Consider the following 57671-nt stretch of genomic DNA (forward strand, 5'->3'; position numbering starts at 1 on the left):
CGTACCCATGTATTGGAATAGTTTCACATATTATGAAGACTTTGTTAGTAATCGTGTCGAAAAATATTTTTTTGACACCCCATCAACGGATCAAACCGTTGATAAATCAACATTTATAGAGGGAGGAGGAAGATACGAATGGCACCGAAAACAATTATTGAAAAAATATGGGATCAACACGTAATCAATCATGAAGAGGGGAAGCCAAGTCTTCTATATATTGACCTACATCTTGTCCATGAAGTAACTTCTCCGCAAGCTTTTGAAGGATTACGTTTAAAAAATAGAAAAGTAAGAAGACCTGATTTAACATTTGCAACAATGGATCATAACGTACCTACAACAAGTGATCGTTTCAAAACAAAGGATGAAACTGCTGCAAAGCAAATGAGTGCATTAGAAAAAAACTGTAAGGAATTCAATGTTCCACTTGCAGATCTTTACAGTCCTGAACAAGGGATTGTCCACGTAATTGGCCCTGAACTTGGATTAACCCAACCAGGTAAAACGATTGTATGTGGAGATAGTCATACATCTACACACGGTGCATTTGGGGCTTTAGCGTTTGGAATTGGGACAAGTGAGGTTGAACATGTTCTTGCAACTCAAACATTATGGCAACAAAAACCTAAAACCATGCAAATCAATGTTGTAGGAAATTTATCACCAGGCGTTTATGCTAAAGATGTTATTTTATCGATTATCCGCAAATTTGGAATTGATTTTGGAACGGGACATGTTATTGAATATACAGGTGAAGCAATTCGAAAAATGTCCATGGAAGAAAGAATGACCATTTGTAATATGTCCATCGAAGGTGGAGCAAAAGCTGGGTTAATTAGTCCTGATGAAACGACATTCTCATACTTAAAAGGAAGAAAACATAGCCCGGATGGTGCTGAATTTGATGCGGCCGTGGAGAGATGGAAGCAACTTGCAACTGATGAAGGTGCAGTTTTCGATACTGTATTAGAAATTCATGCGGATGAAATTTTACCAACTGTTACATGGGGTACAAACCCATCAATGAGTGTAACCATCGATGACACAGTTCCATTCCCAGAGGATTTTAAAAGGGAAGTTGACAGGAAATCTGCAGAGCGTGCATATGAATATATGGAACTTGCTCCAGGAACTCCAATTAACGAAATTAAAATTCAGCATGTCTTTATTGGTTCATGTACGAATTCACGAATTGGTGATTTACGCGAAGCGGCAGACATTATCCGTGGACATAAAGTATCTCCTAACTTGCGTGCGTTAGTCGTTCCAGGCTCACAACAAGTAAAACTACAAGCTGAAAAAGAAGGTCTTGCGGATGTATTCCGTGACGCTGGCTTTGAATGGCGCGATGCGGGATGTAGCATGTGCTTAAGCATGAACCCAGATGTAGTACCAGCAGGTGAAAGATGTGCTTCTACATCGAATCGTAACTTTGAAGGACGGCAAGGTAAAGGTGCTCGGACACATTTGGTAAGTCCTGCAATGGCAGCAGCGGCAGCAATATATGGAAGATTCGTAGATGTTCGTAAACTTCAAAAAGTAGCAACAGGAGAGGAGGCATAAATATGGAACCATTTATTACACATACAGGTAAAGTGGCGGGAATGGATCGAAACAATGTCGATACAGATCAAATCATTCCAAAGCAATTTTTAAAGAGTATTGAAAGAACAGGGTTTGGAAAATATGCCTTTTTCGATTGGCGCTTTGAAGCAGATGGTAGTCCAAATCCAAATTTTGAACTAAACCGAAAAGAAAACGAAGGGGCATCCATTCTTGTAGTAAACGAAAACTTTGGCTGTGGTTCTTCTCGTGAGCATGCCCCATGGGCATTACAAGACTATGGATTTAAAGCAATACTAGCTCCATCTTTTGCAGATATTTTCTATAATAACTGCTTAAAGAACGGAATGCTTCCAATTGTTCTAGAAAAAAGTGTAATTGAGTATCTATTAAAAGAAGCCAATGATGCTCATTTTGAATGTACGATTTCTTTAGAAGAACAGACCATTGTTGATTCAAAAGGCTTCAAAACAGAATTTACTATTGATTCCTATTGGAAAGAAATGTTGATCAATGGTTGGGATGAGATTGATAAAACACTTTCCTACGAGCAACAAATTAAAGAACACGAACTTAAAACGGCCAACTAAAATTGTAGACAAAGCCAGTTTCGGCTTTGTCTATATTTTTGGAATCTAGCAAGCCCCTATTGTTTTCTCCTTTTTTCATTGTTAAACTTATAACTCAAGAAAAAAACGAATTTGGGGTTGGAATAACTCTATGGATAAGCAAAACAAAGATAAAAAACAGGATAAAATTATTCCTTTTCCTAAGCTTAAAGAAAGATTGATGGAAAAAGGACTTGAAGCTTTATCGAGTAAAAAATTTAACGAGGCTCTAGCATTATTGAAGCAGGCCAAAGAGCTTGAAACAGGTAACCACGAAATTGAACTTGGCATTGTGATTTGTCTTTTTGAATTGGGAGAATTGGAGAAGGCGAAAGAAAATTGTTTAGAGATGTTAAAGGAGGATGTCGGAGATTATTTTCACGTGCTTCAAATTTATGTAACAATCCTGATCCAGCTTGGTCAATATGATGAAGTCCAATCAACGATTGAGGCCGTACTTGACGAGGATGCAGTTCCACCACAGCATTTGGAGCATTTAACTCAGTTACTTGAGCTAAGTAAACGAATGCTTGTTGCAGATGGGGTGGAAAAAGAAATTGAATACGTGAACAAGAATGTGGAGGAGGAGCTTCAAAACGTCCTATATAATGAAGGAATAGTTGGAAAGCAAATTGCCACGATTCAATCCTTGAAGGAACTAAATATAAGAAAATACCTGAATTTGCTCATTCCATTTCTAGTGATACCTGAGAACCATCCAATAGTAAAAACCATCATCATTCAGTTACTTGCAACAAATCAGGTGGATCTCGAGGTAGAGGTAGAGAAATTCGGTGAGACAATAAAGGTAAACCCTAAAAACCTTGTAGATCCATCGATGTCTCCTTTCACAAATCAGGTTCTTTCTATTTTAGAAGAGCAATTGGAAAATGAGAATCCTACCCTTTACGAAACGGCAAAAGAAATTTGGCTTCGTCATCTTTTTGTACTCTATCCATTCACCTTGGAGGAGGAGGAACCTTCAAAGTATGCAGCTACTTTGCATTTATATAGTGCTGAATTGCATGGAATGGTGATTGAGAATCAAACACTTGAGCAAATCTATGGTGTCAATCTTTTTGAACTAAAACAAACCTTGGACAAACTAGAAAAAGTAGAACGATTTTCTTATATTGAATAAAATAAAACAATCTCGAAATTTTATAATGTAGCTTAGTTGGGTAAACTTTCTAACAATATAATCATTTTCTATATGTTGAAAGGTGACCATTCTGTGTTATAATGTAATGGTTGTAAAATGCTAGTTTACCGACATATGGTAATAGTTAACCCAATTTACATATCGGAAAAAATAGTTAGTAAATAGATAGTTGGAGGGAAAGTATTATGTCTGCAAAGTGGGAAAAATTAGAAGGAAACCAAGGTGTCTTAACTGTAGAAGTTGACGCTGAAACATTTAACAAAGGACTTGACGATGCATTTAAAAAGGTAGTTAAGCAAGTGAGCGTACCTGGATTCCGTAAGGGGAAAATGCCTCGTGGAATGTTTGAAAAGCGTTTTGGTGTTGAATCATTATACCAAGATGCATTAGATATCATTCTTCCAGATGCATATGAAAATGCAATCAAAGAAACTGGAATTGAGCCAGTTGACCGTCCAGAAGTTGACGTTGAGCAAATCGAAAAAGGTAAAAACCTTATTTTCACTGCAAAAGTTACGGTTAAACCAGAAGTGAAACTTGGCGACTACAAAGGTCTAGAAGTGGAAAAACTTGATGATACAGTAACTGATGAAGAAGTAGATGCAGAAATCAAGCAATTACAAGAGCGCAATGCAGAACTAGTTGTTAAAGAAGAAGGTACTATAGAAAATGGCGACACTGTAGTAATTGATTTTGAAGGTTTCGTTGATGGAGAAGCGTTCGAAGGTGGAAAAGCTGAGAACTATTCATTAGAAATTGGTTCTGGTTCATTCATCCCAGGTTTCGAAGAGCAATTAGTTGGAGTTGCTGCTGGAGCTGAAAAAGACGTGGAAGTCACTTTCCCTGAAGAGTACCATGCTGAAAATCTAGCAGGAAAGCCAGCTACATTTAAAGTAAAGGTTCACGAAATCAAAGGAAAAGTACTTCCTGAATTAGATGATGAGTTTGCAAAAGATGTTGACGATGAAGTGGAAACATTAGATGAGTTAAAAGCAAAAACAAGAACTCGTTTAGAAGAAACTAAAAAACAAGATGCTGAAAATAGCCTTAAAGACACATTAATCGAAAAAGCATCTGAAAATGCAGAAATCGATATTCCAGAAGCAATGATTAACACTGAATTAGACCGCATGCTTCGTGAATTTGAACAACGTCTTCAAATGCAAGGTATGAATCTTGACCTTTACTTCCAATTCTCAGGCCAAGACGAAAATGCTTTACGTGAACAAATGAAAGAAGATGCTGGCAAGCGCGTACGAGTTAACTTAACTTTAGAAGCAATTGCAAATGCTGAAAACATCGAAGTTTCTGAAGAAGAAATTAATGCAGAACTTGAAAATATGTCTACTATGTACGGTGTATCTGCTGAACAACTTAAGCAAATGCTCGGTGGCGTAGATGGAGTTAAAGAAGATTTAAAAATAAGAAAAGCAATCGATTTTCTTGTGGAAAATAGCAAAAGTGTTGCATAATATTAAATAGGGAATATCAAGGCGCGATATGATCGTGCCTTGTTTTATACCCAAAATATGGAAGTAGTACATACAATAGGCTGTTGGTAGTAGTTTTATTCTAACGAATCTGGGAACACTTAAAAGGAGGGCAAAGTTCACACGTTTCACTAGGCGAATTCCAACCAAAAATATACTTACATAATATGCATGAGAGTTATTTATTACCTATTTGAAGAAGAAATATGGTACAATGTGCAATACATAACGAATTAGAATTATCGAACTGATGGTATGGGGCCTAAGTTCAAGCCAGACTGCTTAAATATAAGGGTGTACGAGTTGCGGGTAAGTAGAGATCCGATTTTAATCGATACCTAAAGAATGTTGGCTTATTGTAGAGAGAAGAAACTAATAAGGGGTGACATAATGTTTAAATTTAACGATGAAAAAGGGCAACTTAAGTGTTCTTTTTGTGGTAAAACACAAGATCAGGTTCGTAAGTTAGTTGCAGGGCCTGGCGTTTATATATGCGACGAATGTATCGAACTATGTACTGAAATCGTGGAAGAAGAATTGGGTACTGAAGAAGAAGTTGAATTTAAAGACGTACCAAAACCAAAAGAAATTAGAGAAATATTAGATGAATATGTGATAGGTCAAGACTCAGCGAAAAAATCCTTAGCTGTTGCTGTGTATAACCACTATAAACGTATTAATTCTAACAGTAAAATTGATGACGTTGAGTTGTCTAAGAGTAATATTTGTATGATTGGGCCAACTGGTAGTGGTAAAACATTACTTGCCCAAACATTGGCTCGTATCTTAAATGTGCCATTTGCCATTGCAGATGCGACTTCATTAACAGAGGCTGGATATGTTGGTGAAGATGTAGAAAATATTCTTTTAAAGCTCATCCAAGCTGCTGATTATGATGTGGAAAAAGCAGAAAAAGGCATTATTTATATCGACGAAATTGATAAGGTAGCACGTAAATCGGAAAACCCTTCGATCACAAGAGATGTTTCCGGTGAAGGTGTTCAGCAAGCACTTTTAAAAATTCTTGAAGGAACAGTCGCAAGTGTGCCTCCACAAGGTGGAAGAAAGCATCCACACCAAGAATTTATTCAAATCGATACGACAAATATTCTGTTTATTTGTGGTGGGGCATTTGATGGAATTGAACAAATTATTAAGCGTCGTCTTGGTAAAAAAGTTATTGGATTTGGATCTAACATTGTGGAAGAAGAATTAGACCAAAAATCATTACTTTCAAGATCGTTACCAGAAGACTTATTAAAGTTTGGATTAATTCCTGAGTTTATTGGCCGACTTCCAGTAATTGCAAGCCTTGAGCCACTTGACGAGGATGCATTGGTTGAAATTCTAACAAAGCCTAAAAATGCTCTAGTGAAGCAATATCAAAAAATGCTTGAGTTAGACGAAGTTGAGCTTGATTTCGAAGAAGATGCCCTTAAGGAAATTGCGAAAAAAGCAATTGAGCGTAAAACGGGTGCACGTGGTTTACGTTCCATAATAGAAGGAATCATGCTTGATGTGATGTTCGATCTTCCATCAAGAGACGATATTAAAAAATGTATTATTACAGCTGAAACGGTATCAAAAAATACAGCTCCAAAGCTTCTTTTGGATGATGGAACAGTTGTTGAAAATACAGAAATCTCTGCTTAATGTAAAAATCCCGAGGTAGCGAAATGTACCTCGGGATTTTTTTATGGTTAGCTTGATCTAACGCCGATAGAAATGATTTTAAGCCGATAGAACTCGATTATCGTTGATAGAATCAAAATAACCCGATAGAACGAATTAATCGTCGGCAGAACGAAAATAACGCCAACCACACCAAATTATCAACAATCTTAACCCCCCTATGACGCCAATTAATCTAAGTGTCCGTTCAAAAATCCTTCAAAACTGGTTTATTACACCTATACTCAGGAGATAATAGCTGATAGTAGTCTATCTTTGCGAGCAGGAGGAATAATATGAGTTGGACAGGTATAGTTTTATTCGTACAGCTATTTTTTGGAGTCATTATCGGGCTTTATTTTTGGAATCTCCTTAAAAACCAACGAACTCAAAAGGTATCTATAGATAAAGAGTCAAGAAAAGAAATGGAGCAACTTCGAAAAATGAGATCCATTTCCTTAACAGAGCCCCTAGCTGAGCGAGTAAGACCCACTAGTTTTTCAGATATCGTTGGCCAAGAGGATGGCATTAAGTCATTAAAGGCAGCTCTATGTGGACCAAATCCTCAGCATGTCATCATTTATGGTCCACCAGGAGTAGGGAAAACAGCCGCAGCTCGACTAGTAATGGAGGAAGCGAAGCGAAATCAAAAGTCCCCATTTAAGCAGTCAGCTGTTTTTGTGGAATTGGACGCAACAACTGCAAGATTTGATGAACGTGGAATCGCTGATCCTTTAATTGGTTCTGTTCATGACCCGATTTATCAAGGTGCAGGTGCAATGGGTCAAGCCGGTATTCCACAGCCAAAGCCTGGTGCTGTGACACATGCACATGGCGGCGTATTATTCATCGATGAAATTGGAGAGCTTCACCCAATTCAAATGAATAAAATGCTTAAAGTGTTAGAGGATCGCAAGGTATTTCTTGAAAGTGCATATTACAGTGAGGAAAATACCCAAATCCCTACACATATCCATGATATTTTTAAAAATGGGTTGCCAGCTGATTTTCGGATGATTGGTGCAACGACAAGAACACCAAATGAACTCCCACCTGCCATTCGTTCACGTTGTCTTGAGGTATTTTTCCGTGAATTGGATCAGGATGAATTAGCTATTGTAACAAGAAAAGCGCTTGAAAAGGTAAATATGCAAGCAACCGAGAAAGGCATTGCTACACTTGCATCCTATGCACGAAATGGGCGTGAAGTCGTCAACATGGTTCAAATTGCAGCCGGTATTGCGATTTCAGAGGATCGAAACTTTATTAAGGATGAAGATATTGAATGGGTGCTTCATTCGAGCCAGTTAACCCCACGTTATGATAAAAAGATTTATCCAAGTGCACGAGTTGGACTTGTAAATGGTTTAGCGGTATACGGACCCAATACGGGTGCCCTGTTAGAAATTGAGGTAACTGTCATTCCTGCAAAAGATAAAGGAACAATTAACATTACGGGTATTGTGGAAGAAGAAAGTATTGGAGATCGTGGAAAGTCAGTTCGAAGAAAAAGTATGGCAAAAGGCTCGATTGAAAATGTAATTACAGTACTTCGTTCAATGGGTGTACCTGCCCACGATTATGATATCCATGTTAATTTCCCTGGTGGAATTCCAATTGATGGTCCATCTGCGGGGATTGCGATGGCCACAGGAATTTATTCGGCAATTCATAAGTTTCCTGTAGACCATAAGGTTGCGATGACAGGAGAAATTAGTATTCACGGGAATGTAAAACCGATTGGTGGAGTTGTCCCTAAAATTAAGGCAGCAAAACTAGCAGGAGCTGAAAAGGTAATTATCCCAGAAGAAAATATGCAATCCATCTTAATGGACATTGAAGGGATTGAAATCATTCCAGTTAAAAATCTTGAAGAAGTTTTTGCAATCGCAATTGAAACGCCTGAACGCGGGAAGCAATCCAAGCAATCAATCATCCCAGCATCGACAAACTTTTCTAAGACAGAATCTGTCTAAAACCAAAACAGTTTAAAATAGAAAGACTTCGACATACTAAAAAGGAGTGTCGAAGTCTTTTATATTTCTGATTTTGCAAAAGAAAAATCCACTAAAATAGACACTGGCAATTAAATAAGATAAAATTTACATTTAAGAACTATATTTATTCAATTTTGAGGTGTTAGCAATGACAAGAAAAAAAGAAATCATTGTTCCTCTTTTACCACTCCGTGGATTGCTTGTCTATCCCACAATGGTTTTGCATTTAGATGTTGGTCGTGACAAATCAGTGCAAGCCTTGGAAAAAGCAATGGTAGAAGACCATATCATTTTTTTAACAACCCAAAAAGATGTGTCAATTGACGATCCAACTAAGGATGATATTTATAACATAGGAACATTAACACAAGTGAAACAAATGCTTAAGCTTCCTAACGGAACAATACGTGTATTAGTGGAAGGACTTTACCGCGCTGAAATAAAAGAAATCTATGACAAGGATAGCTATTATTCAGTGAAAGTAAAAACATTTGAGGAAGACGAAACAAAGGATGTTGAAACAGAAGCACTCATGCGAATGATGCTAGAGTATTTCGAACAATACATAAAGCTTTCAAAGAAAATCTCAACCGAAACATACACTTCTGTAACTGACATTGAAGAACCAGGAAGAATGGCAGACATCATTGCCTCTCATATTCCTCTTAAACTTCAAGAAAAACAGGATATTCTTGAAACGATTAATGTTCGTGAGAGAATGGATAAAGTGATTACGATCATTAACAATGAAAAAGAAGTCTTAAGCCTTGAAAAGAAGATCGGTCAACGTGTCAAGCGTTCAATGGAAAGAACTCAAAAAGAATATTACCTTCGTGAGCAAATGAAGGCCATTCAAAAGGAACTAGGGGATAAAGAAGGAAAAACGGGTGAAGTATCCTCACTAAGAGAAAAAATTGAATCTGCAGGTATGCCTGACCATGTAAAGGAAGTAGCATTAAAGGAACTCGACCGCTACGAAAAAATTCCTCAAACCTCTGCGGAAAGCGCAGTAATTAGGAATTATATTGAATGGCTTTTAGCGTTACCATGGACAAATGCGACGGAAGACCGACTGGATATTCATCGCGCGGAAGAAATTCTTGAGAAAGACCATTTTGGACTTGAAAAGGTAAAAGATAGAGTTCTTGAATATTTAGCCGTCCAACAGTTAACGAATTCCTTGAAAGGGCCAATATTATGTTTAGCGGGACCTCCTGGAGTCGGGAAAACTTCACTAGCTAAATCGGTGGCAAAATCTCTTGGGCGAAATTTTGTGCGAATTTCACTTGGTGGTGTTCGTGATGAATCTGAAATCAGAGGACATCGAAGAACTTACGTCGGTGCAATGCCAGGCCGAATTATTCAAGGGATGAAAAAGGCCGGTACAATCAATCCAGTCTTTTTATTAGATGAAATTGATAAAATGTCGAATGATTTTAGAGGAGATCCTTCATCAGCTATGCTCGAAGTATTGGATCCTGAACAAAACTTCAATTTTAGCGATCATTTTATTGAAGAGCCTTATGATTTATCTAAAGTTATGTTTATTGCGACGGCAAATAATTTAGCGACAATTCCTGGACCGCTTCGAGATCGTATGGAAATTATCACAATCGCTGGTTATACGGAGCTGGAAAAGGTTCATATTGCCAAAGATCATTTATTGCCGAAGCAGCTTGCAGAGCATGGATTAACAAAAGGAAAATTGCAAATACGGGAGGATGCCCTGTTAAATATCATCCGCTATTACACGAGGGAAGCGGGAGTTCGTGGGCTTGAACGTCAAATTGCAAAAATCTGTCGTAAGGTTGCTAAAATTATTGTATCAGGTGAAAAGAAACGCGTTGTCATCACAGACAAAAATGTTGTTGAATTTTTAGGGAAACAAGTATTCCGCTATGGTCAAGCAGAAATTGAGGATCAAGTGGGAGTAGCTACTGGGCTTGCCTATACAGTTTTCGGTGGGGACACACTTTCAATCGAGGTTTCCTTGGCACCGGGTAAAGGAAAGCTTGTACTTACTGGTAAGCTTGGAGATGTGATGAAGGAATCCGCTCAAGCAGCATTTAGTTACATTCGCTCTAAAGCTGAAGAATTAAAAATAGATCCGGATTTTAATGAAAAAAATGATATCCATATACACGTTCCAGAAGGTGCTGTACCTAAGGATGGACCTTCAGCAGGTATTACAATTGCAACTGCTCTTATATCTGCTTTAACTGGAAGGGCAGTTCGTAAGGAAGTAGGAATGACGGGCGAAATTACGCTAAGAGGTCGTGTTCTTCCAATCGGTGGGTTGAAGGAAAAATCTCTTAGCGCCCATCGTGCAGGATTAACGAAAATTCTATTTCCAAAGGAAAACGAAAAGGATCTAGAAGATATTCCAGAGAGTGTAAGAGACGATGTTGAATTTGTTCCGGTTTCCCATTTAGATGAAGTCTTAAAACATGCGTTAGTAGAGGAGAAAAAATGAAAGTAACAAGTGCAGATATCGTAATCAGTGCTGTCAGACCGGAACAATATCCAGAGGGAGATTTACCTGAATTTGCACTAGCAGGACGATCGAATGTAGGAAAATCATCGTTTATTAATAAAATGATCAACCGAAAAGCATTGGCCCGTACATCATCAAAGCCTGGTAAAACACAGACCTTAAACTTTTATCTAATCAATGAATTATTGCATTTTGTTGATGTTCCAGGATATGGATATGCGAAAGTATCTAAAAAAGAAAGAGAAGCATGGGGAAAAATGATTGAAAAGTATTTAACAACGCGTGAGCAACTTAGAGCGGTTGTTCTCATTGTTGATTTACGTCACCCACCAACAAATGATGATGTGCTTATGTATGATTTTGCAAAGCATTATGAAATACCAGTTATCGTCATTGCAACAAAGGCAGATAAGATCCCAAAAGGAAAGTGGGATAAACATCTAAAGGTGGTTCGCGAGACTTTGAAGCTTGAGACAGGTGACCATCTCATTAAATTTTCTTCTGATACAGGCTTAGGAAAAGATGAAGCCTGGACTTTATTACAATCGTATATGTAAGAGAAAAACAGCTAAAGCAATCGCTTTGGCTGTTTTTTTTGAGTGGAAATGTATGACAATTCTTAAGGAAATATGGAGAAACGAAAAGATTCTTTGGTGATTTTACCGATTAGGTTATATGGCAGTGGTTGGACTAATAAAGATATAAGTAAAGATAGGTATTCTCTACTAAAAAAATTTTAGTAGGACAAAGGGGGATAACTGCGTTGAAAAAAAGACTGGGCTCATTATTCATTTTACTTTTGGTTATCGGTGGTTTAAGTGCTTGTGGCGGTGAAAAATCATCTTCAAACGGGATGGAATTAGTAGAGGAAGGAAAATTTACGTTTGCATCATCAGGTGAATACAATCCATTTAGTGTTACAGATGGAAATGGTGTGATGACTGGTTTTGATATTGATGTGGCAGAGGCAATTGCTAAGGAACTGGGTCTTGAACCTAATCAAAAGAGGTTTAAATTTAACAGTATTGTAGAAGGTGTGAAGACTGGAAGGTTTGATGCTGCAGTTGCTAGTCATACGATTACAGAAGAGCGTGCTGAGCATGTTAATTTCTCAACACCTTACTATTATTCAGGACCACAAATATTTGTCAGACCGGATAGTGATGTTCAAAGTTTAGAAGATCTGAAGGATTTGGAAATTGCCGTTTCAAAGGGATCTACATATGCAAAAACGGCACAAGAGGTTACTGGAAACGTGATCCAATATGACAGTGATGTAACAGCATTAGAAGCTTTGGCGATTGGAAAACATGATGCGGTGATTACGGATTTCTTAACAGGAAAAGAAGGAATCGGCAACGGGCTAGATATTGAAGGTAGGGACATTCTCGGTTTGAGTGAGCAAGCAATTGCTGTTTCAAAGGAAAATGAAGAATTGTTGAAAAAAGTCAATAATGCATTAGAAAAGCTTAGAGAAGATGGAACACTTAAACAAATAAGCGAAAAATACTTCAAAGAAGATATAACTACGAATCCAGAAGAATAAGAACATCATCGAAACGAATGTGTTTTTCCTACGCATTCGTTTCTTTTTCTAAAGGGTGACAATTTGAAAAAGGAGTTGAGTAAAGTTGCCAGAATTTAGTCATATCATTGAGCAATTAATTGAATCCTATCCTCTTTTTCTAAAGGGGATGCTTCTAACACTTCAAGTAACGATCGTTGCCGTTTTCATCGCTGTTTTTATCGGTTTGCTTTTTGCCTTCTTAAAAATTTCAGCGAAAACCATCTTAGTTAAGATCGCCGATCTGTATATATATCTAGTAAGAGGGACCCCATTAGTGGTACAGATTTTTGTTTTTTATTTTGGTCTATCTGCTTTAGATATATCTATGTTTTGGTCGGTCACATTAGGGTTAGCTTTTCATAACGGAGCATATCTGGCAGAAATTTTTCGAGGTGCTATACAATCGATTGATAGTGGTCAAATGGAGGCTGGACAGTCTTTGGGGATGAGTAGGACCTTAACGATGAGAAGAATTATCCTTCCCCAAGCGTTTCGAAGAGCCTTACCGCCTTTAGGAAATCAATTTATCATCGCATTGAAGGACTCATCCCTAGCAGCATTTATCGGCTTAAATGAACTTTTTAATGTTTCAACAACATTAGGTTCGAATAACTTTGACTATATGACATATTTGCTCATAGTTGCAATTTACTATTTAATCCTTGTTCTAATCTTTACCATTTTAGTTGGAATGCTTGAGAAAAAATTGGCTGCTATCGACAGATAAGGACGGTGAAATGATATGGGAAAGAAGGAAATGATAAAGGTTGTCAATTTAAATAAATCATTTGGTGACTTACATGTGTTAAAAGATATCAACATGATCGTTGAAGAAAGTGAAGTTGTTTGTTTAATAGGAGCCAGTGGTTCTGGGAAAAGTACGCTACTTCGTTGTTTGAATTTTTTAGAAATGAAGGAAAGTGGAGAAATCATCATTAAAGATGAAAAAATAGAACCCCAAAGTCACAATCTAACTGAAATTAGGCAAAGAGTTGGAATGGTTTTTCAACATTTTAACCTCTTTCCTCATATGACAGTCCTTGATAATGTCATAGAGGCTCCAACCCAAGTTAAAAAAATCCCAAAACAAGCAGCCGTCCGACAGGCAGAGGAACTACTTGGAAAGGTTGGATTGGCTGATAAGATCAATGTGTATCCATCTAAATTATCAGGCGGGCAAAAGCAACGTGTTGCTATTGCTAGGGCATTGGCAATGAAACCTGAAATTATGTTATTTGATGAACCGACATCTGCGCTCGACCCAGAATTGGTTGGAGAGGTACTTAATACCATGAAGCAATTAGCGAATGAAGGAATGACGATGGTTGTAGTCACCCATGAAATGGGGTTTGCGAGAGAGGTTGCAGACCGTGTCATATACATGCATGATGGAAAAATTGTAGAGGTCGGACAACCAAACGAAATCTTTGAAAATCCAAAAGAACAACGAACAAAGGATTTTCTCAATTCTATCTTATAAGGTTATATAAGTATCTCAAAGGGCGAACTTTGAGGTACTTTTTTAATGGAATTGAAACACCCACGAATTATAACTCTCGTGGGTATGAGTGGTTTGGTATAATTTACTTTTTCTTAATGAATAATAAATAAAAACCAATTCCGACAAGGAGAATGGGCCAATAGTCTAAAATGAATGAAAAACTGCCCTCTAAAAATCCCAACCAGCTTATAAATCGGCCATAATTGAGAAACAATAGCGAAACAAATAACAGAACGATACTATGGAATAGTCCATTTTTCGTCTTAATATATGTAAACAGCATTCCGAGCCCGACTATAAACAATAAAGTACCTGGCTGTTTAGGCCAAAAGCTAAGTTGATTGATCGCATGAAAGTGAAAACCAAAGCCAACCAAAATGACACCAGGTAAGATACTACTTGGATTGTTTTCGACAGATGCCTGGACGAGAAAAGCAATCCCGACAAGGATGACGAGAGTTTGCCACGAATAGAAATTGGTGAATACTGGTATACCCAATTGTTGAAGCAAAAGATAGCATCCAATCCCGACAAGGATGATACCAGAAAAGAGATTATTTTTTTTCATATAGTCCCCCATGCTAGTTACTTGATTTGACCATGTATTTTTGTTAAGGTAACGATTGAAGTCAAAACGACTTATTTATTAGTATAAACGCATTTATAGGTTCATTTTATTATAAAACCATATTAGCACAGGTTGTCAAAAACTGTTCACACATTTTTCGACAATCGTTCACATCATACATGGTATAATAGTAGTAGTTTTTTGGACGAAAATCTATTTTATTATTTAAAAGTTGGGGTGAGAGATTTATGCATACAATTATGGTCGGACTAAACTATAGAACAGCCCCTGTTGAAATACGTGAAAAATTAACTTTTGATTCAGAGAGCATTGTGCAAGCAATGAAAGAATTAAAAGGGAAAAAGAGTATTTTAGAAAATATCATTGTTTCAACATGTAACCGGACAGAAATATATGCTGTTGTCGACCAACTGCATACAGGACGCTATTATATTAAAGATTTCCTTTCACAGTGGTTTGGAATTGATAAAGAAGAATTTACACCATATTTAAATATCTTTGAAGACGAAGGTGCGGTCAATCACCTGTTTCATGTAACATGCGGTTTAAATTCGATGGTGGTAGGGGAAACGCAAATCCTTGGACAAGTTCGATCAAGCTTTTTATCTGCACAAGATCAAGGTACTTCAGGAACTGTCTTTAACCATCTTTTTAAGCAATCGATTACGTTAGCCAAGCGTGCCCATTCTGAAACGGAAATTGGTTCAAACGCTGTTTCAGTGAGTTATGCTGCCGTTGAACTTGCAAAAAAGATTTTTGGTGACCTTTCAAATAAAAATGTCCTTATTTTAGGTGCTGGAAAAATGGGCGAACTAGCTGTGCAAAACTTACACGGTTCTGGTGTGGGGAAAGTAACAGTGATGAATCGTACCTTTGAAAAAGCTCAACTCCTTGCTGACAAGTTCCAAGGGGAAGCGAAAGCAATCGAGGAACTTCAATGCGCCTTAGTTGATGCTGACATCATGATTAGTTCGACTGGTGCGAAAGGTTATGTCATTACAAAAGAAATGATGCAGGATGTTGAACAGATAAGAAAGGGTCGTCCTTTATTTATGGTTGATATTGCTGTACCAAGGGACTTAGACCCAGGACTTGCGGACTTAGAAAGTGTCTTTCTTTATGATATCGATGATTTAGAAGGAATCGTTGAAGCTAATCTTCAGGAACGTAAAGTCGCTGCTGAAGAAATTGAACTCATGATTGAAAATGAAATCGTTGAATTCAAGAATTGGTTGAACACACTAGGGGTCGTTCCCGTTATTTCAGCATTGCGCAAAAAGGCGTTAGCCATTCAAGCTGAAACAATGGAAAGTATTGAACGCAAAATGCCTAATCTGACTGAGCGCGAGCGAAAAGTATTGAACAAACATACGAAAAGTATTATTAATCAGCTACTGCGAGACCCTATTTTACAAGCGAAGGAACTTGCTGCCCAGCCCGATGCAGATGAATCTTTAGGATTATTTATGAAGATTTTTGATATTGAGGAAGCTGTTGTTTCTGAGTATGGGATGCAAAAGGAAAAGGGTAATGTGAATTTGGCAGCAGCCAATAGACAGCAACCTTCTCTACAGTCATAATGAGGGGAAATTCGAAATGGTAGAGATGAATGTAACGAGATTACATGAGTTTACGGTAATTCTCTATGCCTTAAGTGTCCTACTTTATTTTATAGATTTTCTTCATAATAACCGGAAGGTAAATAAGTTTGCCTTCTGGTTACTTGCATTTGTTTGGGTCATTCAATCAATTTTTCTCCTTACACGAATGCTGAATACTGGCAGATTGCCGATATTGTCCATGTTTGAAGGACTCTATTTTTATGCATGGGTATTGATTACACTTTCATTAATTTTAAATAAGTTTTTGAGAGTGGATTTCATTGTATTCTTTACAAATTTATTAGGATTTTTCATTATGGCCTTACATACTTTTGCACCAGGGCAGCATGGTTCAAGTGCCGTGGAAACTCAACTTATTTCAGAATTACTGATGATTCATATCACGATGGCGATTCTTTCATATGGTGCTTTTTCGTTATCATTTGTGTTTTCAATTCTTTATTTAATTCAATACAATTTGTTAAAACAGAAAAAATGGGGAAAACGACTGCTCCGATTAGATGATTTATCAAAGCTTGACTATATGTCTTATGTATTGAATTTAATTGGGGTGCCCATGCTTTTATTAGCGCTTATCTTAGGAGTGCTATGGGCCTATATCAAGGTTGAGAATTTTTATTTTTACGATGCTAAGGTATTAGGTTCCTTTTTTGTTTTAGTTATTTACTTAGTGTACCTTTATAAAAGGGTTGTTCAAAAGCTCCAAGGGAAAACAATTGCCTATTGGAATATAGGAGCATTTTTATTTTTACTTGTTAATTTCTTTTTGTTTGGAAGTTTATCAAATTTCCATTTTTGGCTTACATAGACAGGAGGAGCATATATGAGAAAAATTATTGTTGGTTCTCGAAGAAGTAAATTGGCGATTACACAAACAAACTGGGTAATCCAGCAACTTAAAAATTTGGGTGTTCCCAATGAGTTTGAGGTGAAAGAAATCGTAACAAAAGGTGATAAAATTCTTGATGTTACGTTATCCAAGGTTGGTGGAAAAGGTCTTTTCGTAAAGGAAATTGAACAAGCTTTATATGATAAGGAAATCGATATGGCTGTCCACAGTATGAAGGATATGCCTGCTGAACTACCTGAAGGACTTATCATTGGATGTGTTCCGAAGCGTGAAGATCACCGTGATGTCATCATCTCAAAGGGGGATGTTTCCTTCGAAACACTTCCTAGTGGGGCAATTGTTGGAACAAGCAGCTTACGAAGAAGTGCACAGCTTCTTGCCAAAAGAGATGATATTGAAATTAAATGGATTCGTGGGAACATCGATACAAGGCTTTCCAAGCTGGAAAATGAAGACTACGATGCAATCGTTTTAGCAGCTGCAGGCCTAAAGCGCATGGGATGGTCTGATGATGTAGTATCCGAATTTGTGGAACCCGAGGTTTGTTTACCAGCTGTTGGTCAAGGCGCTCTAGCTATTGAGTGCCGCGAAGATGATGCTGAAATTTTGCTTGCATTATCAAAATTAAATGATGAATATACACAACATACAGTGGCTGCCGAGCGTGCTTTTCTTCATAAAATGGAAGGTGGCTGCCAGATTCCAATTGCAGCTTATGCAACAATGTCAGAGGATAGGGAAATTGCGTTAACAGCTTTGGTAGGCTCTCCAGATGGGAAAACGATTTATAAAGAACAGGTTTATGGGAAAAATCCAATTGAAGTTGGACATGAAGCAGCGAAAAAATTATCAGACCTTGGTGCAAAAGAGTTAATTGATCAAGTGAAAGAGGAGCTTAATAAGTAATGGAAAGCACACAACCTCTGTTTGGAAAAACGATTTTAAATACAAGAGGTAAAAGTGCGGCTGCTGGATTTTCTAAGAAAATCTTGGCAGCAGGTGGAACTCCAATTGAAATACCATTACTAACGTTCCAAAAACCGAAGGATACAATGATTATTGAAGAAACAATAAAGAATTTACACATGTATGAATGGCTGATTTTTACGAGTAAAAATGGTGTTGATTCTTTTTTTGAGTTTTATAATCTAGTTGTGGAAAAAGTAACAAAGAATATTCCAATGCCCAAAATAGCTGTTGTGGGTACAAAAACGGAGAAGGCTTTGTTGGCAAAAGGGTATACACCTGAGCTTGTACCTGATGAATTTATCGCAGAAGGTTTGTTTGAAAGTTTACGTCCTTATGTGAAGTCAGGTGTCCACTTTTTACTAGCTCGTGGAAATTTATCACGATCTTATTTAGTCGATGAATTAACAAAACACGGTGCAGTTGCAACAGATTTAATTGTATATGAGACAGTGGGAGATTCTCGTGAAAGGGATCAATTAATCAAGCTTTTAAAAGAAAAACGAATTGATATCATTACCTTCACGAGTCCTTCTACAGTGAAGCAATTCTATAAAATGGTGGAACAAACGGAGTGGGAAGAATGGACAGATCATGTCCTATTCGCATGCATCGGTCCCGAAACAAAGAAAGCAGCTGATCATTTACATATTCCGATTCATATTTGTCCAAGGAATTACACAACTGACTTTTTACTCGCGGAAATTATCGATTTTTTACACAAGAAGGAGAATAACGATGGAGAAATTACAATTTGCTAGACATCGAAGATTACGTCAATCAGCAAACATGAGAGCATTAGTCCGTGAAACACATCTACATACTGATGATTTAATTTACCCCTTATTCGTTGTGGAAGGTGAAAATAAAAAAATAGAAGTTTCCTCAATGCCGGGTGTTTATAATATTTCATTAGATTTACTCGAACAAGAACTTGATGAAATTGTAGAGTTAGGTATTAAATCAGTCATTTTATTTGGTGTACCAAATGACAAGGATGAGGTTGGTACAGGAGCTTATCATGATCACGGTATTGTTCAAGAGGCAACACGTTTAACGAAAGAGAAGCACCCGGAATTAATCGTAATTGCAGATACTTGTTTATGTGAATACACATCACATGGCCACTGTGGCGTGATTGAAAACGGAAACGTACTAAATGACCCGTCGTTACAATTATTAGCAAAAACAGCGGTTAGTCAGGCAAAAGCGGGCGCAGACATTATTGCACCATCTAACATGATGGATGGCTTTGTTACGGCAATTCGTCACGCCCTTGATGAAGCAGGCTTTGAAAATGTGCCAATCATGTCCTATGCGGTTAAATACTCTTCAGCCTTTTATGGTCCATTTCGTGATGCAGCTGGGAGTTCTCCTTCCTTTGGTGATCGTAAAACCTATCAAATGGATTATGCGAACCGTTTGGAAGCGTTACGTGAAGCTGAATCTGATATTGAAGAAGGTGCAGATTTCCTTATCGTAAAGCCAGCATTGTCTTACTTAGATATTGTTCGCGATGTTAAAAACCATTTTAATGCACCGATAGTTGCTTATAACGTGAGTGGAGAATACTCAATGATTAAAGCAGCAGCTCAAAACGGTTGGATCAATGAAAAAGAAATTGTCATGGAAATGTTAATAGGTATGAAACGTGCAGGAGCGGATTTAATCATTACATATCACTCAAAAGATGTTGCACGTTGGTTAAAGGAAAATTAACGAATGAAGAGTCTGTCCCTCATTTACGCGGAGGGGGACAGGTCCCAATAAAAGAAAGGGGTTACGATGATGAGAAGTTATGAAAAGTCAAAAGCGGCTTTTTCGGAAAGTATTCACCTAATGCCAGGCGGGGTAAATAGTCCAGTTCGTGCTTTCAAATCCGTAAATATGGATCCAATTTTCATGGAGCGTGGAAAGGGCTCTAAAATATATGATATCGATGGAAATGAATACATAGATTATGTACTATCTTGGGGACCACTTATTCACGGTCATGCAAATGATCAAGTGGTTGAAGCCCTTAAAAAGGCAACAGAAATGGGAACAAGCTTTGGGGCTCCGACCTTATCTGAAAATAAGCTGGCTAAACTTGTAATTGAACGGGTTCCATCCATTGAAATCGTCCGTATGGTAAACTCCGGAACAGAAGCCACTATGAGTGCATTACGTTTAGCTCGAGGTTATACAGGTCGTAATAAAATCTTGAAATTTGAAGGTTGTTATCACGGTCATGGTGACTCATTATTAATTAAAGCAGGCTCAGGTGTTGCGACTCTTGGTTTACCTGATAGTCCAGGTGTTCCAGAGGGCATTGCTAAAAATACCATTACAGTTCCTTATAATGATTTAGGAGCAGTAAAATATGCATTTGAACAGTTTGGGGAAGATATTGCTGGCGTGATCGTCGAGCCAGTAGCTGGAAACATGGGGGTTGTTCCTCCGCAACCTGGATTCCTTGAAGGACTTCGTGAAATTACAACAAAGTATGGAACATTGTTAATTTTTGATGAGGTTATGACAGGATTCCGTGTGGATTATCATTGTGCTCAAGGCTATTTTGGTGTTACACCTGATATTACTTGTCTAGGTAAAGTAATTGGTGGCGGTCTACCTGTAGGAGCATATGGTGGACGTGCAGACATCATGGAAAAAATTGCACCAGCCGGACCAATTTATCAAGCAGGAACACTTTCTGGGAATCCACTAGCTATGACAGCGGGCTATGAGACTTTATCACAGTTAAAACCAGAAGACTATACAGAGTTTAAAAAGAAAGCTGATCGACTGGAAGAGGGGCTTACACAAGCAGCAGAAAAATATGATATCCCACATTGTATCAATCGTGCTGGTTCAATGATTGGCTTCTTCTTTACAAATGAAAAGGTCATTAACTATGATGTTGCCAAAACATCTAATTTAGACTATTTTGCAACGTATTACCGTGAAATGGCAAATGGCGGAGTATTCTTACCACCATCTCAATTTGAAGGCATCTTCCTTTCTACCGCTCATTCTGAAGAAGATATCGAAAAAACAATTCAAACAGCCGAAAAAGCATTTTCTATAATCAAAGGTTAAGAAGACAATAAGGCAGACTCAGATAAAATAAACTGGGTCTGCCTTTTTATTTCGAACAACTTCTTTAAGAACTTATCATAAATCCCTTGGAACTATCATAAAAATTGTAATGTCATAATAAATCTGTTTAGAAGGAGACTGAAAGGAGGAGTAGCTGATGTCATCTGAAAACTTACGATTTTCAGTAGAGGAATCAGTCTGGTTTCAAAAGGGACAGGAAGTCTCTGAGCTCATCTCAATATCGCTTGACCCTGATATTGTTATTCAAGAGCATGACCAATATGTGTCCATTCGCGGTGCATTACAGCTAACAGGTGAATATCGAATAGATGAAAACAATGCGGAAGAGGGAGAGCGTGACTTTGCCTCGGTTCGACTGGTAAATGAGGTTATTACACGTGAGGATGGAATTAGTGAACTTAACCATCGCTTCCCTGTCGACATTACGATTCCACAAGACCGTGTTCAAAGCTTAGATGATGTATATGTCTTAATTGAGACATTTGACTATGAAATTCCGAAGCGTGGCTGTTTACAGATCGTTGCCGATTTGGCCATAAGTGGGATTCATGGGATTACTCAAGCATCAAAAGAGGAAGTTTCCACTGAGGCGAGGAAACAAGAAGAACAACCTTCTGCAGCGGTAGAGCAACCTTCTGCTACGGTTGAGCAACCTGCAGAAGAAGAATTGGAGCTAGTGAGAAGCAGTTCATTTGAAGAGGAAGAAGAAACTCAAGTAGATGCAGAGGTAGTAAGTGAAGAAGATGTTCATGTTGTTGCGGAAGTAATACAAGAAGACCAGGAAGAGGGAGTACTACAATACCAAGAGGAAGTAGTGCTACAAAGTGGGGCAGAGGAACAAGAAGCAGATAGAAAACAGCAGGATGAAGAAGCCGATGCCGACCTCTTTGTTCCTTTTGAGGTGGAAGCAAGAAAGGAAGTCTATCTGGATCTGGAACAACACGAGGAGATTGAGGTTGTTGATGCGATCGAGGAAGAAGAGTTTCAAACCGTTTTAACACCTACAATTGAGGTAAAAGCTAGGCATGATAATCAGTTAAGTTTCGCTTCCGACCAACCAAATAAGAAAAGCTCAACAGCCGTCCAGGAAAAAGAAGTGGTTCAAGAGCATCGAGAAGAACAAACAGAAGAATCAGTAAAACGAAGTGAAAATGATTTGTTATTAACCAAAATATTTGGTAGAGATGAAGTGGATGATCATACGACAATGAAAATCTGTATCGTTCAACATGGAGATTCATTAGAAAAAATTTCACAACGCTATGAAATAAGTGTTCAACAATTAGTCCGGGTTAACTCATTAAATACGGATTCCGTTTCTGAAGGACAGTTATTATATATCCCTGTCCAAGCGAATACGTAATTATGATAGGGTGGGGAGGAAAACCTCGCCCTGTTTTCTTGATGTGTGGACCATAAAAATTGCTAGGAAAGAGAGTGGTTGGCCCAATGAATAAAATTGATATAAGTAGTATCGGGCCTATCTTAAAGAAATATAACCTAAAGCCCCTATCACTTGAACGATTCGGGAAAATTACAAAAGTCGTTACAGACAAAGGCATTTATGCTCTTAAATCCATTTCGCACAAAATCAATCCATCCTTCCCCACTTTCCTTCAACAATTATTTCAACAGGGTTACACAAGGGCTGTCCCCATTTACCCAACGGTCGAAGGAAAATACCTTATATATCATAACCACAAATTTCATTACCTGATGCCATGGTTGAAAAGCCATACACTCGAGCATCGTGGAGATCATTACCATGCCTTTTTTAAAGAAATCGCAAGGATTCATCTAACAACTGTAAGTAAACAACAAATCAATAATGAAAATGAGATAAAAGGACACTATGAAACAATCATCAAAAAATGGGAAGAGCGAAATCAATTTCTAGAAAGGTTTGTTGTAGAAGCAGAGGCTAAATGGTATATGTCCCCATTTGAATTACAGTTTTGTACGTATTTTTATGAAACCAGCCTAGCCTCATCATTTGCAAGAACCCAGCTCGAAAAATGGCATGAATTAATGGTAGAGAAGAAGTCTTATCGAACCGCCTTAACACTAAATAATTTATCAGATTCTCATTTTTTATATGATGATAGCGGAAAAGGATATCTATCGAATTTTGAAAAGGTTGGCTATGCTAGTCCAACAAATGATTTAGTAAGTCTTTATTTCCGTATATTAAAAACATATCCTATACAATGTACAGATTGTTTAGAGTGGCTTGAAACTTACCAAAGCCGTTTTCCATTAAGGGAAGAGGAATTTTATCTTTTTTTAAGTCATTTAACATATCCAGAACCCATTTACCGGTGTGTGCGCAATTATTCTGAGCATAATCAAAGGAAATCAGAGCGGGAGCATGTCCAAGCTTTACAGCGAGCTTACTGGCTAACAAAAAACATTGAGTTTGTTTCTGTTAAACTACTTGAAGCAGAACATCAACAAAAAGAACAGGAAGAAGAATCCCATACGGAATAATGTATGGGATTTTCTATACATAGTCAAAATAAAAGGCAACGGCAAGCAAAATTAAGATGGCTAAAAAGAGCACATCAAACGAGGTTGGAAGAAAAATGGTTCGAACCGCTTGAACGATCGTGATGGGGATAATAAATTGGTGACAAACGTCTCTGCATAGTCTTAGCCAAGGAGGGTAGGAGTATTTTCTAAATCGTCCTCTTTTCATGCTGATCTCTCCCTTCAAATATCCTATAATTAAAATATGCTAGGATAAGCAGAATAGTTCCAATCAGACAAATTTGTAACAAAATGCAACATAGTGAATAAAGTATAAAAATCTTGGCTACCCTTATTGACAATACCTATTGAAATTCACGAATATTAGTAGTAGAATCTTTAAGTAACTAAAATAAAAGTTTTAAAGTCGACGAATCAGAAACGAGAAGGTCAAGGAAGGACAGTCTTGAGGACCGGAGCGTATGTATTTAATACGCGAGGACCGGAGAGACCGAGTGACGTAGAGATTCGAAGTTTATCATTTGGCGACTTTTAAACATCATTATTGCTTACATACGATGAGAGGGAAGAGTACATCGGATACCCCTTCAGAGAGAGAAATCAGTAGCTGTGAGGTTTCTTAGGAACGTTACGATGGAAGGTCGCCCTTTAGTAGCTTTTATGAAAATCGAGTAGTAAAAGCCGGTGAAAAGCCGTTATCTTTTTTTGAGAGCATAGATACGTTTCTTTATCTATGAAAAAAGGTGGTACCGCGAATATACTCCATTCGTCCTTTTATGAGGATGAGTGGAGTTTTTTATTTATTCAGCCAGGGCGGCAATTACGCCAAGGCTCATTTGATTCAATTTTGGATATTTTTTTAAGGAGGAACACTCATGGAAGGAAATGAAAAGACGTTATCAACAAAGTATGACCCGCAAACAATTGAAGCGGGCCGCTATCAATATTGGTTGGATGGTAAATTTTTTGAAGCAAAAGATGATGCTTCGAAAAAACCATACACAATTGTCATTCCACCGCCGAACGTTACAGGGAAGTTACACCTGGGTCATGCGTGGGATACAACCTTACAGGATATTCTAACTCGTATAAAAAGGATGCAAGGCTATGATGTTCTATGGCTACCAGGAATGGACCATGCCGGTATCGCGACACAAGCTAAAGTGGAAGCGAAGCTACGTGAGAATGGAAAAACTCGCTATGATTTAGGGCGAGAAAAATTCGTAGAGGAAACATGGAAGTGGAAAGAAGAATATGCGAGTCATATTCGTGAGCAATGGTCTAAACTAGGACTTGGTTTAGATTACTCAAGAGAACGATTCACACTTGATGAAGGACTTTCAAAAGCGGTTCGTGAAGTGTTCGTTACCTTATATAAAAAAGGTCTTATTTACCGCGGTGAATACATTATCAACTGGGATCCTGCAACAAAAACAGCCCTCTCTGATATCGAGGTCATTTATAAAGATGTTCAAGGGGCATTTTACCATATGCGCTATCCTTTAGCAGATGGTAGCGGATCAATTGAAATTGCAACAACGCGTCCTGAAACCATGCTTGGCGATACGGCTATCGCGGTTCATCCAGAAGATGAGCGCTTTAAACACTTAATCGGTAAAACTGTTATTCTCCCAATCGTAGGAAGGGAAATACCCATTGTTGGTGATGATTATGTTGATATGGAATTTGGTTCTGGTGCTGTGAAAATTACACCTGCCCATGATCCGAATGACTTCGAGGTTGGCAATCGTCATAATCTCGAACGCGTTCTCGTCATGAATGAAGACGGAACGATGAATGAGAATGCCGGTAAATACCAAGGTATGGATCGCTTTGAATGCAGAAAGCAAATAGTAAAGGACCTTCAAGAAGAAGGTGTACTATTCAAAATTGAAGACCATCTTCATTCAGTTGGACATAGTGAGCGAAGTGGGGCAGTGGTTGAACCCTATTTGTCCACACAATGGTTTGTAAAAATGCAGCCATTAGCGGATGAAGCGATAAAGCTTCAAAGTCAGGAAGGTAAAGTACATTTCGTTCCAGAACGTTTTGAAAAGACGTATCTACATTGGATGGAGAATATTCGTGATTGGTGTATTTCGCGGCAATTATGGTGGGGTCACAGAATCCCTGCTTGGTATCATAAAGAAACTGGTGAGGTACATGTTGATCATGAACCACCAGCAGATATCGACAACTGGGAACAGGATAAAGACGTTTTAGACACATGGTTTAGTTCTGCATTATGGCCATTTTCAACAATGGGTTGGCCTGATAAAGAGGCTGCTGATTTTAAACGTCACTACCCTACAGATGCTCTTGTAACAGGCTATGACATCATCTTTTTCTGGGTGTCAAGAATGATATTCCAAGGTCTTGAATTTACAGGAAAACGTCCATTTAAGGATGTTCTAATTCATGGTCTAGTACGTGATGCAGAAGGTCGTAAAATGAGTAAGTCACTCGGAAATGGTGTTGACCCAATGGATGTCATTGCCAAATACGGTGCCGATTCATTACGATACTTCTTATCAACGGGAAGCTCACCAGGGCAAGACTTACGCTTTAGCATTGAAAAAGTTGAAGCAACTTGGAACTTTGCAAATAAGATTTGGAATGCATCACGTTTTGCCTTAATGAATATGGGTGATTTAAAGTTTGAAGACATCGACTTTAGCGGTGAAAAATCTGTTGCTGATAAGTGGATTTTAACTCGCCTAAACGAAACGATCGCATCAGTCACAAATCTGGCTGATAAATATGAATTCGGTGAAGTAGGAAGAGTCCTTTATAACTTCATTTGGGATGACTTCTGTGATTGGTATATTGAAATGGCGAAGCTTCCTTTATATGGTGAAGACGAACAAGCGAAGAAAACAACAAGATCGATTCTTGCTTATGTTTTAGACAATACAATGAGATTGCTACATCCATTCATGCCTTTTATTACCGAGGAAATATGGCAGAATTTGCCGCATAATGGAGAATCCATTACGATTGCAAAATGGCCTGAAGTAAATGCACAACTATCAGATGATCAAGCTGCGCAAGAAATGCGATTATTAGTAGATATTATTCGCTCTGTTCGAAACATCCGCGCAGAGGTGAATACACCAATGAGCAAGCAAATCAAGCTATATATTAAGGCGAAGGATGAAACATTCTTATCACAACTTGAAAAGAATCGTTCTTACCTGGAGAGATTCTGTAATCCTAGTGAACTTCAGGTTGCAACTGATATTACTTCACCTGAAAAATCAATGACCTCTGTTGTAACAGGTGCGGAACTATTTCTACCACTTGAAGGACTTATTAATATCGATGAAGAAATTAAGCGACTAGAAAAAGAACTAGATAAGCTTGATAAAGAGGTTGAACGCGTTCAGAAAAAACTAGGCAACGAAGGTTTTGTAAAGAAAGCACCTCAAAAAGTTATCGATGAAGAACGAGCAAAAGAAAGAGACTATCTCGAAAAACGAGAAACAGTACGCGAGCGCATTGCAGAATTAAGAGGCTAAATGAATAAAAGGCGGATCTTATAAAGATTCGTCTTTCCTTCATTTTAACTATATTTGGAGGAACACATATGATACAGACTTATGATGAAGCCCTTGCTTGGATTCATGGGAGATTAAGGCTCGGCATGAAGCCAGGACTATCCCGAATGGAATGGATGATGGATCGGCTCGATCATCCGCAAGAAAAAATCAAGGCCATTCATGTAGCGGGAACAAACGGGAAGGGATCCACTGTTAGCTACATCCGAAACATGTTACAGGAAGCCGGTTATAAAATTGGAACCTTCACTTCTCCTTTTATTGAGACTTTTAATGAACGAATTAGTGTAAATGGAAAACCTATTTCGGATGATGAAATTGTCTCTCTCTTACAAGTGATACAACCATTAGCGGAAGAGTTGGAGGAGACCGAACTTGGTGGTCCAACTGAATTTGAAGTAATCACGGCAATGGCTCTACATTATTTTGGAGAAGCTTCCGATATCGACTTTGTGATTATGGAGGTTGGATTAGGGGGGAGACTTGATTCAACAAATGTCATTAACCCTCTTATATCTATTATCACAAGTATTGGATTTGATCACATGAACATTCTTGGAGATACGATTGAAGAAATTGCGGGAGAAAAAGCGGGAATCATCAAACGAAATGTACCTGTAATAACGGCGGTTGAACAACCTCAAGCCATTGAAGTAATTGGTACGATCGCAAAAGAAAAAATTAGCCCTTTCTATCAACTAGGGCAGGATTTCTTTATCCTTGGTCACCATGCAAATGAAGGAGAATCTTTTACTGTAAAAACACAGAATAAAACCTTTCCAAATCTGCACATCTCGATGAAAGGTGCTCATCAAGTAAGAAATGCAAGCTTAGCCGTATTGGCAGTTCATATGTTGCAAGATACTGGTGCTGTACAAATAGAAGAGCGTCAACTTGCCACAGGTTTAGAAAAAACAAAATGGATTGGCCGATTTGAAGAAATTTCAAAGAATCCACTTGTCATTCTAGATGGTGCCCATAATCCAGAAGGTGTTAATAGTCTTGTGGACACGATAGAAGCCCACTTGAAAGGGAAAGACATTCACATTATTTTTAGCGCCCTAAGCGATAAAAAATTAGACACGATGATTGGGCAACTTGAAAAGATCGCAAAAACATTAACTTTTTCCAGCTTTGACTACCCAAGAGCGGCAACCACTGGAGAACTATATGAAAATTCATCTGCGGGTGAATCGATAAATACTGTCGATAATTGGCAGGAGGCAGTAGAGGCGGGATTAGAGCGTGTGTCTTCGGTTGAAAATGCAGCTCTCATTATTACGGGCTCACTTTATTTTATTTCAGAGGTTAGGAGATTTTTATTAAACTGAATAGAGACAAGGTGGATGTGAAATAGATAAGAAAGACTTTCTTATCTATTTTTTTATGAAAAAGACAATATGTGACATGTATTTATGTATTTTTCTTTTCTAAATAATGTATTCAGCCTATAATGGTGCTAAAGAACTATTTGAGATTGGGGAGTGGAGGATGAAGTCAAAGAATCAAAATGGAATCACTTTAATTGAAGTTCTTGCCTCTATTGTCATTCTATCTCTAATCATTGTTACATTTGTACCCATGTTCATTCAATCAGCAAAAACAAACAATATTTCTAAAAGTATTACTGAATCCACGTATCTTGCAGAATCAGAGTTGGAAGAAATCATTCATTTAAATACAAAATCTGCTTCTCCTTCCCTACTTGAATTATCAACTCAAATGTTAAGTAAAGGATACAGCAACGATCCCTCTTGTAGCCATTGTTATGGAATGATGAAAGATGACCGGTATGTTTTTGTGCAATTAAAGGATACTACAACTGACCTTGGAAAGGTTGTTTTAAAGATATATAGAGATTCAAACAAACAAAAGCTCGAATCCCAAATGGAGACGGTTTTATCTTGGAAAAATAGTGGGTGATCAGGATGGAAAAATGTGAAAAGGGTGTAACATTGGTTGAACTTTTAGCAGCCATTTCACTTCTTTCAATTATTCTTCTGCTTGCTAGCTCTGTTCATTTATTTGGGCAAAAACAGATGAATACACAAAAGAATGAAGTACAAATCCAATCACAAGAAAGACTTGCTGCAAATCTAATTACAAAAGAAATAAGAAAAGCAGACTCGGTTAAGGTCAATAATCCCAATGAATTAACGATTAATGGCTCAGATGTATACAAACTTGAGGGAACCACAATTGAAAAAAATAATGAAGAGTTTATGACGAATATAAATGGTTTTAATGTTTCCAAGAATGGGAATCAAGTGATTTTAAAAATAGGAGATCTACCTGAAACTACTATTTATATCCGAGAATAGGCGTGATATTGTGAAAAAACAAACTTCATTTATCCAAAATGAAAAAGGTATTGCTCTTGTCATGGTACTCTTAATTCTTACGGTCATGACAATTTTAGGACTAGCCATAATGGGACTCACCCTTAACAATATGAAAATGAGTTCGGGGGAAAGAAGCTACCAATCTACCTATTATATTGCTGAATCGGGCATCACCTATGCAATGGACAAGGTCAATCAAAATATTGTAAATATCTATAATGACTCTGCCACTAAAGGCACATTTTTTTCGGAAATTGATCAGATGATTACCGACATAAATAACGAACCGCCCTATCGCAATTTTGAAGAAGCTTTTGGCCATATACCAGAGGCAAAAATAACGATAGAAAAGATTGGGAATTACGAAGTGAATGACAACTATCGAGACTATAAACTCACTTCGATCGGAACAATCGATAATCGCTCACGGACAGTGGAGAAACAAATTCGTATTTTTTGGGTAAATAAATCGAATATTGATATTCCTGATACGGCGGTGTTTGTGAAAGAGAAAATTGATTTATCAGGTGGAGCAAAAATTACTGGGGATGTTGGAACGAACTCATCTGCCCCAAGGTCAGTCGTTCTTGATGGGGGAGCCAGTATTTCAGGAACAGTATATGTTGGTCCAAGTGCTGGAAATGATGTTATAGATACAAATAATAAGGATGTAAAGATTCAAGTAGTAAATCTACCCTATATTAAAATATTCGATTTACCGCAGTTTCCTGCTTTTCCCAGCAACTCGATACCAAAGAATGAAATAATTTATAAAGATAACAATAGCCATGATGTCATTTATAACGAATCATTACTCATTAATAGTTGGGTTGCAAATAACTATACTTTAAAGATGAATAAGGATTTACAATTCAATGAGATTTATATTACCTCAAATAATACGTTAAATATTGATATAGGTAATACTGATCGAAACATCGTTGTAAATCATCTAAATGTTCCAAATGGGAAAATAAATATAATTGGTAAAGGAAAGCTGATCCTTTATGTTTCGAATAAGATAACAATGGGGGCTGGTAGTGTTATAAATACATCAACTGATATTGATAACAATAAAGTGAGTAAAGGAAAAAAACTGGAGCTTATGAAGGGACAAATAAATAAGCTTGATATTTTTTATAAAGGGACTAGTTTAGATATGTCTGGAGACCAAAGAATTTACGGCTCTTTATACGCTCAAAATGCAAACATAACAATGACTGGAGGTTCTGGTTTTCAAGGACATATTATTACTGGTGGTGGGAAAATAGATATTAGTGGAGGAGCTAATGCTATAACACAAGTATTTTATGCGCCAAATTCAAATGTGAATATTACTGGTGGTGGAACTATTCAGGGTAATATTATTTCTAAATCACTCACCATTTCAGGTGGAGGATCGGTAACATATGATAGTATTACATTAGAAGATTTGCCACCAATGTTTGGTGGAACAACAGAGAACATTTCACCAAAAGATATCCTATCAGCAGAACCAACTCGTGAAAAATAAGTTTATAAAGATGATTAAAGGAGCGAGAACGCTCTTTTTTTTTGAGGAAAAACTGACACGAGTAAAAATATGACGAATTGTAACAAAAAAATTGCTTTTATTACAAAGAGCGCGTAAACTCTCTTTAGTATTTTCCTATTTTCATATAAAATGATAGGAAGAAGAATAGGTATATTTTACTATCTTATTTTTGAATGTTAATAAGGTCTTTTTAAAATCATGTAAATGAATCTGGAGACACTACAAACTAATCACGGTTAAATAAAGAAGTCAAAAAGAGTCGAAAGGAGCACAATGATGCAGAAATTACATACAGTTAAAATTTTCAGCTTGCTCTTACTTTGTGTTATACTCCTATCCCTTTTTTCGACTTTTGGATCAAAAACGTACCATGCCTTTTTTGCTAACGATTCCTTTAAGGAAGGAACAATGATTGGACCAGTTGATGTGACTGGTCTTAGCGAAGAGGATGCGAGAACAGCCTTGTTATCAGAGGTTGAAACCTGGTATGGAATAGGTGAAATAACACTTGTTTCTGGTGATATGAAAAATGCTGTAAATAAACGAGAAATGTTTAGTATCGATATCCTTGAAAGTGTAAATACAGCAGTTGATGGTGCTCAAAACCCTTTGCTAACAGGGGTAAAAGATGAAAGCCTAGAAAAAGTTCTAAACGAAATTAGCTCAATAGAAATGAACACAGTTGAGCTTGAAAATGAGTTGCTGCTTCCTGCTACAACTTTACATCCAGGTAAGATTGAGATTAACCTTGGAAAATTTGTCGAGGTCGATGAAAATAATATCGTATCACAATCAGTGATTCGCAATCTTAAGGATGAAAGTGAAATCGTAAATTGGGTGAAAGAATTTGAAGTAGTGAATTTGCCTGCAAACAAGCCATTTTCTTTGCTATCATTTTTAGAGGAAAGTGATACAATTTCAAACTATTCGAATGAATCATTAAGTGTAATTGCAACTGGAATCTATTCAACTGTCTTATCCTCCAATTTTGAAATCATTGAAAGACATATTAGTGCCCAACTGCCTGATTATGCAACTTTCGGATATGAAGCGGTGTTTGAAAAAGAAAAAAAGGATTTACTGATTTATAATGTTAATCCTTACGAATATAAACTACTGTTTTCATTGAAAAATCATGAATTCAATGTACAGCTTATTGGTCCAGAAATGCAATCTTCGATAAATGTGAAAATAGAAGATGAAGAGTCCCTCGAACCTAAGATTATTAAGCAGTATGATCGTACTCTTCCTAAGGGCGAAATGGTGGTAAAACAAAAAGGAACTGCTGGACAATTTGGTAAAATCTATCGCATCGTTGAAAAAGCTGGTGAGGTAGATGAAAAGGTGAAGGTAGCTGAGGACTATTATCCACCAATTCACACAATCGAAGCCCATAGTATTTTAGTACCGGAATCCCCTCAAAACCCGAGCGATAAGCAACCAGATGGTAATATTTCAGATCCGGATATTGCTCCTGGAATAAATAATGGTTCAAACGGTGAAGAAAATAATCAAGAATCTGGAAATGATACGGACGAAAATAACGAAAATATAGATTTATGGGAGGATCCTGATCCATTGCATTTACAAAAATCTTAGGGAGGAGGGGAAATTCCATGCTTAGAGGACGTAGGCGATTAGGAGATTTGCTAATTGAGGCAGGTCTTTTAACAGAGCAACAGTTAAAACAAGCCTTAGAAGATCAGTCGGAATCACAAAAACTTGGAGATATTCTTCTTCAAAAAGGGTTTATTACAGAGCAACAACTAATCGAGGTTCTCGAGTTTCAATTAGGGATCCCCCATGTGAGTCTATTTCGATATCCAATCGACACATCATTAACGACATTGATACCAAAAGAAATGGCGAGAAGACATCATTTAATCGCCCTTCGCAAAGATGGGGACAAGCTATTTGTCGCAATGGCAGACCCAATGGATTATTACGCCATTGAGGATTTACGCCTAACGACTGGGTTTCAGATCGAACCCGTTATAGCCTCTAAGGACGAGATCATACGGGCGATTAATAAGTTTTATGATTTAGACGAAGGGGTAAAGGAACTTTTTGCAGAAGCTCCTACGGAAATTGAAGAAGAGAGAATTACAAACGAGGATTCACCAGTTGTTAAATTAGTAAACCAAATCCTGCAAAATGCTGTTCAGCAGCGTGCCAGTGATATTCATGTCGATCCGCATGAAACAAAGGTTTTACTTCGTTATCGAGTAGACGGTGTGCTCCGTACGGAACGGTCGTTACCAAAGAGCATGCAAGGCGTCCTAACAGCACGCATTAAAATTATGGCGAATCTAGATATTACCGAAAGCCGCATCCCTCAGGATGGTCGAATAAAAATAAATCTTGAAGCACATCATATTGACTTACGTGTTTCCACCTTACCAACTGTATATGGTGAGAAAATTGTAATGAGAGTTTTAGATTTAGGGAGCGCATTAAATAATCTTTCACAATTAGGATTTAATAATGTGAACCTCGAACGATTTAAAAGACTGATTCATAGCCCAACAGGAATTGTATTAATTACGGGTCCTACCGGGTCAGGAAAGTCGTCCACTCTTTATGCTGCATTAAATCAGCTTAATTCTGAAGATGTAAATATCATTACAATTGAGGATCCTGTCGAATACCAGCTAGAAGGTATTAATCAAATTCAAGTAAATCCAAATGTCGGTATGACATTTGCAAAAGGGCTTCGGGCGATTTTACGGCAAGATCCTAATATCATTATGGTTGGAGAGATTCGTGACCAGGAAACAGCGGATGTGGCTGTCCGAGCATCATTAACTGGTCATCTAGTCCTAAGTACTCTCCATACAAACGATTCACTTGGTACGATTACACGCTTAATTGATATGGGGGTTGAACCATTCCTTGTTGCCTCATCACTCTCAGGCGTAGTCGCTCAGCGATTGGTTCGTCGTGTTTGTCGAGATTGTGGTCAGTTGCAGGAACCAACTGTACGGGAGCTCGAAATCTTCGCAAAACGCGGAATTACCATTGAAAAAGTGAACCGAGGAAAAGGCTGTGGAACCTGTAATATGACAGGATATAAAGGTAGGGTTGCCATCCATGAGTTACTGGTAATCAACGACAACATGAAAAGGGCAATTATGAATCGAGAGTCTTACACAACTCTACGTGACCTAGCCATCAAAAACAAAACCATCTTTTTAATTGATGATGGGCTATTAAAAGTAAAACAAGGATTAACAACTACAGAGGAAATATTAAGAGTAACAACAGCTGAATAGGTGGGATTTATATGAAGGATAAAATTAATCAAATATTACATTCAGCAAATGAGCATAAGGCTTCTGATATTCATATAACAGCTGGTGTTCCTCCGATTTTTCGTATCAATGGGGATTTAAAAAGATACGGAAAAGATATATTAAAGCCACCAGTCATTGAGGAAATAGCAAAAGCAATAGTACCAGAAGAAATGTGGGACCGTTTTAAACAAAAAGGAGAGCTCGATTTTTCGTACGGCATTTCAGGTGTATCACGATTTCGTGTCAATATCTATATGCAAAGGGGATGTCCAGCCATCGCTTTTCGGGTGATACCTACTTCTATTCCGACAATTGAGGATCTTGTACTACCACAGGTTTTAAAAAAAATTAGTCAAAAGCCACAAGGGTTAATACTTGTTACAGGTCCAACCGGTAGCGGGAAGTCTACAACTCTTGCAGCGATGATTCACTACATTAATCAAACAATGAGCAAGCATGTCGTGACATTAGAGGATCCGATTGAATACCTGCATAAACATGGGATGAGTATCATTGAGCAACGTGAGGTAGGAAGTGATACTCGTAATTTTGCAAATGGTCTTAGAGCGGCCTTACGACAAGACCCGGACGTCATTCTTGTCGGAGAAATGCGTGACTTAGAAACAACACAAACGGCAATTACTGCAGCGGAAACGGGTCATCTTGTATTAGGAACCTTACATACAGTAAATGCACCGTCTACCATTGACCGTATCATTGATATGTTTCCATATGCGCAGCAGCCACAAATCAGAATCCAATTGGCAAATGTACTAGTAAGTGTCATATCCCAGAGGTTATTTCCAACGGTTGATAAAAAAGGACGCAAGGCTGCTACTGAGATTTTACTCAATAATTCTGCAGTCGCGAATTTAATTCGAAATGAAAAAAACCACCAGATAAAGAATGTGATGCAAACAAGCCGTGCAGAAGGAATGCATACATTGGAAACCGATCTTTTAGACTTAGTTCGTGCCGGAGTGATTTCAAGAGATATTGCTCAACCCTTTTTACAGGAGCTAAATCCAAATGCCTAGATTTAAATATGAAGGTAGAGATAAATTTGGTAAGAAATCCGGTACGATTTCAGGAACTTCTAAGCAGGACGCAGTTAGGTCTCTTCACGATAAAGGCATTCGGGTGATTACGATTAATGAGGTACCAGAGACATTTTTGACGAAAGATATCGCGGTTGGTCATCCAGTAAAGCTAAGAGAGTTTGTCATTTTTTTACGTCAATTTGCAACCCTTATTAAAGCGGGTGTGACAATAGTCGATTCGATAAATATTTTGGCGCATCAAACGAGCAGTAAGCCACTCCAGAAAGCTCTCCTAGAGGTAGGCGTAGATTTAAGAGAGGGGATCCCTTTATCTACGGCAACAACCAAGCATAAGAGGATTTTTACGAACCTTTTTACGAATATGATTCGGGTAGGCGAAGTTGGCGGAAATCTTGATGATACATTAGAAAATCTTGCCGGTTATTATGAGAAACAGAATAAAACAAGACAAAAGGTAAAGTCAGCAATGGCGTATCCAGCCGTTGTGGGTATTATCGCAGTCGTTGTCGTCATTTTTCTATTAGTTTCCGTCGTTCCAACTTTTGTAGACATGTTTGCTGATTTTGGTGCGGAGCTACCGGCTATCACGAAATTTGTTTTACATGCAAGTGTGTTTATGCAAAAGTTTTGGTGGCTTGTTGTCCTTTTAGGCCTGGTTATTTATTTGCTTTTTATATTCCTTAAGCGAAAACAAGAAACTAGATTTTATCTAGATTATGCTCTATTAAAAATGCCGATATTTGGGAAGCTAATACAGAAGGCTGTTCTCGCTCGTATGACAAGAACATTAAGTTCGATGTTGAATAGTTCAGTTCCTATCTTGCAAGCACTATCCGTAGTCGAAACAATTGTGGAAAATGAAGTGATTGCAAAAGTGGTAAAACAATCGAGACAAGCTCTTGAACAAGGGAAGTCAATGACGGAGCCGATGAAAAAGCATTGGGCATTTCCACCGCTCATCACCCATATGATTGCAATCGGTGAAAGCACAGGTTCATTAGATGAAATGCTGGGGAAGGTTGCTAATTTTTATGAAGATGAAGTAGACAATGCAACAGATCAGTTGAAATCATTGATTGAACCTCTCATGATTGTTTTTTTAAGCGGTATAGTCGGGACTATTGTCACTGCGATTTTAGTACCGATGTTCGATATCTTTAACCAAATCCAATAAAAGGTAAAAAAATCCATATTTTTTGTAAAGAAATGTGTAAACTTTATCGTTTTAAACAAAATTCTAGTGTTTTCAACAGCATTTGCTATTATAATAAGTAGTAGAATTGGACTAGTTCCTATGAAGGAGAGGAAAAAATGCTTAAAAAATATTTGAAGAATGAAAAAGGATTAACATTGATTGAGTTATTAGCGGTAATTGTCATATTGGGGATTATTGCGGCTATTGCAGTGCCTTCGATTGGGAATGTGATTAACAAAACCGAAGAAAAAGCAGCTTACGCTGATGCACAACAAATAATTGAATCTGCTAGATTGTACATTACATCTGAAAATCCTACATTCACCAGCAATGTTTTAACCCTAGACCAAGATGATACGGAATTTCAATCATACTATGATAAAGCAAGAGATTTCTCATTAACAGTTACTAAAGAAACTAATGGACAATTATCGTTTAAATTTACTGCATTAGAAGATATTACAATTCCAGAGGTCGGTTTAACTGAGGAAGCAATAACACAAAAATTAAAGTAATTATTAAATCATGGAGGTAACCTTCTATTAGGAGGTTATCTCAATATATGATAGGGGCTCAATCAGATGCTACTTAATAGTATTTTATATGTATATATCGGAGTTTTTGGATTAGTTCTTGGCTCCTTCTTCAACGTCGTAGGCCTACGTATCCCGGCTGGCGAATCAATCGTTCGTCCTCGTTCAGCATGTCCGACTTGTAAGCACCAGCTTACAGCGATTGAGCTAATTCCTGTATTTTCGTATCTCATTCAAGGGGGAAAGTGCAGAAATTGTAAAACGCGCATATCACCGATTTATGCTTCAATTGAACTTGCTACTGCAATTCTTTTCACGATTTCACCAATGCTGGTGGGATGGTCAAAAGAATTGATCATCGCATGGACCTTGATCTCTTTATTAGTTATTATATTTGTTGCCGATCTTACATACATGCTTATCCCAGATAAGATTTTATTATTCTTTGCCCCACTACTGCTTATTGAGCGCATCTTCGTTCCACTTGATCCGTGGTGGGATATGTTAGTTGGAAGCATCGTTGGCTTTTTGCTTCTTTATCTAATTGCAATCGCTAGCAAAGGCGGAATGGGCGGAGGAGATATCAAGTTATATGCTGTTTTAGGGATTGCTTTAGGTTGGAAGCTCGTCCTTCTTTCTTTTTTCCTTGCCACTCTCATCGGAACAGTCCTTGGATTAATTGGGATGGCAATTGGAAAAGTAAAAAAAGGAAAACCAATGCCCTTTGGTCCTTCCATTGTTATTGGCACGCTTATTGCTTATTTTTATGGCCATGAGCTTATCGCTTCATATATTGATTTAATTGGATAAGGGGATACATAATGGCTTTGACACTATTTTCACCAAGTAAAATTGCTAATATTATTATAAAAGATCACGTTATTCGCTATGTGGGTGTGAAACTTTCTAACCCGATTACGGTACAAAAGTTTCGTGAAAAATATTTACCCCCTAGTATTATTCAAGATGGGAAAATTCTTGATAGAGACACATTGCTCTTAATTTTAGAGGAATGTGTAACGGAATGGGGGATAAAAAACACCCAAGTTCAGTTCGTGATTCCAGATCCCTTTGTTGTCATCCGAAAAATTTCTATTCCAAGTGAAGTAAAGGATGATGAGATTTTAGGATATATTTATTTGGAAATGGGGACAACCATTCATCTTCCATTTGATGAGCCTGTGCTTGATTTTAAAGTCCTTTCAAAAGAAGAGAAGATAAATGAGGTTATTATCTTTGCAGCTCCAGAAGAGGTTGCACTAGAATATTCCTCCATACTGGAAGATGCTTTATTAAAACCAATTGCAGCCGATATTACACCTCTTTGTTTGTATCGACTCTTTCATTTTTGTCAAAAAACGAATGAAGAGGAGCATTTTTTATTGCTTCAATTTGATTTGCAATCTGCCAATTTGAGCATTTTTCATCAAGATATTCCTTTGTTTATGAGACATCTTAATCTAGATACATCGTTAGAGGACTGGGACATCAAAGAAAATTCCTCACATACTTTAGCGAATATAAAATGGAATGGTCATCGAAGTAAATTAGAGGTTCTCATTGATGAAATCGTGAAAGAGATTGAACATGTCATGAATTTTTATAGTTTTAATATGACCCAGGGGAAAGAACGGATTACAAGAATTCTGGTTAGCGGGGATCATCCAAATCTTCAGGACATCTCGTCTACACTCATTGGAAGATATGAAATTCCTGTACATAGAATTGAAACATTTGATAAACTGCCTAGTCAATATTTTCTACCATTAGGATTAGCTCTTAAAGAGGTGTAAGTATGCTTGTAGATATTAATTTACTTCCAAGAAAAGAATTTAAAAACCGAGCAAAATTATTACTCCTCGTCATTCTTATTATTGTAGCTTTAATAGGCTTCTTATTTATATTCATTCAGTACAAAAAAGCTACCACACGTGAAGCACAGTTAACAGAACAAATAACAACTTTACAAGAAACTCGGGCGGCTGAAGAGCAAAAATATGATTCAGCCAATCAGTTTAATAATGTGGTTAACTTAGAAAGAACTGTTGAATGGGCAGACAGTTATTTTGTTAAGACTGTGCCGATTTTAAATCATCTAACAATGTTGTTGCCTGAACGAGGTTTTGTTCAAAATTTTTCATATACAGAGGATGGAATTGTTTCTTTAGAGGTTCAGTTTGATACAAATACTGAGAATGCCTATTATTTAGCATTACTTACTAATTCTCCACTTATCAAATCAGCTCGACTGTTAACTGTTTCGACTACCCCGATCACCGAGACAAGTGAAGGAGTAGATACTACTACTGATACAAACAGTAAGGCTAAAGAAAATGAGGCTACAACCGATAATAAAATAGAATCGGAGCAAAATAATAACATTTTACCGAGGTATTTCGCTCAATATGAAATCATTTTTGATAAGAGTGCTATAAAGTCCTTGCAGGAGGGGAATTAGATATGACTCTCCATTTTTCACGTAAACAACTGATATATTTAGTGCTAACGATTGTCGTTTTACTCGGAGTATTTTATTTGTCATATCTGCTTCTAGTAAAACCCGTGAAATTAAAAATTTCTCAATTAGAGAATAGTGTTAAAACGGAACAAAGATTATTGGATGTTATTTCAGATAAACGGTCAAATGATGCGCCAGTTATTAGTTCAACTGAGATCCAAAAGAGGATACCAGTCATTCCATTAGTGGAACAAATTGTTTTGGATGTGCAACAGGCTGAAACTTTATCAAAAAGCAGAGTAATCGATATGTCCTATAGTGAGAGTGAGTTTACATTAATTGATGAAATTCTACCTGAAGAACAACAAGGGGAAACGAGTCCTGAAAATGCGACAGAAAACAACCAAGAAACCAATGATAATGGAACAACTGACGACCCGATGGAGGAAGGGGAAACGGTTGATCCAGAATTAATTGATGGACTCAACCAAATAACAGTGACATTACATGTTCAATCTCCCAATTATGAAGAATTGGAAAAATTTCTATCAGCGATCGAACATCAGAAACGGATAACTCGGGTGAATTCTTTGAGTTTTACAGGACCTCCAGAGCTTGTGTCAGTAGAGCAAGTAGCTGAACAACTTGTGTATGATGTAACCATTTCAACATTTTATATGCCGAAATATACAGAACTTGCTGAAGAGGCACCGAAACTTACCGTTCCATCTCCTAGCAATAAAAAGAATCCATTAGCACCAGGACTGGAAAAGAAAGACGAGAACAATCAGTAATACAATAGAAAGAGGTGAGAACAGCTTGGAATCCTTTGTAATTGCACTTATATCTCTTTTACTTGTCCTACCTATTATTTACTTTTTACCACTTGGTTTTACTAGGAAAGGGAAATTACTTATTCTTTTTTGTGCATTTTTCGTTTTTGTCATTGGAATCGCAGCGAAAACTGTAATGAGCGTATTGCAAACTGGGATTGTGTTAATAATGCTAGCAATTGGGTTTTCATATATAATCGGTAAAAGATTTGGTACACAATTGTTTCTTCATCCAGAAAATACATCAGGAATAGAAGAAAAGGTCATCAAATTTGAAATTGAAGATGAGGTTGAAGAAGAAATACGCAGTCAAATTAAGATTGCAGAAAACAAGGATTCAGTTGCTGAACAAGAAAATGTTCCTCCTCCAACACAAGAGGCGGATGAGGAAATAGTGGAAGAAATTGAAACAACGGACAATCAAATCGAAGATGATCTTGCATTAGAAAATGTTTTCGTAGAAACTGAAGATCTTGAAAATACATATGAGGTTCATACAAATAATGAAAATCCCGATTCTGATTTTGATGATCTGCTTAAAGAAATCGAGATGGGATTAAATGACAAGAATAGTGATATACAAGATCAAGTTGAAATGGTTGAGGCTACAGAGGATCCGGATGAAATACAACCGGTGGAAATAGCTGAAATGGAAGATGAAGATGTAGATATAACCCCACCAGTACTTGAAGAAATTCAATTTGATAGTTTACAAGTAAATGCTGTTGATGAGTCTAATGAACAAAGCGAAATCGAAGAAATACCATTTATTGAATCAACCGATTCAGATTTAAATGAGATTGAGGTTGAGTCAACTGAAGAAGATGACTCTATGAATGAACAGCAAATAGAGCAAGAAATTCAGAATCAAATGGAAGACATCACCGAATTAGAAGAATTAGAGGACATTGAGTTAGATTCATCAGAGAACAAGCAAAACAACGAGATAGAGGTTGATGATGGAAGTTCTTATATAGTGGATGAAGAGAGCAATATTGAACTAGAACGAGACGATCAAAATAATTTAAGGCAACAGCTTTTTACAACGATGATTTCTCAGATCAAACTTTCTCGGAATAAATTATCAACTACTCAATATGAAGAATTGATAATGGGTCACCTGCATCCGAATTTATCGGATCATGATTATTACACTTTTGTAAGCTTGTTAATTGAACATTATATTAAAACAGAGCAAAATGATGAATTGTTAACAATCCTTTCTCAAAATAAGAGCAGATTTGAGAAATATCCTGTTATTTTACAGGAAATTAACTTTTTATTAGAAGAATATTGCAAAATATGACGAAAAATAGCGAAAAGCATGGTAAAATGAAGGGAAAAAGCCGTTGTTTAAAAATAAATAGGTGTGGTGAATGATTTATGAAAAAAAGTGTTGAGATCGTTGGTTTACCAATCATTAGTATTATAGATGGAATTGAAGTAGGAAAAGTAAAATCCTTAGTTATTAACCCTGAAAAAGGTTCCGTTGATTTTCTAACAATTGAACATGAAGATTGGCAGGTAAGTGTTAAAGCCATTCCTTTCAAAAGAGTAATCGGAATCGGAGAGTACGCTGTTACCATTGAAAGTGAAAGCTCAGTCATTGACCTTAATGAAATCCCGATTGCAAATTCACTAGTAAATAAAAAAATTAGAATAACGAATACAAAAGTAATGACTCGAAAAGGTGAGTTATTAGGAGAAGTCCTTGAATATTATGTTGATGATGAAACAGGAAACCTATTAGGAACCTTATTAAATGTTTCTGGTAAGGAAGTTGTCCTAGCATCGGAATTTGTTCTTACATATGGAAAAGACATTATCATTGTTGGAGAGGATGCTTCTTCTAAATTCCTTGATTCAGTAGAGGCATTAGAAAATCCACAACTAGAATCTAGCGAAAACCAGCAAGATGTCGACGTTGAAGAATTACTACCTGCATCATCAGAAGCACAAAGTCCATTTGATGACATTAATGCTTCGATTGATAAACATGAAGAATCTGAAGCAAAAGCATTGCGCTTAAAACAAGTGGATCTTCTTTACGGTAAAGTCGTTACAAAAGACATTCTGGACAGTGAAGGAAATGTCATCATTCCAGCAGGAACTCATTTATCAGTTGATGATATTATTAAAGCGCAAGAAGAAGGTCCAAGTGTATTCGTAGAATTATCAATGAACGTTGAAGAGTAAAACCCACATATAAGTGGGTTTTTTCTTTTTATAGGAGTCCAAAGATGCACCTAATGTTTAATCTTGTAAGAATTTGACGACAACCTCTAGTAACAAGACGACAAATGTCTTGTTCTTTTTTTTTCTAGGTATGATAGGATTGACAAAAAAGTAGAGCGTTTCCTTAAGATAGGCGGTGAAAATATGGACAAGCATAATCGGATTTCGATTAAAATTAATGGTAGGGAGTCAAAGGTTAAAAAAGAAGAGAAAGAAACACCTGATTTTGTCGAATCTGAAAAACCTCAGATTATTGTTGAGAATGATGAGGTTGCAGCAGCACAAGAGGAAGAGGAGTCTGATTTTAGCTGGGTTCTACCAGATGAAAGCTTGAAAAATCATTCTTCAAAGGAAAAAGACATTCCAGTAATTCCAATTGAAGATTTACGACACACAAAAGGTCCTAGTAAATTGGAGTATATACCAAAAAAGAAAAAAGGATTTCAGTTATTTTCTCTAAAGCAATTCTCCATCTCTATTGTTTTGGCAATTGTCCTTGGCATTGGATTTGGGATCATGATTTTAAAAATAGTAGAAGATGTGAATGCTGGCCCTGCACAAAATGAGGCGCCGTCTCAATCAACTAATGAAGCCCCTTCTTCCTCGGGGAAACAGGAGGATACTCCGGATACGCCTGCAAGTAACCCAGTTGCAATTGATTTAGAAACACTCTCTACAGGTGTGGTTCAGGGTGGAAGGTTTTCAACAGCTGAAAATGCAAATACAAGAGTAGATGAAATTAAAGGAAAGGGCTTTGCTGCGGCTACTGTTAAAATGGATGGTGCGTTTTACGTTATTGCCGGCATTGGAGCTGAACAAAGTTCTGTAAGTGGGATGAAGACGGAATACAAAGAAGCATTTCCTGACTTTTTCTCAAAAACATATGAAGTACCTGGTGGGTCCTATACAAATGCAGGAAAAGCAGACTCAGAGGCAATCAAAATAGACCTGCCAGTGTTTAAGGAATTAGCAGCTCTATCCTCCCAGGCTTTCGGAACGGGAGCAATTGATAATGGACAATGGGAAAATCTAACGAAACAACTCGTACCGGTAAAAGAAATTAAGACAGACAACCTACATGAACAACTTCAGAAATTTCATACAGACATACAATCTGCCTTTACACAACTGCAGAAATATAAAAATGACGGCGACCAAAAATCATTATGGCAGTCACAGCAATCATTATTAAATGCATATCAAGCCTATACAGTTTGGATTTCTGAGTTAAGCTAGACAAAATTCAATTTTTTAGTGAAAATGGAAAGGGGATATCTTCTTCTTTCCTTTTTTATGTCTTGATAACTAAAGCATTTACATAAAGAGGAAAGTTTTCTCAAACAATAAACCATCTAGAAAATTCAATTTTACATAATTGTAGAGTACTGATTTGTCTGTTACGATAAACAGGTATCTTCCATTCTGAAAAAATGAAAAAGGGTGAATCAACATGCAACACCTCGTTTTAGCCTCAGGTTCTCCACGACGAAAAGAACTTCTTAGAAATGTGAAACTTTCCTTTGATGTTTCCGTCAGTAATATTGATGAATCCATTGACGAAACTCTAACTCCTGAAGAAAAGGTCATGACGATTGCCTCCAAAAAAGCAAAGGCAATTGCGAATCAATTTCCGGATTCCTATATTCTTGCAGCAGATACCGCTGTTGTGTTTCAAAACCAATTTTTAGGTAAACCTAAAAGCGAACAGGAATCAATACATGTATTAAAAACGTTATCAAATCAAACACATGAAGTCGTAACAGGAGTTGCGATTCTTTTTAAGGACACTCAAAAATTGTTCTTTGAAAGAACAGAAGTGACGTTTTGGGATCTTACAGATGAGGAAATTCAAGCATATGTTGCTTCAGGCGAACCAAAGGATAAAGCAGGTTCATATGGAATTCAAGGACTTGGATCTGCACTCGTAAAACATATTAAAGGTGACTATTTTTCTGTAGTAGGATTGCCTGTATCACGGACCCTTCGTGAACTTAGAAATCTAGGGTTTAATGGCTAAAGATTCATGAAATGTTGTAAGAAAATAATTACTTCACTGTGCTAAAAAGTAAGCTACCTACCATAGTTATTAGTGACTTTACTACTGAGTGGGGTCCGAGTATCGAGTACAATGGATAGGAGGAACCTATTTGAAATCAGCAGCACTCATGATTCGAGATTATCCGCAAGACGAAAGACCGCGGGAACGATTGGTATCTGACGGTGCCGATAGCCTTTCAAACCATGAGCTTTTAGCGATTCTTCTGCGAACAGGTTCCAAGGAAGAATCGGTTATTCAATTATCAAACCGCTTACTGCACCATTTCGAGGGACTTCGATTATTAAAAGATGCATCTGTCGAAGAAATAACCGCCATTAAAGGAATCGGAAAAGCAAAAGCTGTACAAATCATGGCGGCAATAGAAATTGGCCGTAGGATTGGCAAACTTCAATACGAAGACCGGTATGTGATTCGATCTCCGGAGGATGGTGCCAAATATGTGATGGAGGACATGCGTTTTTTAACTCAGGAACATTTTGTTTGTCTTTATCTGAATACGAAAAATCAGGTAATTCATCGCCAAACCATTTTTATCGGAAGTTTGAATGCCTCAATTGTGCATCCTAGAGAGGTGTATAAAGAGGCCTTTCGAAGATCAGCAGCATCCATCATTTGCGTTCATAATCATCCTTCTGGTGACCCGGCGCCAAGTCGGGAAGATATCGAAGTTACAAAGCGGCTCGTTGAATGTGGTAGGATAATCGGCATAGAGCTATTGGATCATTTAATCATCGGTGAGCACAAATACGTCAGTCTCAAAGAAAAAGGTTATGTGTGACTATTATTTTTTAATTTAGTACGATATAATAATGGTTATGAGTTTTTGCTCGATATTAACAAATAACTACCCTTATTCGCGTATCAGAAAGGAAGATACATATTATGTTTGGAATAGGTACAAGAGACCTTGGTATAGATTTAGGTACAGCAAATACACTTGTTTTTATTAAAGGAAAAGGCATCGCAGTAAGAGAGCCATCTGTTGTTGCAATGCAAACAGACACAAAACAGATAGTTGCAGTAGGGAATGACGCTAAAAACATGATCGGGCGTACACCAGGTAATGTTGTTGCACTTCGTCCGATGAAAGACGGTGTTATTGCTGACTACGAAACTACTGCAACGATGATGAAATATTACATTAATCAAGCAGTTAAAACGAAGAGCTTTTTCTCAAGAAAACCATATATTATGGTTTGTGTCCCATCGGGTATTACAGCTGTAGAACAACGTGCGGTGATTGATGCTACTAGGCAGGCTGGTGCAAGAGATGCTTATCCAATTGAAGAACCTTTTGCAGCTGCTATTGGAGCAAATCTACCTGTTTGGGAACCAACTGGTAGTATGATCGTGGATATCGGTGGTGGGACAACAGAAGTTGCCATTATCTCTTTAGGTGGCATTGTTACGAGCCAGTCCATTCGGATCGCTGGAGACGAAATGGATGATGCAATTATTCAATATATTCGTAAAACCTATAACCTCATGATTGGTGATCGTACAGCTGAAGCAATCAAGGTAGAGATTGGCTCTGCCGGTGCTCCTGAGGGAGTAGAAAATATGGAAATTCGCGGAAGAGATTTACTAACGGGATTACCAAAAACAATTGAAATCACTGCTGAAGAAATTTCTCGCGCCCTTCATGACACTGTGTATGCGATTGTCGATGCAGTTAAAAATACTCTTGAAAAGACACCACCTGAACTAGCAGCAGATATTATGGATCGTGGGATTGTTTTAGCTGGTGGAGGAGCTTTATTACGCAATTTGGATAAAGTTATAAGTGAAGAGACGAGCATGCCAGTTCTTATTGCTGAAAATCCATTAGATTGTGTTGCGATTGGTACAGGTAAGGCCCTTGACCATATTCATTTATTTAAAGGGAAATCAAAGGATTTAAGATAGACCAAAGGATAGGATAATGAACCTAATCGAGTGGGGAATTTCGTTTCCCCACTATAGGTGTTGAAATTTAAAGTTTAGTTAGAGGGTGTAACACATGCCACAATTTTTTCTTAATAAGCGATTAATTATTTTACTTGTTTGTATCATCGTTCTAGTGGCATTGATTGGATTTTCCTTAAAAGAGCGTGAAAAATTATCATGGCCGGAACAGTTTTTAAAAGATTCGGTTGGTTGGGTTCAAAGTATCTTTCATCAACCATCTCAGGCGATTGCTGGATTTTTTGATAATGTCAATCATATTCAAAACACATTTGAAGAGAACAAACTCTTAAAGGAAAAGCTAGATTCCTATGGGAAATTAGAAGCAACCGTACAAGAATTAGAAAAAGAAAATGAAAAATTACGTGATGTTTTGAAGAAAACGGAATCACTCGATCATTTTAATAAGATACAGGCAACGGTTATTGGACGTAACCCTGATCAGTGGCATGAAATTATCACGGTTAATAGAGGGACCAGGCATGGGGTGAAGGTTGACATGGCTGTAATCACCTCAAAAGGCCTAATTGGTAAAGTAAAACATGCAAATTCATTTACATCTACCATCCAGTTATTGAGCTCCCCAAATCGAATCAATCGAATTTCAGCATATATTCAAGGGGATACCAAGATTATGGGACTAATCGAGGGGTATGACGAAGAAAAAGAAGCACTTTTATTTAAAATCAATACACCAGACTCAAAAATTGAAAAGGACCAAAAAGTACTTACTTCCGGACTTGGCGGTATTTTCCCAAGTGAGCTGTATATTGGGGAAGTCATGGACGTTGTTCCTGATGATTATGGTTTAACAAAAACAGCCTATATTAAGCCTGCAGCTGATTTTTATGAAATTGATCATGTTATAATTGTTGAAAGAACGATGATTGTTCCAAATGAAGAGGAGGAAGAATCGTGAAGCGTTTCGTTCTTCCCTTTATTTTGTCCTTCATTTTTTTATTTGAAAGCAGCTTTGTGGATTTAGTACCGGCAGACATTTTTCATAAGGAGAATGTGTATGTACCCCGGTTTTTGTTTGTCTTAATTGCATTTATTACTGTTTATTTTAATAAACCGATGGGGCTTGTTTATGGTGCCATTTTCGGTCTTCTATACGATATTGTTTACACAGAAATACTAGGAGTTTATTTATTCCTCTACACACTTATTGCCTACCTTATTTCCTGGGCAAGTCGGATTCTACAGACAAATCTCATCGTTATCTCATTTTTAAGTCTTATTGGGATTATAGCTCTGGAATTTTGTGTGTTTGGAATAAACATTGCAATCGGAACAGCTTCTCTTTCAATAGAACAATTTCTTCAAATCCGAATTGTTCCAACCCTTCTTTTAAATAGTCTATTTTTACTAGTATTCGCTTATCCATTTAAGAAATTACTAGGAAAGTTACATATAGAAGAGTAAATAAAGTTAAAAATTTTAAAGAATTAACAGGAAAAAAGGAGTCTTTTGTTGAAGTATATTATCGTTGAGGTGAACGGCGTGAAAGGACAAAAACAACAGTATGTTACTATAAAAGGAACAAAAGACGGACTAACGTTACATCTCGATGATTCTTGTTCATTTAAAGAACTGATCTCTGACTTAGAGATTAAGCTTTCGTTGAATCAGAAACGGAATGATGATGTTCCGTTTGTTCCTGTTAAAGTGAAAATTGGTAATCGTTTTTTAACTCAAGATCAAGAAGAAGAAATACGTTCTATTATTCGAAATAAAAAACATTTAGTTGTAGATGTAATCGACAGTAATGTAATTACAAAGCAAGAAGCCGAAGAGATGAAAAAAAAGCACGAGATTGTCTCTGTTACAAAGGTTGTTCGTTCTGGACAAGTCCTCAAAGTAGATGGTGACCTTTTACTTATCGGAGATGTAAATCCTGGAGCAACTGTAATTGCAGGTGGTAATATTTTTGTTTTAGGCTCGTTACGTGGAATTGCTCATGCTGGTTTCTATGGTAGCCAGGATGCAATCATTGCAGCATCAGTAATGAAACCTACCCAACTTCGAATTGGTGATATAATGAATAGAGCACCAGACTCTATTCAAACAGAAACAAATATAATGGAATGTGCATATGTGGACGATAATGAGACAATTGTAGTAGATAGATTGCAACAGTTAACTCATTTAAGACCTAACTTAACAAGGTTAGAAGGGGGAATCTAGCTGTGGGAGAGGCTATAGTTATTACATCAGGAAAAGGTGGAGTCGGTAAGACGACTACGTCTGCTAATGTAGGCACTTCCTTGGCTGTGCTAGGGAAACGTGTGTGTTTAATAGATACAGATATTGGTCTGCGAAATCTAGATGTAGTCATGGGACTAGAGAATCGTATCATCTATGATTTAGTTGATGTTGTACAAGGTCGTTGTAAGCTGAAACAAGCGTTAGTAAAAGATAAACGATTCGATGACCATCTCTATTTACTGCCTGCTGCCCAAACCAGTGATAAAACTGCAGTAGAGCCTAGCCAAATGAAGACTTTGGTCGAAGAGTTAAAGCAAGATTTTGATTATATAATTATCGATTGTCCTGCAGGTATTGAACAAGGTTTTCAAAATGCTGTTGCTGGGGCAGACAAAGCTATTGTTGTAACAACACCTGAAATATCAGCAGTTCGCGATGCTGACCGGATTATAGGATTACTAGAAAAAGAGGAAGTGGAGCCACCACGCCTCATCGTAAACCGTATTCGAAATCATATGATGAAAACAGGCGAAATGCTTGATCTTGATGAAATTGTTACACATCTTTCGATTGATTTGATTGGAATTGTTTCAGATGATGATGAAGTCATTAAAGCGTCCAATAGCGGTGAACCCATCGCATTAAATACAAACAGTAAAACGGCAATCGCATACCGGAATATCGCACGAAGAATTTTAGGGGAATCGATACCACTACAGTCTCTTGAAAACGACCAAAAGGGAATGTTCTCAAAGATTAAAAAATTTTTTGGTGTACGTTAAACCACCTTTAGCAAAGGGTGGTTTTTTTATGAGTAGGAAATAAGAATACAAGAAAACATACATAAGGATTAAGTCCCGAGCTTCTCAAAATGACCTTAATTGCTAGTTTTCATTACCTATTATGGAACCAAAAAAAGAGAGGATAATTTACCAACTAATGCCATCTCTACTTATTTTTAATAATAAAGTAAGGAAAAAATAATCATTTTTTAATCATAAATCATCGTTTTGTAATAATTATGCCATTTTACCTATCAGGTGAGTTATGGGTAAAACAATTGTAAATATCTTGTAAAAACACATTTTATTGGTAATACCCCCTATAAAAATACATTTCTTTCGAAAGAATATTACTTCGTTCAAAACTCCTAATATGTCTATCACATAATAAGTAAAAAATACCAATTTCCCAATATTCAAAATATTGCAACGTAATTCGACACTTTTTCCCATTATAACAGGCTACAGTTAACGTATACCTGTACTTCTACATAATGCGGTTTTAACTGAAAATCGCGATTCCATCAGAGAGAAATGGAGAGATTCCCGAAGCATTTGGAGTACAGGAATTCAAATGAAGGAGGGACATTATTCAATCTCTAAAACATTTAAAAGGGAGGAAGTTTAATGAGGAGGAATGGGAAACGTAGGTTAACGAAGGTTGCAACTATGTTAATGTGCGCGCTTTTACTTGTGCCAAGTGTGACATCACAAGCATCTGCTCAAACAAAAGATTCTTCAATTTCCTATCTAGAAAGTAAAAAAGAAGTAACTTCCAGTAAAATTTCAAAGAGCTTACAAGATCAATTTGCTAACGACAAAATGGTTACATTTCTTATCAAGTTCAAAGAACAGGTGGATTCTAAGAAAGTAGCAAACGAGGCTACTAAAAAAGCAAGTTTACAAAAAGCCACTGTCGCTCAAACGAAGTCTATAAAGAGAAATGCTATTGTTTCGGAACTTCGATCAACTGCAATTGAAACACAAGGAAATGTAAAGGCGTTTCTGAAAAAAGAAGAGGCTAATGGCAATGCAAAAGATATTAAATCCTTCTTCATTGTAAACGGTATGGGGGTTACTGCTACTAAGGAAGTGATGGAAAAAATCGCATCATTCCCTGAAGTTGAGAAGGTGCTACCAAATGAAACACGTCAACTACATGCTCCAGCTAAAGTGGAGACATCGATTGCTGTTGATTCAAAAGCAACACCGCAAAACATTGAGTGGAATATTGATCGTGTAGGTGCTCCACAAGTTTGGGAAATGGGCATTGATGGATCAGGTACCGTTGTTGCAAGTATTGATACCGGTGTTCAATGGAACCATCCGGCACTAATGGAGCAGTATCGCGGTTATGATCCTGCTAATCCAAACAATCCAAACCATCAATTTAGCTGGTTTGATGCTACGTCTGGCCAGTCTACTCCTTATGATGATATCGGGCATGGAACACATGTTACAGGTACAATGGTTGGAGCTGACCCAGATGGTACAAATCAAATTGGGGTTGCTCCAGGTGCAAAGTGGATTGCTGTAAAGGCATTTACATCTGCTGGTGGAACAGATATTGACCTTTTAGAAGCTGGGGATTGGATTATTGCTCCAGGGGGCAATCCGGATATGGCTCCAGATGTTGTGAACAACTCGTGGGGGGGAGGACCTGGACTGGATGAATGGTATCGTCCGATGGTTCAAAATTGGAGAGAAGCTGATATTTTCCCTGAGTTTTCTGCAGGTAATACAACATTAACTAATCCGGGAGGGCCGGGATCGATAGCAACTCCAGCAAACTATCCTGAATCCTTTGCAACAGGGGCTACAGATATCAATAATCGTTTAGCAAGCTTCTCCTTACAAGGTCCATCACCATATCCAGGTGATATGAAGCCTGATATTTCAGCTCCAGGTGTAAACATTCGCTCTTCAGTACCTGGAAGTGGTTATGAAGGCGGATGGAACGGAACATCAATGGCAGGACCTCATATTTCTGCAGTAGTCGCTTTATTAAAACAAGCAAATGCTTCATTAACAATTGAACAAATAGAAGAAATTATCACAACAACTGCAACTCCATTAACGGACGGTACTTTCCCAGAATCTCCAAACTTTGGTTACGGTTATGGATTGGTTAATGCATATTTAGCTGTATCCTCTGTTGCTAGTGGGCTAGGAAAAATTAAAGGCCAAGTTGCAAAAGACGGTGTAGATGAAGAGGCTCCAACTTTTGAGCATACAGCACCGAGCGAAACGTATGCAGGTATGGAGTTACCACTTTCTATTTTTGTACAAGACAATATAAGTATTACTTCTGTTGTTCTTCAATACCTAAATCAAGCTGGTGAATGGGCGAATGTAACCGCTAGTCAAACGACAGGTTCTTATAACGAAGGAACTTACGAGGCAGTTATTCCAGGGGAAGAAATTTCAGTGCCTTCTGTTTCATATCGTTGGCAGGTGGTTGACTTTGGTCAAAATGATGTAACAACAGACGTTTATGAAGTCTCCGTAAAACCAGGAATTTCAGTTGGATATTCCCAAGATTTTGAAACAAATCCGGTAGGATGGTTCTCGTATGGTGCTGAAAATTCTTGGCAATGGGGAACCCCAGCGAGTGGACCTAATGGTGCGTACTCAGGTGAGAAGGTGTATGCTACAAATCTATCTGGAACGTATGCTAGTCGTGCTAATATGACTCTTGTCATGCCTCCAATAGACTTACCAGCAGAAGGCCCGGCATACCTACAATACATGAGCTGGTACAATCTTGAACGTAACTGGGATTTCGGGCATGTATTTGTTTCAACTGATATGGAAAGCTGGACACAGCTGCAACGTATCACAAATATATCTTCGGGATGGGAGTCTGCAGAAGTTGATTTATCCGACTATGCAGGTCAAAGAATTTACATTGGCTTTAACGTAACAACAGATGGAAGTGTTGTTCGTGATGGATGGTACATTGATGATGTGCGTCTTTCAAATGAGCCACTAACAGAAGGAAGTGTGGTTCAATTAGGAGTTCAGCCTACTAAAGGTGAAACCTCTGTAGATCAAAAAGAAGGGGAGAAAGTGGACCCTGCAAAAATTAAGCCTGAAGGTTCTTACATTGACATGAAGGAAGTTGATGTAGATCAAGCTAGCCCACAGGCATTACCATTATATGCCCAAGTGAGTGTTCTTGAATCAGGGCGTTCTGTTACAACTAATCCTGCTACTGGAGCATTTGAATTAATTCACGGTACAGGAGACTTTACAGTTGTTGCGGAAAGCTATGGATACCATTCAGCACAACAAACTGTAACCGTTGAGGCTGATGGTGAAGCTGTAGCAAACTTTGTGTTAGAAGAAAAAGCAAAAGGAACAGTCTCTGGTACTGTAACAAATGCAGCAACAGGTGAACCAGTTTCAGGTGCTACTTTATTACTTGTAGAAGATGCAAATATAACCCCTGTTGAGACAAATGAAAATGGTCAATATGCACTTACAGCTTATGAAGGTACGTATACTGTTCGGGTAATGGCGCCTTCTTACTACAGTGATTCATTTGAAGTTGTTCTTGAAGGAGATGGATCGTTAGAACAAAATGTGGAGTTGAGACCATTCATCGGTTATCCTGGGGAAATTGGTTATGATGATGGTACTGCGGAAAATGCTCGTGCGTTCTATGATGCAGGAAATGGCTGGGCTGTGAAAATGTCTTTAGGAGAAGGTCATGATACTGCACTCGTAACAGGAGGACTTTTCCGTTTCTGGGATACTTCATGGCCAACACCAGGAGGTACTGATTTCAAAGTAGAGGTTTGGGATGCAACTGGAACAGATGGTGCTCCAGGTAAAAAACTAGCTGGACCAATCGATGCAACAGCGCTTCGTACGGGCGAATGGACAAATGTTGACCTAGCAGCCGAAGGAATCATTGTAGAAGGAGACTTCTATATGGTATACATCCAGACAAACCCAAATCCTAATGCTCCTGGACTTGCAACTGATGAAGGTGGTGAGTATTCAGGTCGAAGCTGGCAGTTTGTTGGAGGTGGATGGTCATTAGCACCAGAAGATGAAGGTAACTATATGATTCGAGCTACAGTCAATTATGAAGTAACAGCGCCAACTATTACTTCACCAGTAACAGGATCATTTACAAATAATCCGAACGTGACAGTTGAAGGAAAGGCTGCTCCTACAACAACTATCCATGTATTTAATAATGGTGAAGAGGTTGCGACAACCAATACAACTGATGAAGGTACGTTCACTGTAGATGTTGAATTACAAGTTGGTGAAAATTCATTAACGGCCAAGGCATCAACTGATACGGGCACAACGGACGCATCAGAAGCTGTTGTTGTAGTCCTTGATCAAACAGCGCCTGAGTTAGCCATCATTAGTCCAGAAGATGGCTTAAAGACAAATAAAGAAGCTGTAACGGTTACAGGTACTGTTCAAGATGAGAATATTGATACAGTCACAGTGAATGGTGAGAGTGCGACAATTAAAGATGGAAGCTTTTCAAAGCGTATCCTAGTGGATAATGGTGAAAATAACATTGAAGTAGTGGCATCTGACAAAGCGGGTAATACAACTCAAAATCAAGTTACTGTATTTGCTAAATTTGGCGAATTAACGATCGCAGATCTAAAACCTGCAGAGGATGTGAAATTACAATCTGGTGAGAGTGTGAAGATTGAATTCACTAGTGAACCAGGACTTACTGCATCCTACGCAATTCGTTTACCGTTAACAAATACAGCTGGTCTTAGTAATGTTACGGAACTTCCTCTCCAAGAGGTCTCGCCTGGTGTCTATGAGGGATACTGGACAGCAGTTTCTAGTGTAGTCGCAGATGGTGCTGAAATCGAGGTAATCGTGAGAGATGAGTTTGGTAACGAAGCTCGACAACTAGCTACAGGTAAGCTAATTATTAATGTTCAAGAAGATGATGGAAAACCTGGAAAAGGCAAACCAGGCAAACCAGGCAAACCTGGTAAGCCGGATAAACCAGGTAAGAATAAATAAGAATAAATAGTAGAAAGAAGGATGTGGTTTTTATCCACATCCTTCTTTTTTATAGTTAATTTAAGCAGATGTTCTCAATAACAATCATCGAATTTAATAGATAAAAAGCTTCATGCTGTCATATCTAAAGTCCTTCAGTCATAAACTTGTACAAATAATATGGACAAGGAATGATGTGAAAATATGAGTAATCGAGCAAACGAAATTAGAAGGCGGATTGAAAAAAGAAAGCGTGCGAGATACTCCACCTCTGTTACTCCCCGAAAAGCTACACCTCCCTTTTTAGCAAGTGATGAGGAACGATATGGAGGAAGTACATACTCATCTTATGATGGTGGACCAGGAGAAGGAGGGCATCCACTGTTTCGTAAGGAAGTTTTCCTTTTTAAAATATTGCTTTCTGCAATACTTGTATTATCAATCGGCATTATATTTAAAAACCAGTCCCCGAAATTCGAGAATGTGAGGCATTTTGTATCAAGTACGATGGAGACAGAATTTCAATTTGCTGCTGTCACTGAATGGTATAAAGATACTTTTGGTAGTCCGCTTGCATTGATCCCAGTCAATCAAAATAAAGAGGAAAGTAACACTGCAACTAAAGGTAAATATGCTATTCCCGCGGCCGGAAAAGTGACCGAAACCTTTGAAGCGAACGGTCAAGGAGTTATTGTTGAAACAGATAGCAAGGTTGTAGAATCTATGAATTCAGGTTATGTAAAAGAGGTTTCTGTTAAGGGAGAACTCGGAAAAACAGTAGTCATCAAGCATAGTGATGGGTCCGAAACCTGGTATGGAAATTTAGGTTCAGTTGATGTCAAACTTTATGATTATGTGGAAAAAGGGCAGGAAGTTGGAAAGGTTGAAGAACCAGAGGGTGACAAAAAAGGATCCTATTATTTTGCAATAAAGCAAGGTGAAACATTTATTGATCCGATACAGGTGATAAAATTTGAATAAATATGTAAAACTCCTTAGAAAAATTGAAATACATCCATTGCTTTGGCTCATCGTTGGAGTGGCAGTCATTACCGCACATTTCAGAGAGTTATTGATGTTATTTTTTATCATATTGGTCCATGAAATGGGACATGCTGCTTGTGCCCATTTTTTTTCATGGAGAATTAAAAAGATACAGCTCCTCCCATTTGGGGGTGTGGCGGAGATGGATGAGCACGGAAATCGTCCCTTGAGGGAGGAACTCCTTGTTATAGTAGCAGGACCTATTCAGAATATTTGGATGGTGGCACTTGCCTATTTTTTAACACTTGGTTCTGTTATTTCTGAAAAAACCTTTGACCTCTTTTTATATCATAATGTGGTCCTCTTTTTCTTTAACCTCCTTCCAATATGGCCACTAGATGGAGGGAAACTTTTATATTTGTTTTTCTCATATAGACATTCCTTTTTTGAAGCCCATAAACGAATGCTTTTTGTATCAAGCATAGTTGCGTTGATCATTTTAATGGGGATGGTCGTCTATAGTCCTACCAATCTTAATTTCTGGGTCATCCTTTCCTTTCTTTTCTTTTCGATAGTAATGGAGTGGAGGAAGCGGCACTACGTGTTTATGAGATTCTTGCTGGAGCGTTATTATGGAAAGCAGGATACTTTTACAAAATTAAAGCCATTGGTAGTAGATGAATCAGAGATGGTTTATACAGTTCTATCCATGTTTCAACGGGGATGCAAGCATCCGATTGTGATCCAAAAGGATGGAGAAAACCAAAGCCCCCTTGATGAAAATGAGCTTTTACATGCTTATTTTAATGATAAAAAGATTACTCAACCGGTTGGTGAGCTTCTCTACTTGTATTGACGTTACTAGTTAGGTTACATTAAAAAAGAAAGTGTAACGTTAAAGCGAGGAATAAAGGTTTGAAAACAATTATTATAAATGCAAAAACAAGTGAAAAGCGTGTCGCAGTGCTTGAGGAAAATAAAGTTTTAGAACTAAATATCCAGCAACCGAAACATAAAGAAATTGTCGGGAATATTTATAAGGGGCGAGTGATTGATGTTCTTCCAGGAATGCAGGCTGCTTTTGTTGATATTGGTATAGGTCGAAACGGTTATATTGGGAGAGATCAGCTTGTATCCTACCATCGATCACCACCGAGTCAAAAGGAAAAGAACATATCCCATTTTGTTAGACAAGGTGAGGAAATCATTGTCCAGGTAACGAAAGAAGGGGGAGACAGGAAAGGACCTAAATTAACTAGTCTAATTGAATTTCCTGGAGCTTCCCTTGTCTATTTACCGTTTGGAAATTATGTGGCTGTCTCTAGGAAAATGAAAGAGGAGGAAGAAAGGGATAGATGGCGGAGATTTGGACAAGCAAATCTTCAGAACGAAGAGGGGCTCATTGTTCGAACAGCATGTGAAAATCAAGATGAAGTAAAAATTTTGAAAGAGCTCGAATTTGGGCGAAGTCGTTATCAATCATTGCAAAAACAACAAAAACAATTGAAAGCGCCAGGCCTATTATTTGATGCGAATAATCTTGTTGATAAAATTATACTGGAGTATCGGCTTGAAACGATTAAAGAAATAGTGATTGATGATACACAAACGTTTCGACAGTTAAAGGAACAGCTAGGTGAAGAAAAAGTCTCTTATTATCGTGGGAAAGAAAATATTTTTTCTTACTATGGGATCGAGAAAGAAATTGAACGAGGTCTAAAATCTATTGTGTGGCTTGACAATGGAGCTTATTTGTTAATTGAGCAAACTGAAGCTTTAACAATTATTGACGTAAACACCGGTAAATTTCAAGGAAAAGAAAATTTGCGAGATACCGTGCTAAAAGCAAATTTTGCTGCAGCAAAAGAAATTGCCTATCAATTAATGCTACGTGATATTAGCGGGATTATCTTAATTGACTTTATTGATATGAAGATAAATGATGACCGTCAAAAAGTAATCCAAGCTTTACGCTCTGTATCAAAGAAA

General features: G+C 37.6%; 50 protein-coding genes and 1 other annotated feature (1 of these 51 running past the window's edge). Of the genes, 48 read left to right on the forward strand and 2 right to left on the reverse strand.

Annotated elements, in window-relative coordinates; all coding sequences use genetic code 11:
* The 12 genes from E1I69_RS24770 to E1I69_RS00055 all read left to right on the forward strand — a co-directional run.
* Positions 1 to 184, forward strand: a 184-nt coding sequence (locus E1I69_RS24770) for a hypothetical protein (RefSeq protein ID WP_207308485.1), incomplete at its 5' end; no start/stop codon positions are given.
* Positions 139 to 1566 (forward strand): 3-isopropylmalate dehydratase large subunit, encoded by a 1428-nt coding sequence (gene leuC, locus E1I69_RS00005; protein WP_136377592.1) that lies wholly within the window; start codon positions 139 to 141, stop codon positions 1564 to 1566. The genes E1I69_RS24770 and leuC, both read left to right, overlap by 46 nt.
* Before the next feature lie 2 nt (positions 1567 to 1568).
* Positions 1569 to 2156: a 3-isopropylmalate dehydratase small subunit gene (leuD, locus tag E1I69_RS00010; RefSeq protein WP_136377593.1), complete on the forward strand. Its 588-nt coding sequence runs from the start codon at positions 1569 to 1571 to the stop codon at positions 2154 to 2156.
* 130 nt (positions 2157 to 2286) lie between these two features.
* Positions 2287 to 3315: a tetratricopeptide repeat protein gene (locus E1I69_RS00015; RefSeq protein ID WP_136377594.1), complete on the forward strand. Its 1029-nt coding sequence runs from the start codon at positions 2287 to 2289 to the stop codon at positions 3313 to 3315.
* A 206-nt stretch (positions 3316 to 3521) separates the two neighbouring features.
* Positions 3522 to 4808 carry a trigger factor gene (gene tig, locus E1I69_RS00020; protein ID WP_136377595.1) on the forward strand — a complete coding sequence of 429 codons (1287 nt, stop codon included), beginning with the start codon at positions 3522 to 3524 and terminating at the stop codon, positions 4806 to 4808.
* Positions 4809 to 5216: 408 nt separating this feature from the next.
* The gene (gene clpX, locus E1I69_RS00025) at positions 5217 to 6479 is read left to right on the forward strand and encodes an ATP-dependent protease ATP-binding subunit ClpX (RefSeq protein WP_136377596.1); all 1263 of its coding nucleotides are present in this window, start codon (positions 5217 to 5219) and stop codon (positions 6477 to 6479) included.
* Positions 6480 to 6793: 314 nt separating this feature from the next.
* A complete protein-coding gene (gene lonB / locus E1I69_RS00030; protein ID WP_136377597.1) occupies positions 6794 to 8473 on the forward strand; it encodes an ATP-dependent protease LonB in 1680 nt (559 codons plus the stop codon).
* 169 nt (positions 8474 to 8642) lie between these two features.
* Positions 8643 to 10967, forward strand: a complete 2325-nt coding sequence (lon, locus tag E1I69_RS00035) for an endopeptidase La (RefSeq protein ID WP_136377598.1) — start codon at positions 8643 to 8645, stop codon at positions 10965 to 10967.
* Positions 10964 to 11545, forward strand: a complete 582-nt coding sequence (yihA, locus tag E1I69_RS00040) for a ribosome biogenesis GTP-binding protein YihA/YsxC (protein WP_136377599.1) — start codon at positions 10964 to 10966, stop codon at positions 11543 to 11545. The genes lon and yihA overlap by 4 nt, the downstream gene beginning before the upstream one ends.
* A 206-nt stretch (positions 11546 to 11751) precedes the next feature.
* Entirely contained in the window at positions 11752 to 12534 is a 783-nt protein-coding gene (locus E1I69_RS00045) for a transporter substrate-binding domain-containing protein (protein WP_207308486.1), read from the forward strand.
* 85 nt (positions 12535 to 12619) lie between these two features.
* On the forward strand, positions 12620 to 13282 hold the full coding sequence (locus E1I69_RS00050; RefSeq protein ID WP_136377600.1) for an amino acid ABC transporter permease: 663 nt from the start codon (positions 12620 to 12622) through the stop codon (positions 13280 to 13282).
* A 30-nt stretch (positions 13283 to 13312) separates the two neighbouring features.
* Positions 13313 to 14035 (forward strand): amino acid ABC transporter ATP-binding protein, encoded by a 723-nt coding sequence (locus tag E1I69_RS00055; protein WP_165439133.1) that lies wholly within the window; start codon positions 13313 to 13315, stop codon positions 14033 to 14035.
* Between the two features lie 103 nt (positions 14036 to 14138).
* Here E1I69_RS00055 and E1I69_RS00060 read toward each other — a convergent pair whose 3' ends face one another.
* Positions 14139 to 14624 carry a LiaI-LiaF-like domain-containing protein gene (locus E1I69_RS00060; protein ID WP_136377602.1) on the reverse strand — a complete coding sequence of 162 codons (486 nt, stop codon included), beginning with the start codon at positions 14622 to 14624 and terminating at the stop codon, positions 14139 to 14141.
* Between the two features lie 248 nt (positions 14625 to 14872).
* Between E1I69_RS00060 and hemA the strand changes: the two genes are divergently transcribed.
* The 8 genes from hemA to ysxE all read left to right on the forward strand — a co-directional run bounded on the left by hemA (position 14873) and on the right by ysxE (position 23669).
* A complete protein-coding gene (gene hemA, locus E1I69_RS00065; protein WP_136377603.1) occupies positions 14873 to 16225 on the forward strand; it encodes a glutamyl-tRNA reductase in 1353 nt (450 codons plus the stop codon).
* Between the two features lie 16 nt (positions 16226 to 16241).
* Positions 16242 to 17075 (forward strand): cytochrome C assembly family protein, encoded by an 834-nt coding sequence (locus tag E1I69_RS00070; RefSeq protein WP_136377604.1) that lies wholly within the window; start codon positions 16242 to 16244, stop codon positions 17073 to 17075.
* A 15-nt stretch (positions 17076 to 17090) separates the two neighbouring features.
* Positions 17091 to 18023, forward strand: a complete 933-nt coding sequence (hemC, locus tag E1I69_RS00075; RefSeq protein WP_136377605.1) for a hydroxymethylbilane synthase — start codon at positions 17091 to 17093, stop codon at positions 18021 to 18023.
* Positions 18023 to 18844, forward strand: a complete 822-nt coding sequence (locus tag E1I69_RS00080) for a uroporphyrinogen-III synthase (protein WP_136377606.1) — start codon at positions 18023 to 18025, stop codon at positions 18842 to 18844. The genes hemC and E1I69_RS00080 overlap by 1 nt, the downstream gene beginning before the upstream one ends.
* Positions 18822 to 19802: a porphobilinogen synthase gene (gene hemB / locus E1I69_RS00085; RefSeq protein ID WP_136377607.1), complete on the forward strand. Its 981-nt coding sequence runs from the start codon at positions 18822 to 18824 to the stop codon at positions 19800 to 19802. The genes E1I69_RS00080 and hemB overlap by 23 nt, the downstream gene beginning before the upstream one ends.
* A gap of 69 nt (positions 19803 to 19871) precedes the next feature.
* Entirely contained in the window at positions 19872 to 21161 is a 1290-nt protein-coding gene (hemL, locus tag E1I69_RS00090) for a glutamate-1-semialdehyde 2,1-aminomutase (RefSeq protein ID WP_136377608.1), read from the forward strand.
* A gap of 157 nt (positions 21162 to 21318) precedes the next feature.
* On the forward strand, positions 21319 to 22545 hold the full coding sequence (spoVID, locus tag E1I69_RS00095; protein ID WP_136377609.1) for a stage VI sporulation protein D: 1227 nt from the start codon (positions 21319 to 21321) through the stop codon (positions 22543 to 22545).
* An 86-nt stretch (positions 22546 to 22631) separates the two neighbouring features.
* Positions 22632 to 23669, forward strand: a complete 1038-nt coding sequence (gene ysxE, locus E1I69_RS00100) for a spore coat protein YsxE (RefSeq protein WP_136377610.1) — start codon at positions 22632 to 22634, stop codon at positions 23667 to 23669.
* Positions 23670 to 23682: 13 nt separating this feature from the next.
* Here the strand turns inward: ysxE and E1I69_RS00105 are convergent, their stop codons facing one another.
* Positions 23683 to 23877 carry a hypothetical protein gene (locus tag E1I69_RS00105; protein ID WP_136377611.1) on the reverse strand — a complete coding sequence of 65 codons (195 nt, stop codon included), beginning with the start codon at positions 23875 to 23877 and terminating at the stop codon, positions 23683 to 23685.
* A gap of 340 nt (positions 23878 to 24217) precedes the next feature.
* Positions 24218 to 24446 (forward strand) — a binding site (T-box leader).
* Between the two features lie 98 nt (positions 24447 to 24544).
* Here E1I69_RS00105 and E1I69_RS00110 point away from each other — a divergent pair.
* The 28 genes from E1I69_RS00110 to E1I69_RS00245 all read left to right on the forward strand — a co-directional run.
* Positions 24545 to 27187 carry a valine--tRNA ligase gene (locus E1I69_RS00110; RefSeq protein WP_136377612.1) on the forward strand — a complete coding sequence of 881 codons (2643 nt, stop codon included), beginning with the start codon at positions 24545 to 24547 and terminating at the stop codon, positions 27185 to 27187.
* A gap of 68 nt (positions 27188 to 27255) precedes the next feature.
* Positions 27256 to 28557, forward strand: coding sequence for a bifunctional folylpolyglutamate synthase/dihydrofolate synthase (locus E1I69_RS00115; protein ID WP_136377613.1), 1302 nt, complete (start codon positions 27256 to 27258; stop codon positions 28555 to 28557).
* Between the two features lie 160 nt (positions 28558 to 28717).
* Positions 28718 to 29149 (forward strand): type IV pilus modification PilV family protein, encoded by a 432-nt coding sequence (locus E1I69_RS00120; protein ID WP_161974819.1) that lies wholly within the window; start codon positions 28718 to 28720, stop codon positions 29147 to 29149.
* A gap of 5 nt (positions 29150 to 29154) precedes the next feature.
* A complete protein-coding gene (locus tag E1I69_RS00125; protein ID WP_136377615.1) occupies positions 29155 to 29547 on the forward strand; it encodes a prepilin-type N-terminal cleavage/methylation domain-containing protein in 393 nt (130 codons plus the stop codon).
* 10 nt (positions 29548 to 29557) lie between these two features.
* Positions 29558 to 31081: a PilX N-terminal domain-containing pilus assembly protein gene (locus E1I69_RS00130; RefSeq protein WP_136377616.1), complete on the forward strand. Its 1524-nt coding sequence runs from the start codon at positions 29558 to 29560 to the stop codon at positions 31079 to 31081.
* 429 nt (positions 31082 to 31510) lie between these two features.
* Positions 31511 to 32701: a G5 domain-containing protein gene (locus E1I69_RS00135; protein WP_161974820.1), complete on the forward strand. Its 1191-nt coding sequence runs from the start codon at positions 31511 to 31513 to the stop codon at positions 32699 to 32701.
* 17 nt (positions 32702 to 32718) lie between these two features.
* Complete coding sequence (locus E1I69_RS00140) at positions 32719 to 34374, forward strand: GspE/PulE family protein (protein ID WP_136377618.1); 1656 nt, start codon at positions 32719 to 32721, stop codon at positions 34372 to 34374.
* A gap of 11 nt (positions 34375 to 34385) precedes the next feature.
* On the forward strand, positions 34386 to 35432 hold the full coding sequence (locus E1I69_RS00145) for a type IV pilus twitching motility protein PilT (RefSeq protein WP_136377619.1): 1047 nt from the start codon (positions 34386 to 34388) through the stop codon (positions 35430 to 35432).
* Positions 35425 to 36630, forward strand: a complete 1206-nt coding sequence (locus E1I69_RS00150; protein WP_136377620.1) for a type II secretion system F family protein — start codon at positions 35425 to 35427, stop codon at positions 36628 to 36630. Before E1I69_RS00145 ends, E1I69_RS00150 begins: the two co-directional genes overlap by 8 nt.
* Positions 36631 to 36767: 137 nt before the next feature.
* Positions 36768 to 37166 carry a type IV pilin protein gene (locus E1I69_RS00155; protein ID WP_136377621.1) on the forward strand — a complete coding sequence of 133 codons (399 nt, stop codon included), beginning with the start codon at positions 36768 to 36770 and terminating at the stop codon, positions 37164 to 37166.
* 66 nt (positions 37167 to 37232) lie between these two features.
* The gene (locus tag E1I69_RS00160) at positions 37233 to 37994 is read left to right on the forward strand and encodes a prepilin peptidase (RefSeq protein WP_136377622.1); all 762 of its coding nucleotides are present in this window, start codon (positions 37233 to 37235) and stop codon (positions 37992 to 37994) included.
* Between the two features lie 11 nt (positions 37995 to 38005).
* Positions 38006 to 38977 carry a type IV pilus biogenesis protein PilM gene (pilM, locus tag E1I69_RS00165; RefSeq protein ID WP_136377623.1) on the forward strand — a complete coding sequence of 324 codons (972 nt, stop codon included), beginning with the start codon at positions 38006 to 38008 and terminating at the stop codon, positions 38975 to 38977.
* 2 nt (positions 38978 to 38979) lie between these two features.
* Entirely contained in the window at positions 38980 to 39642 is a 663-nt protein-coding gene (locus tag E1I69_RS00170) for a hypothetical protein (RefSeq protein ID WP_136377624.1), read from the forward strand.
* Between the two features lie 2 nt (positions 39643 to 39644).
* Positions 39645 to 40436 (forward strand): hypothetical protein, encoded by a 792-nt coding sequence (locus tag E1I69_RS00175; protein WP_136377625.1) that lies wholly within the window; start codon positions 39645 to 39647, stop codon positions 40434 to 40436.
* Positions 40437 to 40461: 25 nt separating this feature from the next.
* Positions 40462 to 41781: an acyltransferase gene (locus E1I69_RS00180; RefSeq protein ID WP_136377626.1), complete on the forward strand. Its 1320-nt coding sequence runs from the start codon at positions 40462 to 40464 to the stop codon at positions 41779 to 41781.
* A gap of 77 nt (positions 41782 to 41858) precedes the next feature.
* Positions 41859 to 42671: a PRC-barrel domain-containing protein gene (locus E1I69_RS00185; RefSeq protein WP_136377627.1), complete on the forward strand. Its 813-nt coding sequence runs from the start codon at positions 41859 to 41861 to the stop codon at positions 42669 to 42671.
* A gap of 183 nt (positions 42672 to 42854) precedes the next feature.
* Positions 42855 to 43946, forward strand: coding sequence for an SPOR domain-containing protein (locus E1I69_RS00190; RefSeq protein WP_136377628.1), 1092 nt, complete (start codon positions 42855 to 42857; stop codon positions 43944 to 43946).
* Positions 43947 to 44160: 214 nt separating this feature from the next.
* The gene (locus tag E1I69_RS00195) at positions 44161 to 44727 is read left to right on the forward strand and encodes a Maf family protein (protein ID WP_136377629.1); all 567 of its coding nucleotides are present in this window, start codon (positions 44161 to 44163) and stop codon (positions 44725 to 44727) included.
* 148 nt (positions 44728 to 44875) lie between these two features.
* Positions 44876 to 45547 (forward strand): RadC family protein, encoded by a 672-nt coding sequence (gene radC, locus E1I69_RS00200; RefSeq protein ID WP_207308489.1) that lies wholly within the window; start codon positions 44876 to 44878, stop codon positions 45545 to 45547.
* A gap of 104 nt (positions 45548 to 45651) precedes the next feature.
* Positions 45652 to 46674: a rod shape-determining protein gene (locus tag E1I69_RS00205; protein ID WP_136377631.1), complete on the forward strand. Its 1023-nt coding sequence runs from the start codon at positions 45652 to 45654 to the stop codon at positions 46672 to 46674.
* Between the two features lie 94 nt (positions 46675 to 46768).
* Positions 46769 to 47632 carry a rod shape-determining protein MreC gene (gene mreC, locus E1I69_RS00210; RefSeq protein ID WP_136377632.1) on the forward strand — a complete coding sequence of 288 codons (864 nt, stop codon included), beginning with the start codon at positions 46769 to 46771 and terminating at the stop codon, positions 47630 to 47632.
* Positions 47629 to 48138, forward strand: a complete 510-nt coding sequence (gene mreD / locus E1I69_RS00215; RefSeq protein WP_161974821.1) for a rod shape-determining protein MreD — start codon at positions 47629 to 47631, stop codon at positions 48136 to 48138. The genes mreC and mreD overlap by 4 nt, the downstream gene beginning before the upstream one ends.
* A gap of 69 nt (positions 48139 to 48207) precedes the next feature.
* Positions 48208 to 48900 (forward strand): septum site-determining protein MinC, encoded by a 693-nt coding sequence (minC, locus tag E1I69_RS00220; RefSeq protein ID WP_431731850.1) that lies wholly within the window; start codon positions 48208 to 48210, stop codon positions 48898 to 48900.
* A gap of 2 nt (positions 48901 to 48902) precedes the next feature.
* Complete coding sequence (gene minD, locus E1I69_RS00225) at positions 48903 to 49703, forward strand: septum site-determining protein MinD (protein WP_136377634.1); 801 nt, start codon at positions 48903 to 48905, stop codon at positions 49701 to 49703.
* Between the two features lie 627 nt (positions 49704 to 50330).
* Positions 50331 to 54719, forward strand: coding sequence for a S8 family peptidase (locus tag E1I69_RS00230; protein WP_136377635.1), 4389 nt, complete (start codon positions 50331 to 50333; stop codon positions 54717 to 54719).
* A 183-nt stretch (positions 54720 to 54902) separates the two neighbouring features.
* A complete protein-coding gene (locus E1I69_RS00235; protein ID WP_136377636.1) occupies positions 54903 to 55679 on the forward strand; it encodes a M23 family metallopeptidase in 777 nt (258 codons plus the stop codon).
* The gene (locus tag E1I69_RS00240; RefSeq protein WP_136377637.1) at positions 55672 to 56538 is read left to right on the forward strand and encodes a M50 family metallopeptidase; all 867 of its coding nucleotides are present in this window, start codon (positions 55672 to 55674) and stop codon (positions 56536 to 56538) included. Before E1I69_RS00235 ends, E1I69_RS00240 begins: the two co-directional genes overlap by 8 nt.
* Positions 56539 to 56597: 59 nt before the next feature.
* On the forward strand, positions 56598 to 57671 hold the 5' portion of the coding sequence (locus E1I69_RS00245) for an Rne/Rng family ribonuclease (protein WP_136377638.1). Its footprint extends 396 nt past the window's final position; 1074 of the gene's 1470 nt are visible here — the first part of the coding sequence; its start codon is at positions 56598 to 56600; its stop codon lies off the right edge, out of view.

Origin of the sequence: Bacillus timonensis, from assembly GCF_004799755.1 — a bacterium.
In the GTDB taxonomy this organism is placed as follows: domain Bacteria; phylum Bacillota; class Bacilli; order Bacillales; family Bacillaceae_L; genus Ferdinandcohnia; species Ferdinandcohnia timonensis_A.

Coding starts and splice junctions, on each gene's coding strand:
- leuC (WP_136377592.1), top strand. CDS start 139: ATGGCACCGAAAACAATTATTGAAAAAATATGGGATCAACACGTAATC.
- leuD (WP_136377593.1), top strand. CDS start 1,569: ATGGAACCATTTATTACACATACAGGTAAAGTGGCGGGAATGGATCGA.
- E1I69_RS00015 (WP_136377594.1), top strand. CDS start 2,287: ATGGATAAGCAAAACAAAGATAAAAAACAGGATAAAATTATTCCTTTT.
- tig (WP_136377595.1), top strand. CDS start 3,522: ATGTCTGCAAAGTGGGAAAAATTAGAAGGAAACCAAGGTGTCTTAACT.
- clpX (WP_136377596.1), top strand. CDS start 5,217: ATGTTTAAATTTAACGATGAAAAAGGGCAACTTAAGTGTTCTTTTTGT.
- lonB (WP_136377597.1), top strand. CDS start 6,794: ATGAGTTGGACAGGTATAGTTTTATTCGTACAGCTATTTTTTGGAGTC.
- lon (WP_136377598.1), top strand. CDS start 8,643: ATGACAAGAAAAAAAGAAATCATTGTTCCTCTTTTACCACTCCGTGGA.
- yihA (WP_136377599.1), top strand. CDS start 10,964: ATGAAAGTAACAAGTGCAGATATCGTAATCAGTGCTGTCAGACCGGAA.
- E1I69_RS00055 (WP_165439133.1), top strand. CDS start 13,313: ATGATAAAGGTTGTCAATTTAAATAAATCATTTGGTGACTTACATGTG.
- E1I69_RS00060 (WP_136377602.1), bottom strand. CDS start 14,624: ATGAAAAAAAATAATCTCTTTTCTGGTATCATCCTTGTCGGGATTGGA.
- hemA (WP_136377603.1), top strand. CDS start 14,873: ATGCATACAATTATGGTCGGACTAAACTATAGAACAGCCCCTGTTGAA.
- E1I69_RS00070 (WP_136377604.1), top strand. CDS start 16,242: ATGGTAGAGATGAATGTAACGAGATTACATGAGTTTACGGTAATTCTC.
- hemC (WP_136377605.1), top strand. CDS start 17,091: ATGAGAAAAATTATTGTTGGTTCTCGAAGAAGTAAATTGGCGATTACA.
- E1I69_RS00080 (WP_136377606.1), top strand. CDS start 18,023: ATGGAAAGCACACAACCTCTGTTTGGAAAAACGATTTTAAATACAAGA.
- hemB (WP_136377607.1), top strand. CDS start 18,822: ATGGAGAAATTACAATTTGCTAGACATCGAAGATTACGTCAATCAGCA.
- hemL (WP_136377608.1), top strand. CDS start 19,872: ATGAGAAGTTATGAAAAGTCAAAAGCGGCTTTTTCGGAAAGTATTCAC.
- spoVID (WP_136377609.1), top strand. CDS start 21,319: ATGTCATCTGAAAACTTACGATTTTCAGTAGAGGAATCAGTCTGGTTT.
- ysxE (WP_136377610.1), top strand. CDS start 22,632: ATGAATAAAATTGATATAAGTAGTATCGGGCCTATCTTAAAGAAATAT.
- E1I69_RS00105 (WP_136377611.1), bottom strand. CDS start 23,877: ATGAAAAGAGGACGATTTAGAAAATACTCCTACCCTCCTTGGCTAAGA.
- E1I69_RS00110 (WP_136377612.1), top strand. CDS start 24,545: ATGGAAGGAAATGAAAAGACGTTATCAACAAAGTATGACCCGCAAACA.
- E1I69_RS00115 (WP_136377613.1), top strand. CDS start 27,256: ATGATACAGACTTATGATGAAGCCCTTGCTTGGATTCATGGGAGATTA.
- E1I69_RS00120 (WP_161974819.1), top strand. CDS start 28,718: ATGAAGTCAAAGAATCAAAATGGAATCACTTTAATTGAAGTTCTTGCC.
- E1I69_RS00125 (WP_136377615.1), top strand. CDS start 29,155: ATGGAAAAATGTGAAAAGGGTGTAACATTGGTTGAACTTTTAGCAGCC.
- E1I69_RS00135 (WP_161974820.1), top strand. CDS start 31,511: ATGATTGGACCAGTTGATGTGACTGGTCTTAGCGAAGAGGATGCGAGA.
- E1I69_RS00140 (WP_136377618.1), top strand. CDS start 32,719: ATGCTTAGAGGACGTAGGCGATTAGGAGATTTGCTAATTGAGGCAGGT.
- E1I69_RS00145 (WP_136377619.1), top strand. CDS start 34,386: ATGAAGGATAAAATTAATCAAATATTACATTCAGCAAATGAGCATAAG.
- E1I69_RS00150 (WP_136377620.1), top strand. CDS start 35,425: ATGCCTAGATTTAAATATGAAGGTAGAGATAAATTTGGTAAGAAATCC.
- E1I69_RS00155 (WP_136377621.1), top strand. CDS start 36,768: ATGCTTAAAAAATATTTGAAGAATGAAAAAGGATTAACATTGATTGAG.
- E1I69_RS00160 (WP_136377622.1), top strand. CDS start 37,233: ATGCTACTTAATAGTATTTTATATGTATATATCGGAGTTTTTGGATTA.
- pilM (WP_136377623.1), top strand. CDS start 38,006: ATGGCTTTGACACTATTTTCACCAAGTAAAATTGCTAATATTATTATA.
- E1I69_RS00170 (WP_136377624.1), top strand. CDS start 38,980: ATGCTTGTAGATATTAATTTACTTCCAAGAAAAGAATTTAAAAACCGA.
- E1I69_RS00175 (WP_136377625.1), top strand. CDS start 39,645: ATGACTCTCCATTTTTCACGTAAACAACTGATATATTTAGTGCTAACG.
- E1I69_RS00185 (WP_136377627.1), top strand. CDS start 41,859: ATGAAAAAAAGTGTTGAGATCGTTGGTTTACCAATCATTAGTATTATA.
- E1I69_RS00190 (WP_136377628.1), top strand. CDS start 42,855: ATGGACAAGCATAATCGGATTTCGATTAAAATTAATGGTAGGGAGTCA.
- E1I69_RS00195 (WP_136377629.1), top strand. CDS start 44,161: ATGCAACACCTCGTTTTAGCCTCAGGTTCTCCACGACGAAAAGAACTT.
- radC (WP_207308489.1), top strand. CDS start 44,876: ATGATTCGAGATTATCCGCAAGACGAAAGACCGCGGGAACGATTGGTA.
- E1I69_RS00205 (WP_136377631.1), top strand. CDS start 45,652: ATGTTTGGAATAGGTACAAGAGACCTTGGTATAGATTTAGGTACAGCA.
- mreC (WP_136377632.1), top strand. CDS start 46,769: ATGCCACAATTTTTTCTTAATAAGCGATTAATTATTTTACTTGTTTGT.
- E1I69_RS00230 (WP_136377635.1), top strand. CDS start 50,331: ATGAGGAGGAATGGGAAACGTAGGTTAACGAAGGTTGCAACTATGTTA.
- E1I69_RS00235 (WP_136377636.1), top strand. CDS start 54,903: ATGAGTAATCGAGCAAACGAAATTAGAAGGCGGATTGAAAAAAGAAAG.